Below are 57,671 nucleotides of genomic sequence, written 5' to 3' on the forward strand. Positions count from 1 at the left end.
TGTTACTTTAAATAACGAAAACACTTATACAGTTCATCGCGAAGTAGAAAAAATGTCAAAATCCAAATACAATGTTGTCAACCCAGATGATATTTGTAATGATTATGGTGCGGATACTTTACGTTTGTATGAAATGTTTTTAGGTCCATTGGAACAAGCAAAACCTTGGAATACTGCTGGAATTACAGGAGTTTCTGGTTTCTTGAAAAAACTATGGCGTTTGTATTTTGATGACAACACAGGTTTGAATGTAACCAACGACGGACCAACAGCAGACATGTACAAATCCTTACATAAAACCATCAAAAAAGTTACCGAAGACATCGAGAATTTCTCGTTCAATACATCGGTTTCACAGTTTATGATTTGTGTAAACGAATTGGCTCAAATGAAATGTAACCACAGAGCAATTTTAGAACCATTAGCGATTTTGGTTTCGCCGTATGCACCACATATTGCTGAAGAATTATGGAGTCAATTAGGTCATGAAGGTTCGGTTTCAACTGTAGCTTTTCCAATTTGTGAAGAAAAATATTTAGTAGAATCTGAAAAAGAATATCCAGTTTCGTTTAATGGTAAAATGCGTTTCACGATTAAATTACCTTTAGATTTAACCGTTCCTCAAATTCAAGAAATTGTAATGGCAGACGAACGTACCATAAAACAATTAGATGGAAGAACTCCAAATAAAGTAATCATCGTTCCTGGAAAAGTGATTAACTTGGTTGGATAATTTTTTAATTATTATTTACCGCAAATTCGCAAATTACTATATTGAAATTCGCGAATTTGCGGTTTTTTTATATCTATTGTTTTCGTTTTGAGAAAACAAACGTTAGATGATTTATAATTTAAAGTTAAAAATGAATTAGAAAAAAAATCTGATTCGTAGCTTTGAATAAATAACATTAATCAAACTATATATGAGAAATTTAAAAGTTTTAATCGCATTATTTTTTGTTAGTTGGTCATTTGCTCAGGAAAAGGAAGAAACTACAACTCCTAATAAAGCAAAATTTTATTTCACTTATGGAATAAATGCTCAAGTTCAAGATGAGTTAAGCATTGATAAAAAGCTAAAAGCTGCCGGACTTCCTGAGGTTAATAGTTTTACTCCAGAGTTTTTTATTGGGATGACCTTGTTTGGAAAAAAATATTCTGGAGACATTGACTTTGGATTTTTAAATTCTAAAAATGAGGCCGGAAATAATGAAAATAGATATACAGGTTTTACCACAAGATTAAGAGTTCACTACAATTTGATAAATAAAGAAAAAGTTGCCTTCACAACAGGGTTAAATCTTTCAAATACAATAGGAGAATTAGTCGTTTTTACTAAAAATAACATTATTGATCTTAACGATTTAACACCAGCCAATAATGTTGGAAATCTGTCTTTAAGAAATAATTTGTTCTTTGTAGGACCATCAGCATCATTGTATCTTTTTAATAATAAATCAACCAAACTGAGATTAAATGTTGGTTATGAATTTGCATTTACAAACGGAAAATGGAAATCAGATTACGCCGATGTGAACAACACTGTTAAGGAACAAGGAAATAATCGTTTAGTTTTTGGGATTACTTTATTGTAGAATTTTGTAACATTTTTCATTTTTTACGTATAAGTAAGAAACAAGTACAATGAAAAAACACGAAGTTCACATTCTAAAGAAAACTGCTGGTTTTGGCGGAATGAAAGAAGAATTAGCTAAAGAAGTAGAACATTTTCTTGATAAAAAGGTAAATGAAGGATATGAAATAGTCAATATTTCTTTTACTTATTATGAAGCTAGTGAGTTGATTGCGTTTATAACTATTTGTAGATAATAAATGTCAACTTGTCATTTTTTAAATTTGGCTTGTAATTTGATATTACTTTATAAACTTTAAATATAAAAATATGGGAATGGGATATATGGTTTTGGCTGGAATTATCATGCTAATGAGTTGGTTCGTAAGCAACCGATTGAAAAGCAAATTCGAGTTTTATTCAAAATTGCATTTACAAAACGGAATGTCTGGTGCTGAAATTGCTGAAAAAATGCTAGCAGATAACGGAATCTATGATGTAAAAGTAATTTCAACACCAGGACAATTAACGGATCATTACAATCCAGCTGATAAAACTGTTAACTTGAGTGAGTCAGTTTATAATCAAAGAAATGCTGCTGCTGCTGCAGTTGCTGCGCACGAATGTGGACACGCCATACAACACGCAACGGCTTATAGTATGTTGCAATTGCGTTCTAAATTGGTGCCAATTGTTTCTTTTGCATCCAATATCGTTCAATGGATTTTACTTGCTGGAATACTAATGGTAAATACTTTTCCATCATTATTACTTGTTGGAATTGTGATTTTCTCTGCAACAACTTTGTTTACAATAATTACGTTACCAGTTGAATATGATGCAAGTAATAGAGCTTTAGCATGGTTGAAAAACAAAAATATGGTAAACCAAGCGGAATATGCTGGAGCAGAAGATTCACTAAAATGGGCAGCAAGAACTTATGTTGTAGCTGCAATAGGTTCGATAGGAACATTATTGTATTACATTTCTATCTTTATGGGTAGAAGTAATGATGAATAATTTGAATCGAGTATAAAACAAAATCCGTCATAACAGACGGATTTTTTTATTTTACAAAGGTTGATAAAATTATAAGTATTGATAGCCAAACAACTCCATGTATAATAAGGCATTTTACATGACTTTTACCACTATACAATTGACGAACTAAATGTACCATAAAGTAAATCAAACTTATAGGAACAAATAAATAGAACAAAAGCACACCAAAATTAGGCGTTTTTGCATCACCAGGAAAAAGTTCATAACAAATACCTGCTATCAAAATATAGATAGTGTAAAAAGCAATCGTAAGGTTTTCTTTTGAAAATTTGTTGAGGTTCATATATCTAAAATCTAATATCTAAAGTTGTATCTGTCTTTCTATTTGTTGTTCCAATGAAATAAAAGTTTCTGTTCGAGAAACACCATCAATAGGTTGGATTTTTTTATTCAAAAGTTGCATTAAATGTTCGTTATCTCTACAAATAATTTTGATTAAAATGCTCCAATTTCCTGTCGTGTAATGACATTCTAAAACTTCAGGAATTTTTTTTAATTCTTTTACAGCTTCAGCATTGGATGCCGCTTTTTCCAAGTAAACACCAATAAAAGCCATCGTTTTATAACCTAAAACTTTGTTGTTTACAATAAATTTAGAACCCGAAATCACACCAGCATCTTCTAGTTTTTTCAATCTTTGGTGAATGGCAGCGCCTGAAATTCCAATTTTATTAGCGATTTGCAAAATTGGTTTTCGAGCATCTTCCATTAAGAAACGAAGAATTTCTTTATCGATTCCGTCAATTTCAATTTGAAGTTGATTGATTTTCATTGGTTATAATTTTAAAGCAAAAGTATATATTTTGTTTTAAATTAAAACAAATATTAATTAGTTGTTGCCAATTTATCAGGATTATAACCAATGTAAGGCATTACAGTTTCTTTAAAAATTACTCCAAATTCTTCTAATTCTTTCAAAATAGGTTCGTAAACTTCTTTTCTAATTGGTAATTGAACTCCAGGCGTTTTTATATTTCCGTTTAAGATTTGTAAAGTTGCCATTGCTACAGGTAAACCAACTGTTTTTGCCATGGCAGTATAAGTTTGATCGTCGCCAATGCAAACCATTTTAGAGTCAATTTGTTGTTGTTTTCCGTCTAATTCGTAACCAAATTTATGGTACATTACAATCATGTCTTTGTCGTTGGGTTGTAAAGTCCAACTGTCATTCAAGATGCGTTCTAGAATTTGTGCAGGAGTGGCATTTTTTAAACCAACAATTTTGTTTGGGTTGAATAAATCTAAATCTAATAATTTGTCCCACATAATGTCATCTTGCTCAATATTTAAAGCCAAACGCATTTTAATTTCAACAGAATCCGTTGGATGATAAGGTAAAAATGAATTGGTAAACTCACGGAAACTCATCGTTTCAGAATTTTCCATTACGTAAGTATCATCGGTCATTCCAAGTTGAACAAACATGTTCCAAGCTTTTGAAAAACCAACTCTTCTTATGGTTCCACGATATAAAGTTAACACATCGTCTAGACCATAAACGCTTCTATATTTTAGAGAATCTCTGTTGGCGTAACCTTCAAATTTTCCGTAACCTTCAACTAATAAAAACTCGGTTCTACGAAACAATTTATTGTAAGGAATGTATTTATATTTACCTTCTTGAATGAATTTTGCTGCGCCACCTTGACCTGCTAAAACTACGTTTCTTGGTGCCCAAGTGAATTTGTAATTCCACAGATTATTGTCGCTTTCTGGAGCAACTAATCCACCACAGAAGGATTCGAATAAAATCATTTTTCCGCCTTTTTCACGAATTTCATCAATAACTTTCATGGCACTCATGTGGTCAATTCCAGGGTCAAGCCCAATTTCATTCATGAAAATCAATCCGTTTTCTTTGGCAGCAGCATCCAAACCTTGCATTGCATCTGAAACATAAGATGCAGTAACCATGTGTTTTTTGAAAGTAATACAATCTTTAGCAACCTCAATATGCATGTGAGCAGGTAACATCGAAATTACAATATCAGCTTTTTGAATTTCTGCATGACGTTGTGCTTCATTGTTGATATCCAATTGAATTGCTGTTGCATTAGGATGGTTGTTGGTTTTTCTTTGAGCCAATGCTAAAGATAAATCACCAATTGTTATATGAAGATTCTGTTCAACAGATTTGTTTAAAAGATATTGAATTAAAGAAGAAGCCGAACGACCTGCTCCTATGATTAGTATGTTTCTCATGGTTTGTTTGTAATTGGATACAAAACTAAAGAAATTCCAATAAAAAAAATTCCAAATCCCAACATTTATAATTGGAATTTGGAATTTATATTTTAGAATTTGATATTTTATTCTAAACCTTCAAGGTCTTTTTCTAAATCTTCAAGTTCCTTTTTTGCTTCTTGTTTATTTTCTATTTTTTGTTGTTCAAACTGTTGGTCTTTTTCTATTTCATCTTTTACTAAATAGGTTTTTCCCAATACAAATATTGCACAGATATAAGTTATTGCAAACAACCATTTAACAAGTTTACGTTGATTGACATCTGATTTTTTGAAAGTTATAAAAATCAAAATCAAGGCAGCTCCAATTGGTAAAAGGGCTAAAGTATCAAATGGGAGTATCGTAAAAACAATACTCAAGATAACAAATACAAATGATAAAATTAATAAAGTCTTTCTCATTTTATGCTGAATTTATTTCAGTAATTAAATTCCAGTTGCAGAAGTTAATGCTAATTGTCCTGTTCCAACAGGAATACTAAATTTCATAAGCGCAGGAACTTTTTTTGCATCGGCGGTAAGCCAAATTAAGTTTTTGTCTGTTCCTTTTAGCTTGTTAGTTTTTGCACCAATAGATAATTTGTAGCATTCTTTTTGTCCAAGATTCCCAGCATTAACGCTTTCTGTTCCCATATACTTCAATGTAACAGGAATTTCTTTTTCGTCAAAAACAATGGTAAATGATTTAGTTTGTCCTGATTTCATTTTCGAAAAATCGATAGTTCTTACTTTATAAAGTAACGATACTACATCTAGAGTCGAAGTACCAATATTGAAAGTACGAGTTGTTTCGGGATTATTCCTTTTTTTTGAGGTGCTTGTCACAGAATTTCCTTTGAAAACGTATTTTTCTTTTTTAGTGTAACCACCTTCGTCAACACTTCTTTTATATAAACTTGGTTTTAAAGTGGTAGGGTTTACGTAAGCTTCGTAGATATCTCTGATTTTGAAAAATTTATCCCATTTGCTAAACGTTGCTAATTCGCAATTCAAATGTAAATAAGTGTTTTTTGAAGTATTCTGAGTTTCTGTTGACATGGTTACTTGAGCCAATTGTGTCATCAATCCACTCATATTATAAGAACCAGCATAAACTAATTTTTCACCTGATGGAATAACTACTTTCGTATCTGCTGTAAAAGAACAGAAAATCAATAGGGTAGCGATAATAAATGTTGCTTTTTTCATTTCTTAAAATTATGGTACAAATATAAAATTTTATAATTGTTAAAATCTAAAGGAAAACATAAAAATCCTTGAGCATTCCATATATAACTGATATTTTTGTTAAAAATTATTAAGAACGATTATTATGGATAAGAAAATATTTTCGGCAGCAGGTTTTTTTGGAATGACAGCAATTATTTTAGGAGCTTTTGGAGCTCATGCTTTAAAGAAAGTTTTAACTGTAGATCAATTGGTTACATTTGAAACTGGAGTAAAATATCAAATGTATCATGCTTTGTTTTTGCTGTTTTTAGGATTAAACAATCATTTGAGTTTTAAAACAAAAAAAACAATTTTAGTGCTTACTATTTTAGGAATTATTTTCTTTTCGGGTTCTATTTATTTGTTGGCAACTGATAGTTTAAATGCTTTCAATTTTAAAGTTATTGGGTTTGTCACACCAATAGGAGGTTTGCTGTTAATTATGGCTTGGGCCATTTTTTCACTACATTTTTTAAAGAAAAAATCATAATTTTTTAATAAACTACAACGTTGTAATAATTAATTTTTACCTTTGCAGTCAATTTATTAATTGCAACACAATACAATTTTATGGAGAATACTGCCCAATCTACGAAATCGATTTCGTTAGAACAATATGGAATCAAAAATGTCCAAGAAATTATATACAATCCATCTTTTGAATTTTTATATAATGAAGAATTAAGTCCAAGTTTACAAGGTTATGAAAAAGGTCAATTGACTGAACTTGGAGCTGTAAACGTAATGACTGGTGAATTCACGGGTCGTTCGCCTAAAGATAAATACATTGTAAAAGACGCCATAACAGAAAACACAATTTGGTGGAATTCTGAAAAAGCGGTAAACGATAACAAACCAATTTCTCAAACAACTTGGAATGCTCTTAAAGAAACAACTGTTAATCAACTTTCTGGAAAGAGATTATTTGTATTAGATGCATTTTGTGGAGCTAATGAAAATACTCGTTTGAAAGTTCGTTTCATTATGGAAGTGGCATGGCAAGCACATTTTGTGAAAAACATGTTCATTCGTCCAACTGATGCAGAACTTGAAAATTTTGGTGAGCCTGATTTTATTGTAATGAATGGTTCAAAAACTAGTTTCAAAGACTACGCAGCTCATGGATTAAATTCTGAAGTTTATGTAGCTTTCAACCTTACTGAGAAAGTACAATTAATTGGTGGAACTTGGTATGGTGGTGAGATGAAAAAAGGATTGTTCTCAATGATGAACTACTACTTACCATTACAAGGAATTGCTTCTATGCACTGTTCAGCAAATAAAGGAAAAGATGGCGATGTAGCCGTTTTCTTCGGATTGTCTGGAACAGGAAAAACAACTTTATCTACAGATCCAAAACGTGAATTAATTGGTGACGATGAGCATGGTTGGGATAACGATGGGGTTTTCAATTTTGAAGGTGGATGTTATGCAAAAACCATCGATTTAAGTGCAGAAAATGAGCCAGATATTTTTGGCGCCATCAAAAAAGATGCATTATTAGAAAACGTAACAGTTGATGCCAACGGAAAAATTGATTTTAAAGATGGTTCTGTAACACAAAATACTCGTGTTTCATATCCAATTAATCATATTCACAATATTGTAAAACCAGTTTCTAAAGCTGGTCATGCCACTAAAGTGATTTTCTTAACAGCAGACGCATTTGGAGTAATGCCTCCAGTTTCTAAGTTAACTCCAGAGCAAACTAAATATTATTTCTTATCAGGTTTCACGGCTAAGTTAGCTGGAACTGAAAGAGGTGTTACACAACCAGAACCAACCTTTTCAGCTTGTTTCGGAAAAGCATTTTTATCATTGCATCCAACTAAGTATGGTGAAGAGTTAGTGAAAAAAATGGAGCAACACAATGCTACTGCTTATATGGTTAATACTGGTTGGAATGGAACTGGAAAACGTATTTCTATAAAAGATACTCGTGCAATTATTGACGCTATTCTTGATGGGTCAATTGAGAAAGCGGAAACTAAAGTAATTCCAACATTCAATTTTGAGGTTCCAACTTCTTTACATGATGTTAATCCAGCCATTTTAGATCCAAGAGATACTTATGCAGATGTTTCTGAATGGGAATCTAAAGCAACAGATTTAGCAGGAAGATTCATTAAAAACTTCGTTCAGTATACAGATAATTCAGAAGGTCAGAATTTAGTAAATGCTGGACCACAATTATAAAATAACAAACAAACTATACCTAAACAAAGAAAAAGCCCAACAGTGATGTTGGGCTTTTTTGATAACTATAAATAAAATTTTATTTTCCTTTGTTAGCTTCTGCAACATAGCGCTCAAGAGCCATTGTCATAGAAGGTGTTTCTGGTGTTGGAGCAAGAATATCAATTCTTAAACCATGTTCTAAAGCTTCTTTTTGAGTAGTGCTTCCAAAAACAGCTATTCTCGTGTCATTTTGTTTAAAATCTGGGAAGTTTTTAAATAATGATTTAATTCCAGTTGGACTGAAAAACGCCAAAACATCATAATAAACATCAGCTAAATCAGATAAATCACTCATTACCGTTTTATAAAAAACAGCTTGCGTCCAATTGATTTTTAGGTTGTTTAATGTCACAGGCGCGTCAGCATTTAATTGATCTGAAGCAGGAAGTAAAAACTTTTCATCTTTATATTTTTTGAAAAGTGAACTCATGTCTGCAAAATCTTTTTGACCAACATAAATTTTACGTTTTCTATAAACAACATATTTCTGTAGATAAAAAGCAATAGCTTCTGATTGACAAAAATATCTTAAATCTTCTGGAACTTTATAACGCATTTCCTCAGCCACTCTAAAAAAGTGGTCTACTGCATTTCTGCTTGTTAATATGATTGCAGTAAAATTGTTAAGGTCAATTTTTTGAGCTCTAACATCTTTCGCGCTTACGCCTTCTACGTGAATAAAAGAACGAAAATCTATCTTTACCTTATGCTTTTGTTGTAAATCAAAATAAGGCGAATTTTCTACTTTTGGCTCTGGTTGCGAAACCAAAATCGTTCTTACTTTCAAATTTGCCATGTTTAAACTCTAATTTTTTGTAATCAAATAAAATATGAAATAATATGGAGCTATTTCAAGTGCGCAAAGATACAAAATAAAATAAAACAACTTACCGAATACTAAATTTTGATAATTTTTCAAAGAAATAAGATAAGTCACTAAATTTATTATTAATAATATACTAATTACGGTAATAATTAAAGAATTCGTTGAATAATTACCATAAAACAGGATAATTGAAACCGGTAATAGTAGTAATCCAATGTAGGTTCTGAAGGTAACTTTCTGTAAATTAAACTGCTCGATGATTTCTTCAATGCCAAATGTTGCTGCAATAATCTTCTCTACGAGAAATTTTGAAAGTATAAAAACTGTCAATAAGGTAAAAATTCTTGTAAAAAGAATCCAATCGGTTTTAATGCCATAATTGTAGTGTACTAAAACTAATTGAATAAAAAACGAGAGTGAAATTATATTTACTATAAATAGAATTACATTAAATCCGCTCATTAAATGACTGCTTTCTCGATATATTTTAGTATATTTATCTGATACTATTAATCGAATATAATCGTTAAATCTCGTTTCAAAGACTGATTTTGCTAAAACAATTAGAAATAAGGAAAGCACAAAAATAATTGTTGCCCAATCTTTGTTTTCTATAATTCGTGGATGTAATTCTAATGCTATCATGAACCGCAAAATTACTAAATTTTATTTGTTGATTAGTATTATAATATTATTAAGATTATGAAGTAATAAAATGAGTATTTTTGCACAAACTTTTATCGATAAACATGAATTGCGGCATTGTAATTATTCCAACTTATAACGAGATTGAAAATATTGAAAGTATAGTGAGAGCTGTATTTTCTTTACATAAACCTTTTCATGTTCTTATTGTAGATGATAATTCGCCAGATAAAACAGCAGATAAAGTTAGAGAACTTCAAAAAGAATTTCCAAATCAACTTTTTCTTGAAGTAAGAACTAAAAAAGCAGGATTAGGAACTGCTTACGTTCATGGATTCAAATGGGCACTAGCTCATGATTATGAATTTATTTTTGAAATGGATGCCGATTTTTCACATAATCCTCATGATTTAGAGCGATTGTATGATGCTTGTCATTTTGGTGGTGCCGATTTGGCCATTGGTTCAAGATATGTTACAGGAGTGAATGTTGTAAACTGGCCTTTAAGTAGAGTTTTACTATCTTATTTTGCTTCAGTTTATGTGAGAATGATTACCGGAATGAAAATTATGGATGCCACAGCAGGATTCATTTGCTATAGCAGAGAAGTTTTAGAAGCAATTAATCTTGACAAAATTAAATTCATTGGATATGCTTTTCAAATTGAAATGAAATATAGAGCATTTTCTAAAAATTTCAACATTCAAGAAGTGCCAGTAATTTTTACCGATAGAACCAAAGGACAATCTAAAATGAGTGGTTCTATTATTAAAGAAGCCATTTTTGGTGTTTTGTCTCTTAGAATAAAAAAATTATTTAATAGATTATAGAAAATATATGAATACCGTTTTAATTAAAAATGCAAGGATTGTAAATGAGGGCAAAATTTTTGAAGGCGATGTTCTTATTGAAGGCGAATTTATAAAAGAAATTGCCGAAAGCATAAGCCACAAAAGTTCCAATTGTAAAGTTATCGATGCCGAAGGAAATTATTTAATTCCTGGAGCTATTGATGATCAAGTTCATTTTCGTGAACCAGGCTTGACTCATAAAGGTAATATAGAATCAGAGAGTCGTGCGGCTGTTGCTGGCGGAATTACTTCTTTTATTGAACAACCCAACACGGTTCCAAACGCAGTTACACAAGAGTTATTGGAAGATAAATATCAAATTGCAGCTCAAACTTCTTATGCCAATTATTCTTTTATGATGGGCGGAACCAATAATAATTTAGAAGAAATTCTTAAAACAAATCCTAAAAATGTTGCTGGGTTAAAATTATTTCTTGGTTCTTCAACTGGCGATATGTTGGTCGATAGTACTGCAGCTTTAGAAAGTATATTTTCAAGCACAAAATTATTAATTGCTGTTCATAGCGAGGATGAAAATACTGTAAAAAGTAATTTAGAACATTATAAAGCTATATATGGAGACGATATTCCTGTAGCGCTACATCCCGAAATTAGAAGTGTTGAAGCGTGCTATAAATCTACTGAAAAGATAATTAAGTTAGCTAAAGAAACTGGTGCACGTTTGCATGTATTTCACATTTCAACGGCAAAAGAGTTAGATTTATTTACCAACAAAATTCCGTTAGAAGAAAAACAAATTACAGCTGAAGTTTGTATCCATCATTTATGGTTTTCAGACGAAGATTATGCTACTAAAGGAAATTTCATCAAATGGAATCCAGCAGTAAAATCCGCTGCAGATAGAGAAGGACTTTGGAAAGCATTATTAGACGATAGAATTGATGTTATAGCAACAGATCATGCACCTCATACATTAGAAGAAAAACAACAAGTTTACACAAAAGCACCATCAGGAGGACCATTAGTTCAACATGCTGTTGTGGCTATGTTTGAAGCGCATCACCAAGGTAAAATTTCAGTGGAGAAAATCGTTGAGAAGATGGCTCACAATCCGGCTAAGATTTTCAAAATAGAAAATAGAGGTTTTATAAAAGAAGGTTTTTATGCCGATTTGGCAATTGTTAATCCGGCGATGCCTTGGAGTGTAAATAAAGATAATATTCTATATAAATGCGGTTGGTCACCATTTGAAGGAACCAATTTTAAATCAAGAATTACACATACTTTTGTAAATGGACAATTGGTTTATGAAAATTCTAAAGTCAAAGAAATTAAAGCCGGAAAACGTTTACTGTTTGATAGATAAAAAATGAAAAAAATAATATTTATTTTATTTATAATTTCATTCGTAATTCTTAGCTGTAAGAATGAAATAGTTGAAAAGCCTAAAAATCTTATCGATAAAGATAAGATGAAAGAGATTATTTATGACTTAGCAATTCTAGAAGCGGCTAGAAATCAAGGTTCGGCTACTCAAAATTACCCTAAAGCAAGTGTATTTCTAAAAGAAAAATACAAAGTTGATAGCTTAACATTTGCTCAAAACACACAATATTATGCTTCTGATATTAAAGAGTATAAAAAAATGTATGAGGAAGTTAAAGAACGCTTAGATAAAGAAAATAAAAAGTTAAGCGGTGCTCCAATTCCAGTTCAAAATCTTGAAGAAGGAATTGTGAAGTAATTATTTTTTATAATGAACTACAATTTTATCTAAGTAATTGTCAATAGCCTCAAAATCATAATTCAAAAAGGTTTTTATTTTTTCATTTGAAATTGGATCACTATTTAGAATAGATTGCGCGCCATGTTTGGATATTTTTCTTTTGGTTCTAAAAATAGAAGACAACACCCAATCCAATCGCCATGCAATATTAAGCATCCAAGGTTTTGCTTCTGTTTTTGGTTTTTTAGCCTTTATTTTTTCAGCGATAGTATAGATTATATTTTTAAAAGTAATGTTCTCAGACAGCAATGCAAATCGTTCTCCATTACACTCAGAATGCATCAATCGACGCATTATTTCCACAACATCTGTAACAGCAACATAACCAGAAGAACCATAAGTGTAAAATGGAATTCCTTTTTCAATTGAAGTAAAAAAAGCACCACTACCTTGTTGCCAAAACCCAGGTCCAAAAATAACGCCCGGATTTACAATTACCACTTTCAATCCTTCTTGTTGACCACGCCATACTTCCATTTCGGCACCATATTTTGAAATAGCATAATCACTATGTAAAACTTCTGGATTCCATTCTGTTTCTTCAGTAATGCTAGTTTCGTGCTGTGCTAAATCTCCAAGAGCGGCTATTGAACTAACGTGACATAGTTTTTTGATGTTTTTGTCAATACAAAAATTTACAATATTGGCAGTTCCTTCAATATTTACCTTTCGAAGTTGATCTTCATCATCTGGGTTGAAAGAAATACATGCCGCACAATGATAGACATAATCAATATTTTCAAAAGCAATTTCTAGTGAAGGAATATCTAGAATATCGCCTTGCGTCCAGTTTATTTTAGAGAATAGTTCACTTTTTTTATACAAATCAAAAAGAGATTTTGTTTTCTCTATATTTTTTTGGTTTCGATAAAGGGCACGAATATTTTCTTCACCATTTTCTAACAAATGAAGTACTAAATGAGCTCCGACTAATCCTGTTGCACCAGTAACTAATATCATTTTGTAAAGATAGGTTTTTGCCGCGAAGACACAAAGTCACCAAGTTTTTTTAAATCAAATTATGAAAATCTGAAATCTGAAATCTGAAATCTGAAATCTTAGAACTATATTTGCGCAAATTATCGAATAAAATGAGGAATTTAGTAGAAGAATTACAATGGCGCGGATTGGTGCACGATATTATGCCAGGCACAGAAGAACAACTTTTAAAAGAAATGACAACGACCTATATTGGATTTGATCCAACAAGTGATTCGTTGCATATTGGAAGTTTGGTGCCTATTATTTTATTGGTTCATTTAGAAAAATTTGGACACAAACCTATTGCTCTTGTTGGCGGTGCTACTGGAATGATTGGTGATCCATCAGGAAAATCTGATGAGAGAAATTTACTTGATGAAGCTACTTTAGAAAAAAATGTTGCTGGAATAAAAGGTGTTTTATCTCGTTTTTTAGATTTTAATTCAACTGCAGCTAATGCTCCAATTTTAGTAAACAACTACGATTGGATGAAAGACTTCTCGTTTATCAATTTTGCTCGTGACGTCGGAAAACGAATCACTGTCAATTATATGATGGCAAAAGATTCTGTAAAGAAACGTTTGAGTGGAGAAACTGGCGAAGGAATGAGTTTTACAGAGTTTACGTACCAATTAATTCAAGGTTACGATTTTCATCATTTGTACAAATCACATAATTGTTTGTTGCAAATGGGAGGTTCTGACCAATGGGGTAATATTACTACAGGAACTGAATTAGTGAGAAGAATGAATGGAGAAGGTGCCAAAGCATATGCAATGACTTGTCCATTAATTACCAAAGCTGATGGTTCAAAATTTGGTAAATCTGAAGGTGGAAATGTTTGGTTGACAGCCGATAAAACTTCGGTTTATAAATTTTACCAATTTTGGTTGAATACAACCGACGTTGATGCTGAAAAGTACATTAAGATTTTCACATTTTTAGATAAAAATACAGTAGATGCTTTAATCGCAGAACATCATGAAGCACCTCATTTACGTGTTTTACAAAAACGTTTAGCAGAAGAAGTAACCACTTTTGTTCACGGAAAAGAAGAGTTGGAAAGAGCGATTTTTGCTTCGAATGCTTTTTTTAGCCCAACTATGGACGATTTAGCCCAATTGGATGATGCTACTTTTGTAGAAGTTTTTGATGGTGTTCCAAATGCAGAAATTGCAAAAGAAGATATCATTGCCGGATTGGATATGATTGCTGCACTTGCTGCAAAAACAGGTTTCTTAGCTTCCAATAGTGATGCTAGACGTGAATTAAAACAGAATGCAGTTTCTTTAAACAAAGAAAAAGTCGCTGAAGATTATATCATTACCGAAAAAGATTTGGTAAAAGGTAAATTTTTAGTCCTTCAAAAAGGAAAGAAAAATTATTATTTGATAAAAGTAATATAAATAGGAAAGGAGCTGAAGAGCTCCTTTTTTTATTCTCCAAAATTTATTTCCATTTTATTTGAAACAATCCAACCATTTATAAAATAAGGATTTTTCATAATCTTTTCGTAATCCTCTGGTAGTAGTTTTTCTTTAAATTGTTCTTTCATTAAGTTTAAAGTAAGTTCAAAATAATGAGGCATTTTTTCGTCTAAATAATATTCTGCGTCACCAAACTTTAAGTAGCGTGTTTTGTCCCAAAATATAATTTTTATAAAGGTTATTTTTTCTTTTGGTTTAATCGTAAAAATATCTGACATCAGTCTTTTGCTTTGCTGTTTCAAATAATAATTTTCATCGTTTTTAGCTTCTTCAATTTCAGATTTCACATCAATGTTTAATTCTTTATACCTAGCATTCATAATTGCTTTTCGCTCTTCATCAGTTTTTGCAGCTTTCATTTTTTCCATAAAAGAACTTGTATTTCTATCTCCAAATATGTTATCAATATCAATAAACTCGTCATTTTGAAATACTTTAAAAACAATATCTCTAGACATTGAAGCTCTTGAATTAGGAACTAATCCATTTGGGTTTAAGAAAAACGAAATCTCATTATCGCTTAGGTTTTCAATATGATAAGTAATTGTAAATTTTCGTTCATTCGGAATAGAATCAACAGAAGTTATTGAGTCTATTCTTAGATCAATTTGGCTTGAAACTGTAAAAGTTATGAAGAAAAGTAAGTATTGTAGAAGGCGCATAAATTTATTTTCAGTTAGTTAAATAACGCATAAAAATAAAAAAAATTACAACACCATTAAATTACAACCTCGAATATCTGAATTATCAAAACGTCCCAATACTTCAAACGAATTGTTGGGATATTTTTTTCCTAGATCTTGTGTTGCTATGAAAGAACATGAATTGATGTTGGCTAAATCGATTACGTTTATTCCGCCTGTTTTACCGCTTTCTACATAAGACAAAGCATCTTCGGTATCACGAATTAAAACAGTCATCCAATTTGGACATTCAAAAATTCCGTTGCCTAATGAATAGGCTTGCGATAATAATTCGGTCATGCCATATTCTGAATGAATGCTGGAAACTCCAAAACCATTACAAAGAATTTCATGTAATTCTTCTCGGATGATTTCTTTGCGTTTGCCTTTCATTCCGCCAGTTTCCATGATGATGGTGTTTTTTAATTGAAACTTTCGTTGCTCTATTAAATCCAATAAAGCATAAGTTACACCAATCAAAAGTACGTTTTGTCCGGATTCATCAAGCTCAATCAGCTTAGTAATTAATTCATCGTAATTGTGTAGATAAAAACCGCTATTTTCATTATTTGAAAGCGCTATCAAGTCTTTTACCATATAGATTAAAGAAGAGCCAGAACGCTCAAGATAGGATGGAAGCAAAGCTAAAACCGCATAGTCTTCTATATTTCCATAAAATTCTGAAAAAGCATTGCGATAACTTTCTTCATACAAAGTTACATCGGTTATAAGATGTTTACTTGTAATCATTCCGGTGGTTCCGCTACTAGTGAAAGTCTCTTGAATGACATCATTTGAAGATAAAACATCATGACTTTTAAAAAACTGAATGGGTAAAAACGGAATTTGTTGCAACGATTTTACGCTTCCTTTTTCAACTTTCAATAACTCACAGAATTCGCGATACACCTTGTTATTTTCGTATTGAAAACGAAAAACCTTTAAAGCTATTTTTTCAAACTGCTTTTGGTTGGAAATGGTAAATATATCTTGAGATGAAATCAAAGTTAAAATGCTTTTTGTTTAATTCTGAAACATCCCGAAGTTTCGGGACAGAGAATTGCAAAAGTAATGAAAATAAAAAAGCTCCAACATAAATTGGAGCTTTCTAATATAATTTTAAAACTAATTATTCGATAACTAATTTTTTAGTAGCTGTATTTCCTTCTTCAGAAATTTGAACCATGTATACACCAGCAGTAAGGTTGCTTACATTGATTGCAGATTCAGAAGTTGTAGTGTTTAAAACTTGTTTTCCTAATACGTCAAAAACAGTAACTGTTCTTTCAGCATTTGCATCAGTGTTGATGTAGAAAACACCATTTCTCACTGGATTTGGGAAAATTGATAAACCAGCGATAGCGTTTTGGCTGTTTGCTAAGCTACAAGTGTTTATTGCAGTAGCTGTGTTTCTTGGAGCAGGAGTTGCAGTAGTAAAGTCAGATGCGTTATTATCTGTATCTGTACAACCTGCGTTGTTTCTTTGTACAGCTGTTGAACTTGTTAGTGCTGTGCCAGTTGGTCCAGTTCCTTCAAAACCAGATGTTGATGTTGCTCCATAAGCAACTTTGTCAATTATTTGGCTTCCTGTCGGATTTGCAGTTGATTCAAGAATTATATTGTTAACTAAAATGACTTTACCATTACTTCCGCTCATAGCTATACCAGTAGCTATTAAACCGGTTGGGTTTCCAGTTGAAGGTGTTTGATAAGTACAATTACAAGTAGTAGCGTCTAAATCTGGGGTTGGTAAAGCTAACACAGGTGTTGCACCAACTGCTTGTTGTATTAAATAATATTGTCCTGGTTGAAGGTTATAATTTGGTAATTCAGTTCTAGTCCATGTAGTTCCGTTTGCTGAAGCATATTGTACTGACCAACCTGCTAAGTTTTGAGCTACTGTTCCTCTATTGAATAATTCTATAAAGTCATTAGAATAAGTTGCTCCACCATTTCCACCACCTCCATAAGCTTGACTTATAACAACTTGAGCTTGTGAAAATGAAGAAATCAAAATGATTGCTAATAATGTGTAAAGTTTTTTCATAATTTTAAATATAATTTTAGGAGACAAAGATAAAGACTATTTTTTTAAATAAAAATAATCAAAGTAAAAAAATAGTTAACAATAGTGTTATTTAACTATCTGACAATTAATTTTCTAGTAGCGCTTGCGTCACCTTCTTCTATCTTAATAAGATAAATTCCTGGTGAAAGCGAAGAAATGTTAAGTTCTCTAGAAGATAGAGTAGTTTGAAGTACTTTTTTTCCAAGAACATCAAATATGGTGATTTGCTTATCTTCATTAGATTTTGTAGATATGTAAATCTTTCCACCAGTTGCAGGATTCGGGTAAAAACTCAGACCTTCAATAGTGTTCTCTTGCACTTTTGATGCTGGTTTTCCATCTTGTGCCATCACACTTGTAGTGCTTAGCATCAGGAAAAAAAGAATAATATAAAAGTAGTTTTTTGTCATGAGTTCAACTTGGTTAAAGCAAATATATAAATAAGTTTTCAAATACAATGCCAAAAACCACAATTTTAACAAATTTTATATTGATTGTTTAATGCTGAGGTAAATACATATAGTAAATAAATTTCAAAAGTTTCCACTTTAAATTTCCAATGTTACCAAATTGTTAAGAAAAAGTTTGGTTATTGTAAAAATAGTTATATATTTGTTATCTAATTATTAATTCAAAAACCCAAATATCATGAAAAACCTTATTTTAACACTTGTAATTTTGATTTCTGGTTTATCATTTGGTCAAGCAATTGAGCCAGTTTTAGAAGCAGAAAATGGATTGGTTAAAGCTACTTATCATTATGAAAATGGTGCTGTACAACAAGTAGGATATTTTAAAGACGGAAAGTTAGATGGAAAATGGACTTCTTATGATGAAAATGGAAATCTAAAAGCTACCGCTGAATATACAAATGGAGCGAAAACAGGAAAATGGATGTATTATTCAAATAGCGTTTGCGTAAGCGAAGTAAGTTTTGTTGACAATCGTATTGTTGATGTAAAAAAATTCAATCAAAACACTATTGCTGATAAAGACTAAGTTTAAGTAATAAACAAAAAAAAGGCTGACTATATTTTTATTATAGTCAGCCTTTTTTATTTAGTTTTAATTTTCCAAGTTCTACTTATAGTATCAAATTGGGTAATTTCATCTGGAAATTCTATAAAAAATTCAGGATTAGAATTTACAGTATAATAGTCAGACAAATCTTCGTTGTTCAAATATTTATCAAAAAGCAATTTTGTTTTTTCCTCTAATTCTTTTGGTTCCATTTTCCAGGTTCTAAAAGCTTCTTGATAGAATACTATCGAATCATTTTTATCAAATTTTAATTTTCCTACAGTAGTTGTTTTTTTTAATTTTATACTTGGAGCGATTTTGCTAATGGCAAAATAGATGTAATTTTCTTCATCAATGTAATAGTGCATTAATTCACTATTCTTTGCACTCAGCTTATAGGTTGTGTCAAATTGTTTGTCAAATTTGTTTTTCTCTGTTGCTAATCGAGGTAATTTCTCAATATAACGACTTATTTTATATTTAAAATCTTCTATTTTTTCAGGCGAAAGATGGTTTTGAGGAATGGTATCTTTCGGTTTTGAACAAGAGAAACAAATAAATAAAGATAAAATTAATAAGTACTTCATAGTTCTATAATAAAAGTGATGAGTTTAATCGTAGTGATTAAACTCATCAAATATACCTATTTTAATAAAATTTAGTAAGCTTTTAAATTCGGAATAAATTCAGCCCAAGTTGCTGTCCAGTCTGTTGCTCCAAATGCACCTCTATAAGTAGTAGTGGTAAAAAACGTATTGTTAAGTTTTGCATTTGTAAATGAAGCACCAGTAGTTAAAGTACCACTTGTTACTTGATAAGTTGGGTTTGAACTGTAGAAGTTTTGAGTATTATTTCCGTAAAAAGCATTTAGATTCAGTCCAAGCGTATTATAAATTCCTGTTGTTGGAGTTTCGAAATCTGTTCCTGCAACAGTTGTATTATTTGCATTCCAAAGATTTTGTACATTAGTTGCAGTAGCAACCATACCTGTTCCAACAGAAAACGTAGTTGATGGAGCAGACATTACATTGTTTAAAAGAAATCCTGTTCCGTTATTATAATTATCGTAAACAGATTGTTGATTCATTCTAATACCTCTTGGCATACCAACAAATACTGAGTTTGCAATAGTCAATGCAGTTCTTCTTCTCATGTCAATAGCATGTTGATAGTTTGCATTGGTAGCTTGAGCATTAGTTAACTTTGGACCAATTCCTGTTAAGTTTGAAATAACACCTTCTGTTAGTAATGTTGTTACATTGTCATTTGGTCCATTATCAGTTTCAATAATATTTGAACCCGATTGATCTGCAAAAGTTGGATATCTAACTGCAAGTGCAAATTGAATTTTCCCAGTGTAACCAAAATCAATATCAAAATCATCATCCCACAAACCAAGAGAAATTAAGTGTTTTGCGTTAACTGTACCGCCAAACCATTCAAAACCATCGTCACCACCATATGATACTTGACAGTATTCCATTTGTGTTCCACTTCCAACACCACCTAAAGTTATAGAATTGGTTTCGTTGTTTGGTGTTAATTCAATTCCTGCATATTCAATTCTTACATATTTTAAAATACCAGAATTGTCCGCGTCATCAGCTCCACCAAATATTACAGGAGGATTAATTCCTTCAATAGCTGGATTGGTTTGATTTGTTTTAGCTTTACCTAAGATTACTAATCCACCCCAGTCTCCACGGTCTCTAGACTCTGCTTTTTGTGAAGAAGTGAATACAATAGGTTCGTTTGCTGTTCCTTCTGCAATGATTTTTCCTCCTGGAGTAATAATAAGTGTTCCCTTAGTTGCTTTATCACCAAAAATAACAGTTCCTGGTTGAATTGTTAAAACTTTAGTGTCTTTAACAAAAACTTGACCTTTAATTAAATAACGAACACCTTTAGTAAGCGTTTGAGTATTTAAATCTCCAGAAAGGATTACAAAATTTTCTGTATCTCCATCTGTACCAAAGGATAAATCATCTTTTAAACACGAAGTGAATAAAGTAGATAGTAATAAAAGTAAGATTATTTTTTTCATTTTTTTGTGTATTACAGTGTTTGAATTTTAGTATTATAAGTTGTAAGAAAAACCTAAAGTATATAGAGAACCTCTTTTGAAAGAAGAAATTACATTGTCATTGGCTTTGCTTATTTTGTTATCTCTATTAGAATCTTCCATTAGTTTGAAAGGATCGTTAAGTATGTTTTGTAAACCAAGTTTAACTTTTAGTTTTTTAAATTTTTTTGAAATAGTTGCATCAAGCTGATTACGTTCAATTTCATAATAGGTGTTAAAAGCGTCGTCACCTACAGAGAAAATTCGGTTTCCAAATCGGTTGTAAATTAAGTTAATTCCAAGTCCTTTTTCATCTTCATATCCTAGAGCACCATTAATGATATAAGGTGATTGTCCTTGTAAAGCTCTTTTAGAATCTTGTGATTGTGCAGCAGCACCAAGGTCAACTTCTGAGAATATGTAAGATGCGTTGATGTTGATAGAAAGTCTATTTAAAATTGGAATGTTGGTTAAATCTTTGAATGATTTTTTAATTTCCAATTCAGCACCATAATTTACTGCACTAGTTGCGTTTTTAAAATTGAAAGATGGATCTTCAGCAGTTCTTTGAATAATTTGCTCAATTGGATTAGTGAATTTTTTATAGAAACCTCCAAATGAAATAGTTTCTCCTTTGCTTGGATACCATTCGTATCTAAAATCAATATTGTCTATTGTAGCAACTTTTAAGTCAGCATTTCCAAATTTTAAAACTTCATATTCGAAATCATAAAATAAGAAAGGTGCAATTTCTCTAAATTCAGGTCTGTTTACTGTTCTTGAATAAGCAGCTCTTACTAAAGATTTTTCATTGATATTATATCCGATGTTCAAAGAAGGTAAAATAGAAGTAACAGGATTGTCAACATTTACTGGATTACCATTTGAAAAAGCTCTCAGTTTTTGAGTATTGTTTTCTATACGAACACCCATGTTAATGTCAAATTTTCCAAGAGGTAATTCTGTGTTGATGTAACCACTTAATAAAGTATTGTCAGCTTTGTATGAATCATCTGGTTTTGTTCCTTCTTCTAAAACCCATCCATTTTGATTATTGATATTTTCATTGCTGAAAATTGTTGATAAAGGAAGGTTTGTTAATTCGTCTTTTCTTGCCGATGTAAGATAATCTTTCAAAACATAAGACACATATCTTGATTTGAAAATTCTAAACTTGTAATCTGCCAAGTAACCAGCTTTAATTTTTATTGGAGAACGTTCTTCTGTTTCTGAATCTCTATTGATAGTGTAAGTATAGTTAACACCGTTATTAGCACTAAACTCTCTTAAGTTTCCATAGTATCTACCAGAAAATAAATTAGAAGATGATGGATCTTGAAATGTATAATTGTCTGAAGTTGAGTTAACATCTTTAAAAGTTCTGAAACGTCTTAAATCTGGTTCATTTTCTCTGATATAATTATAACCAACAACCCAATCAATATTGTTGTTAGAATTTAAATTATGATCACCATTCAATTGCCCCATATATATACTTCTGCTCTTATAAGCATACATATAGTTTTTTAATGTGTTATTAGCCTGTTGATTAAAATTAATTCCTTGACGAATTGTAGTTTCATTTTCTCCAATTTGGTTGAATAAATTTTTGAAAGTAAATTTTGATTTCGCAGTTTTTAATGACCAATTAGACAATGCAGTGATGCGTACTTCTTGTTGGTAGTTCATGTCATTAAATGTAAACCAATCTGTAGGTCTTGCTTCGCCGGCATTCAAGAAATTATATCTTCTAAAACTTCTTGAAAAAGACTGATAGCTTGTTGAATAATTAAGTGCGTTAACACTAAATATTTTTGTATTTCCTAAGTTTATTTTTCTACCCAATGAAAAACCTGTGCTATTGTCTAAAAAGGCATTACTTGCATTAGTGTCAAAATTATTTGGCAATGATCTTGCAGCGTCAACACGAAGTTGTGAAGTAGCTGCACTATTATTTAATTGTGATGTAGTTGGAAAACTTGAAGGTAATGGTCTAAAAGAGTTATCTATCCCAACAAAATCTGTATTTGAACCTTCAGATTGTAAATAATCATTGAATGTTGTTTTTGATCTGTAACCAAAACTTATATCAAATTTTGTAAAATCTGATGTGCTTTCGATAGTGTTCAATGAAATAATACCTCCAGAAAAATCTCCTGGTTTATCTGCAGAACCAGTTTTATAGATAACCATTTTATCTAAAAGTCCTGTAGGAACTAGATCAAAAGAAAACGTTCTTTTATCTATTTCTGTACTTGGAGCAAGAGAACCATTAATCAATACATTATTGTAGCGCTCACTTAAACCTCTAATCATTACAAACTTTCCATCAACAATTGTGATTCCAGGTATTCTTTGAATAGCTTGAGCTGCATTTCCATCGGTTCCTTTTGACATTTGTTCAGCACTAATAGCACTTACAACTTGCTTGGCTTCTTTTATTTCTGTTAGAATAGCTGTTTCAGTATTTCTTTTCTTTACACTCTTAATAACAACGTCATCTAATTTGTAACCACCACTTCCTAAAGCTACATTTAATTCAATTGTTTGATTAGGTTTTAAATCAATTATTTTTTCAATGGTTTCATAACCTATAAAGCTAAATACCACAACGTATTCTCCTGAAGGAAGCGATATGGAGTATTCTCCTTTTTCATTAGTGGTTACTCCATTTGAAGAACCTTTGACAGAAACATTTGCAAATGCAAGAGGCGCATTATTCATGTCTTTGTCGGTAATTTTACCCTTAATAACGCTTTTGGTCTGAGCAAAAGAAAAAGCTGTAAATAAAATTGTTATAAATAATAGTTTTTGTTTCATCTGGTTAAATAATTTTTTGCAAAGTAACATGTACTATGTAAAGTTCATCTTAATCGAAAATTACCTTTGTGTTTTTATAACATTATGATATTGTTAACAGATTAAATTACCGTTAACTCATTTTTAATAAGAATTAATTACTGATAAAATAGTATATTTACATCGCAAAACATTATAATTTTTTGCATTATGAAGAAAAAAGACATAAAGATTTTATTGGTTGATGATGAACAAGATATCCTAGAAATTGTAGGGTATAACTTGACTCAAGAAGGTTATAAAATTGTAACAGCTTCAAATGGTAAAGAAGCAATTGCAGTTGCAAAAAAGGAACGACCACAACTAATCATCATGGATGTAATGATGCCAGAAATGGACGGAATGGAAGCTTGTGAAAACATTAGAAAAATTCCTGAATTGAGTAATATCATCATAACATTTTTAACGGCAAGAAGCGAAGACTATTCTCAAGTAGCAGGTTTTGATGCTGGTGCAGATGATTATATTGCTAAACCAATAAAACCAAAATTATTGGTAAGTAAAGTAAAAGCTTTATTAAGAAGACTTAAAGACGAAACAACTTCAAGTGAAAACCTAAATGTTGGTGGAATTGAAATTAATCGTGAAGAATATAAAATAGTTATGGATGGAAGAGAAATTGTTCTTCCTAGAAAAGAATTTGAATTATTCTATTTGTTAGCTTCAAAACCTGGTAAAGTATTTAAGAGAGAAGAAATTCTTGATAAAGTTTGGGGTAACGAAGTTATTGTTGGTGGAAGAACTATTGATGTTCACATTAGAAAACTCCGTGAAAAAATAGGTGAAGATTTATTTAAAACCATTAAAGGTGTTGGCTATAAGTTTGAAGTTTAATGTTAACTTTGCAAAGTAGCAATGTTTTAAATTGCGAATGTAAAAAGAATACTTCAACTTAAAAATGGCATTAAATTTCAAAAAAACATATAGATTTGCTGTAATATCAACTTTATATATTACACTTTTTTCAACTAGCTTAGTTGCTGGTTTGTTATTTTTATTTGCCACCTTTTCTTTACTATTTTGTTTAATCTATGCAATATCAATTGCTATTTTTTCATTTTTTGTACTTCAATATCGTGTAGAACATTTTATTTATCGTCGTGTGAAAAAGATTTACGATGATGTTTCTTTATTAGATTCGACAACTTTACGAAGTCAATCCATTACAACAGATATGGCAACCTTAACTAAAGAAGTTAAGAAATTTGCCACCGACAAAAAACTCGAAATCGAAAACCTTAAAGTAAGAGAAGAATATAGAAGAGAGTTTATGGGAAATGTTTCTCATGAATTGAAAACACCACTTTTTACGGTTCAAGGTTATATTTCTACATTGGTTGATGGTGTTAGAGACAAAGATCAAAGGAAAAAATATTTAGAAAGAGCTGAAAAAGGCGTTGAACGATTGATTTATATTGTAGAAGATTTAGATATGATTTCTAAATTAGAAATGGGCGATTTGAATTTAGAATTTACAGAATTTAATATTGTAGAATTAATTCAAAATGTATTTGACTTGCTCGAAATGCAAGCCGATAAAAAGAACATTATTTTAATGTTTGATAGAAAATATAATAAACCAATAAACGTTTTTGCAGATCAAGAAAAAATTCAACAAGTAGTTACAAATTTAATAATGAACTCCATAAAATATGGAAAAGAAAATGGTACAACCGAAGTATCCATTGAAGATTTGGTTAAAAATAAAATTATTGTTCGTGTAAGAGACAACGGCGAAGGAATTGAACAACAACATATTCCAAGACTTTTTGAACGCTTTTTCAGAGTAGACAAAAGTGGCGCAAGAAGTGAAGGTGGCTCAGGTTTAGGACTTTCAATTGTGAAACACATTATTGAAGGACACAATGAAAAAATTTACATAGAAAGTGAATTTGGCAAAGGATCAGAATTCTCATTCACGCTCGAAAAGCAAAAATAATTGATTCCAATTGATTTCCGAAGGTATCAAAGGCAAACCTTTGTATAAAGGAACTGAAAGAATATCATCAATAACAAATTTATCTTGTTTACTATAAGGAACTAAACCTTCTCTCTTGTATTTTTTCGCCAAATATTCTTGCTCAAATTGACCTGGAGTTGGTATAAAAAAAGCTTTCTTTTGTAATTTACACAAATCCATAACGGTTGTATAACCCGATCTACAAAGTACCATTTCACTTTCGTTAAAAGTTTTTTCCAATTCTTCAGATTGCATAAAATTATAAAAAGTAATATTCCCTTTTTGTTCTTTTACTTGTTCCTTCGTTACCTTTCCTTTTATAAAAACTATTTTTTCTTTGTTGTCTTTAAGTTCTTCAATTAGTTTTTCTTCCAAAATAGTTCGTTGAGGTTCCGGACCAGAAAGCAGAACCATAATGTCGTATTTTATTTCTAGAACTTTCTTTTCTAATCTGCTTAAAACTCCAATATATTTTATGTTTAAATTTGAGCTTTTTAAATGCCCTAATTTTCCAGTCAAATTTGGAGCTTTTTCAATGTCAGGAACCCAACATTCATCAAATTTTCTAATAAAAAATTGATGTAATTTACTAGAAATCCAAGTTGTTTTTCCTGATAAAACGGTCAATTGATGTGTCATAAAAACCGAAGGCACTTTTTTAGAGTGTACACCCAATCGATTGTCGGAAATAATTCCTTTTAAATCATATTCTTTAACCCATTTTTTAACCAATTGTTTTTCAGATAAAATGGCATTAATCGTTTTTGGACTATTTTTTATCAATTTCCATTTAAAATTCTCACCTTTTTTGGCATATTCAATATTGTAAGAAGGCAATTCTAATGCTGTTAAATGCGGAAATTCTTTTTTCAATAAAGCTAAAGCAACACCATCTGAAGCAATGATTGGTGTAAAACCATTTTTTTCTAATTCACGAATAATAGGTATACATCGAGTTGCATGACCTAAACCCCAATTTAGTGGCGCAACGAGAATATTTTTAGTCATTTTTAGTTTTTTAATAAAGTGATAAATTGTTCTGCAAGTTGATTTTCATATTCAAATTGTTCTTCTTCAGTAACAATTTCACTTGGAGCATGCTTGTATAATTTCCACTTTTTATTATTGTATTCTAAAGCTGTTAAATTTTCAATCCAATCACCTGAATTTAAATAGATTGTCTTTCCTTTTTCGTTGGTAATATATTCAATTTTTGGCTCGTGAATGTGTCCGCAAATTACATAATCATAGTTGTTTTCAATAGCCAAATCTGTGCAAACATTTTCAAAGTTAGTAATAAATTTCACAGCCGATTTCACATTGTTTTTAATTTTCTTTGAAAGTGAATAAGGTTCTTTATTCATTTGAGCCAAAATCCAATTCAGAAAACGATTAATTAGAATTAGAATATCATAACCCCAACCACCAAGTTTAGCCAACCATTTGGCATGATTTATTGAAGCATCAAAAACATCTCCGTGAAAAATCCAAGCTTTTTTTCCATCTAAATTTAGGACTAGTTTATTTAGCAAACTTAAATTTCCTAAATGCAAATCGGTAAATTTTCTTAAGAATTCGTCATGATTTCCGGTCAGATAATAGACTTTGGTGCCTTTTGAACTTAACGAAATGATTTTCTTAATCACTTTCAAATGACTTGCCGGAAAATAAGACTTTCTGAATTGCCAAATATCAATAATATCGCCATTTAGAATGAGTATTTTTGGCTTAATTTCAGATAAATACTGAAATAATTCTTTGGCATGGCAACCATAAGTTCCTAAATGAACATCAGAAATAACTACAACTTCAACTTTTCTTTTCTTCAAAATAAATAGTTTCTACAAAAATAAGTGAATAGCTGTATTGTTAAGGTTACATAAACATTATCAAAACTTTATTTGTGGTGGATATTATTTCCTTAATTTTGCTAAAATATTTTATAGAAACGTGGGAAGTAAAAATAAGTTAAAAAGATTCAAGGAAAACGAGACGTTCACCAACGTTTTTCAACCAACAAGAGAAGAAGTAGTAGGAAATGAGTTTCCTTTATTAGGAAAATGGAATTCAGATTTCTTCAAAAATGACAATCCAATAATCATTGAATTAGGTTGCGGAAAAGGCGAATATTCTGTTGGTTTAGCAGAACGTTATCCAGAGAAAAACTTTGTAGGAATTGATATAAAAGGTGCCAGATTTTGGCGTGGAGCAAAAACGGCTGTCGATGAAGGAATGCATAATGTAGCTTTTGTTAGAACTCAAATAGAGTTAATCAATCATATTTTTGCCGATGGTGAAGTGTCTGAAATTTGGATAACATTTCCTGATCCACAAATAAAATACAAGCGAACAAAACACAGAATGACCAATTCAGAGTTTTTGAAATTATACAAAAGAATCTTGAAACCTGATGGCGTTGTAAATCTAAAAACTGATTCTGAGTTCATGCATGGTTATACTTTAGGTCTTTTACACGGTGAAGGTCACGAAGTTTTATACGCTAATCACAATGTTTACAAAAATGAAGGTGCTCCAAGTGAAGTAACTGAAATTCAAACGTTTTACGAAAAACAATATTTGGAAATTAACAAAGCAATTACGTATATTCGTTTTAAAATTAAAAAGTAGTGTTGTCTGTTGTCAGTTATCTGTTTAGAAATACTGAAAACTGAGAACTGCAAACTGATAACATGAACATCATCCTTCCACTTTTATCGGGATTTATTGCAGCTGTAATAGGAATTCTTCCTCCAGGATTAATTAATATGACAGCAGCCAAAGTTGATTTTACTGATGGAAGAAAACGCGCCATGGTTTTTGTTCTTGGAGCTTTAATAGTGATATTTTTTCAAACGTATATTTCTGTAATTTTTGCTAGATACATTAATAGTCATCAAGAAATTGTGGTTTTATTACGTGAGATTGGTTTGGTGATTTTTTCAATTTTATCTGTTTACTTTTTATTTTTTGCTAAGAAGCCAAAACTAAAATCGCAAGATTCACTGCATTTAAAAAGTAAAAGAAGTCGCTTTTTTATGGGAATGTTGATTTCGGCGATAAACTTTTTTCCAATTCCATATTATGTTTTTGTCAGTGTTACTTTAGCTTCTTTTAATATTTTTACCTTCAATCCGATATCCATTTATAGCTTAGTTTTTGGAGTTGTTTTAGGTTCGTTTTTAGTGTTCTATTTGTACGTTTTGTTTTTCAATAAAATGAAATCTAAAACCGATTATTTTATGCAAAACATGAACAAAATCATCGGAATCATTACCGGAGTTGTAGCTATTTTTACCTTATACAATGTTGTAAAGTATCATTTGTAATGGAAGAAAATTTCTTTGAACGCGTTTATGCCATTGCAAAACAAATTCCAGAAGGTAAAGTAACTTCTTATGGCGCTATTGCCAAAGCATTAGGAACAGCTCGTTCAGCAAGAATGGTAGGTTGGGCAATGAATGCTAGTCATAATCGCGATGATGTTCCAGCACATCGTGTTGTAAATAGAAAAGGATTACTTTCAGGGAAACATCACTTCGATGGAACCAATCTTATGCAACAACTTTTAGAAAACGAAGGAATTGAAGTGGTTGACAATCAAATTGTAGATTTCGAAAAATATTTTTGGATACCAGAAATGGACGTTTAATTATTTCCTAATTTTCAAGAAGCTTCAAATTGTTACAAAACAATAGAATCAAACTATCTCATTATAACAAAACTTTAAAGCTTGTTACTATCATACTTTTAAACTTCTTACTATCTTTGCAATTCATATTCAGTTTAAATAAAAATGAAGTTAGATAGAAAAGAAATCTTGAAAGCATTAGAAACAATTACTATTGCTGGTGAAGGGAAAAATATGGTTGAAAGTGGTGCGGTTCAAAATGTAATCACTTTTGGCGATGAGGTTGTGGTTGATTTATTGATTTCAACTCCAGCAATGCATATTAAAAAAAGAGCTGAAGACGATATTAAAAAACTAATTCACGAACAATTCTCTCCAGATGCTGTTGTGAAAGTAAATATCAAAGTGGAAGCTAAAGAAAATCCAAACGAAATAAAAGGAAAATCTATTCCAGGAATTAGTAATATTATTGCTGTAGCTTCTGGAAAAGGAGGTGTTGGAAAATCTACAACAACAGCCAATTTAGCCGTTACTTTAGCTAAAATGGGATTCAAAGTTGGAGTTCTTGATGCCGATATTTACGGTCCGAGTATGCCAATAATGTTTGATGTAGAAAACGAAAAACCAATTTCTATAGAAGTTGACGGAAAGTCTAAAATGAAACCAATTGAAAGTTATGAAATCAAATTACTTTCTATCGGATTTTTCACTTCTCCAAGTCAAGCCGTTATTTGGCGTGGACCAATGGCTTCGAAAGCATTAAACCAAATGATTTTTGACGCTGATTGGGGACAATTAGACTTCATGTTAATCGATTTACCTCCAGGGACAGGTGATATACACTTGTCAATTATGCAAGCTTTACCAATAACAGGTGCGGTTGTAGTTAGTACACCTCAAAATGTAGCTTTAGCCGATGCTCGAAAAGGTGTTTCAATGTTCCAAAGTGATGCTATCAATGTTCCAGTTTTAGGAATTATCGAAAATATGGCGTATTTCACACCAGAAGAATTGCCAAATAACAAATATTACATCTTCGGAAAAGAAGGTGCCAAAAATCTTGCAGAAGATTTACAAGTGCCATTCTTAGGAGAAGTTCCATTGGTGCAAAGTATTCGCGAAGCAGGCGATTACGGTCGTCCAGCTGCTTTGCAAACTGCATCGCCATTAGAAAAAATATACGAAGAAATCGCAAGAAATGTGGTTCAAGAAACAGTAAACAGAAACGAAAATCTTGCGCCAACAGAAGCAATCAAAATAACAACAATGGCAGGATGTTCTGCTGTAAAAAAATAGATTTCCAGAGTGTTGGATGATTAGATTTTTAAATATCTAACAATCCAAAAATCTAACAATCCAAAATTCCAAAAAAATGACACACGAAGAATTAACTTTAAATATCGAAAAAGCATTAGAAGAAATCAGACCTTTTTTGAATTCTGATGGTGGTGATATTTCATTGGTTTCTATTGATGAAGAAAAACACGTGAAGGTACGTTTTGAAGGTGCTTGTACAGGTTGTAGTGTAAATCAAATGACTTTAAAGGCAGGAGTTGAAACTACAATAAAAAAGTACGCTCCTCAAATTGAAACAGTTGAAAATATTGCATGATTCTTGTATGATAAAAATCATATTTAAAGACCTTTTCACTTTGTTACTTTGCGACTTTGAAACTTAAAAAATGATCGAAACTGATATACTTATTATAGGCGCGGGTCCAACAGGACTTTTCACCGTTTTTGAAGCTGGACTTTTACAATTAAAATGTCACATTATTGACGCGCTTCCACAACCAGGAGGACAATTGGCAGAGTTATATCCTAAAAAACCAATTTTTGATATTCCGGGTTATCCAGAAGTTTTAGCTGGTGATTTAGTAACCAATTTGATGGAACAAATCAAACAATTTCAACCAGGATTTACTTTGGCTGAAACTGCTGAAACTATTGATAAATTAGAAGACGGAACGTTTATCGTTACTACAAACAAAGGAACAAAACATCACGCCAAAGCGGTTGCTATTGCAGGTGGTTTAGGAACTTTTGAACCAAGAAAACCACAATTAGAAAACATTGCTTTCTACGAAGAAAAAGGAGTAGAATATTTTGTAAAAGATCCAGAATTATTTCGTGATAAACGAATAGTTATTGCAGGTGGCGGAGATTCTGCTTTAGATTGGAGTATTTTCCTTTCCAATGTGGCTTCCGAAGTTACTTTAGTACATAGAAGAAACGAATTCCGTGGTGCTTTAGATTCAGTTGAAAAAGTACAAGAATTGAAAAAACTTGGAAAAATCAACTTGATTACACCGGCAGAAGTTGTTGCCATTAACGGAAAAGACCATGTTGAAAGTATTGTTTTAGAAAACGAAGGCGTTCAACAAGTTTTTGAAACCGATTATTTTATTCCGCTTTTTGGATTGACACCAAAATTAGGAGCCATTGCCAATTGGGGATTAGAAATTGAGAAAAATGCCATCAAAGTTAACAACGCTTTAGATTACCAAACCAATATCGATGGAATTTACGCCATTGGTGACGTAAATACTTATCCAGGAAAATTGAAATTGATTTTATGTGGTTTCCACGAGGCAACTTTAATGTGCCAAAGTGTTTACAACAGAATCAATCCAGGTAAAAAATATGTTTTAAAATATACAACAGTTTCAGGTGTTGACGGATTCGACGGGACTAGAAAAGAAGCTGAAAAAGCAGTTGTAAAATCGATTGACTAATGCCACAAGACGTAACAGTATACATAACCGATAGAAACGGAGAACGACACGAAGTTCAAGCTCCAACCGACATGAATATGAACATCATGGAACTAATTCGCGCCTATGAATTAGCCGAAGAAGGAACCGTTGGTGTTTGCGGCGGAATGGCCATGTGTGCATCATGTCAATGCTATGTTTTAAACGATGTAATTTCATTAGAAAGAAATCCAGATGAAGAAGCCATGCTCTGGGAAGCTTATCATGTAAAAGAAAATTCAAGATTGGGTTGCCAAATTCCAATTACAGAAGCCATCGACGGATTAGAACTCGAAATTGCACCAGAACAATAATAGAAGCGAAAAGAAATTTTCGCTTTTTTTGTAACAAAACAAAATTACTTGCGTAAAATCAACATTAGTTGTTAATTTACAAAAATATCTATAGATGATTCAAAAATCTAGTTTAAATGGATTGCATAAACTCATAACGTTAAAAGTTTTTCATGTTGATAAACTAACAAATAGTGAGGTTTTTATTGAGTTTTCTGAGAAAATTTTAGAAGAATTTCAGCTAGAAAAAGTTGGGATTTCAGTTCATGATTTTGACAATAAAAGTTATACAATTGCAATTTGTTTAAAAGAATCTCATATTTGTATTCATACTTGGCCAGAGTTTATGCAATTAACTCTTGATGTATATTTGTGTAATTATTTTAAAGATAATACAGAAACGGTTAGAGAAATAGTAGAAAAATTTGTTGAATTTTTTGAAGGAGAAATAATTTCAAAGCACGAAATATTCAGATAGATGGAAGTAAGTTGTTTGAGCTGTAATCATGTTTTAAATGTGCAATATGAAGTTTCATATCACTACTATATTTGTGTAAAGTGTTTTTCACTTCATAAGAATGAAAATGGTATTTTAAAATTAAAAAGTTCAAATAAATCTTCATTTAATTATGTAATTCCAATAGGTACAATCGTTGATTTTGAAAATCAAAAATATTGTGTTTCAAATGTTATTTTAAAGAAAGATTTATCAAATGATTCTTGGTTAGAATATGAATTGATTTCTGATAATAATTCTAAAAAATATTTTACTGAAGAAAATGGTAATTGGACTATTTCTGAGGAAATTGAATTGAAGAGTACTGATAAGTTTATAAGAGAAATTTATTATGAAGACATCGATTATAAACTTTACGATCGAGGTAAGTATATTGATTTTTCAGGTGCAGGTTTTTTTGAATATCAAATTGATAAAGATGAAAATATAGAGTATGCTGATTTCATTTGCCCTCCAAGTTTACTTTCAATTGAAATCGAAGATGGAAAACAAACCTCTTTTTTAGGAAAGCACATTTCATCAAAAGAAATTAAAAGTATTTTTAATATTAAATCTGTTCCTACTAAATCTCAAGTTGGAATGGTTCAACCTTTTTATTTCAATTTAAACAACACAATTATTGTGTTTTGTAGTGCCTGTATTTTTATTTTAATTTCTCATTTGTATTTTAGTAATAGTTCTAAAAATCAGTTAGTATATTCTAATGAAATCAATTTGCTTGATAATAATAACAAAGAAATTTCAACAGATGTTTTTGAATTAAAAGGTCCGATTGCTCCTTTAAAAATTTTTATTAATTCAGACGTTGATAATTCTTGGGTTGCAACTGATTTTTCATTGGTAAATCAAACTACAGGTGAATCGTCATATTTTTCCAAAGATATTGAATATTATCACGGATATGAAGGAGGAGAAAACTGGACAGAAGGAGATACAACAGATGAGTTTAATATTTGTGGTGTAAGTTCTGGAAAATATAAAATTACTTTTGTTCCAAGTAAAGACACGAATGATGTTTCTAATTCAAGATTTAAAATTGATGTTTATTGGGATAAAAGTGACAATTGGAATTTTGTTTCAGCTTTTGTTGTTTTTTTAATAATAGTCATAATTTTATTTTTTATTAAAAATAGTTTTGAGCAACGAAGATGGAATGATAGTGATTATTCACCTTATTCAAAAGAAGAATGAAAAAGGCATTAACATATATATCAGAAAATAAATTTGCACTATTAATAAGTTTAATAGTTGTAAGTGGATATTACTATTACACACTTTCAGGAAATAGAATCTGTAATTGTGAAAAAACAGAGCAAGAAAAAAGGTCAAGAGTAAACCGATTTTATAATTCAAATAATTACCAACACAAATAAAAAAATATGGAAGATATCTTATTAAAACCAGTAATCAATTCAGTGTTATATTCAATGTTAGGATTTCTTATCCTTTTAATTTGTTATTATATACTTGAAAAATTAACTCCAGAAAACACATGGAAAGAAATAGTACAAAATAAAAATACTGCATTAGCAATTGTTTTTGCTGCTTTTATTTTAGGTATTTCTCTAATAATTGGTTTTGCAATTCATGGATAATGAAAATTGAAAGACTTGTTTTATTTACCATTTTCATTATTTCAACTTGCGGATTAGTTTATGAGTTAATTGCTGGTGCTTTAGCAAGTTATTTACTTGGCGATTCAATCACTCAATTTTCACTTGTAATAGGGATTTATCTTTTTGCAATGGGAATTGGCTCATATTTTTCAAAATTTATAATAAATAATTTAGTAAATAAATTTATTGAAATTGAATTAATCATTGGATTAATAGGTGGTTTAAGTGCGCCTATACTTTTTCTTATCTTTAATTATGTTGAATATTTTGAGTTCTATTTATATTTTATAGTTTTCATTATAGGATGTTTAGTAGGATTAGAAATTCCAATATTGATGATAATTTTAAAAGACAAATTTCAATTTAATACGCTTGTCTCTAACGTATTTACTTTTGATTATATAGGTGCATTATTGGCTTCAATAGCATTTCCACTTTTTTTTGTGCCACAATTTGGACTAATAAATACCTCATTAATTTTCGGATTATTCAATATTCTGGTGGGAATTGCCATGAGTTTTTTTCTTAAAGAGCACGTAAGAAATGTTTTGTTTTTAAGATTAAAAGGAATTATAATGTTTTTAGTTTTAGTTGTAACTCTTTATTTTTCAGATAATATTATTGCTTTTTCTGAAAAAAGTCTTTACAATGAGAATATCATCATTTCAAAAACAACCAAATATCAAAGATTGGTTTTAACACACGAGCGAAATGATTATAAGCTATATTTAAATAACAATCTACAGTTTAGTTCATTCGATGAATACAGATATCATGAAGCATTTGTACATCCTGCAATTTCTTTTGCAAATAGCATAGAGAATATACTAATTTTAGGTGGTGGTGATGGTATGGCAGCAAGAGAAATTTTAAAGTACAAAGAAGTAAAAAAAATTACTCTAGTTGATTTGGATAAGGAAATGACAGACATTTTTAAAGAAAATCCTTTGTTAAAGAGATTAAATAAAAATTCACTTTTAAATAATAAAGTTAATGTAATTAATAGCGATGCTTTTGTGTGGCTTGATTCAAATTTTGAAAAATATGATATAATTTTTATTGACTTTCCTGATCCTTCCAATTTTAGTCTTGGAAAATTATACTCAACGACATTTTACGATAAAGTAAAAAATCATCTATCTGCCAACGGAATTTTAACTGTTCAATCAACTTCTCCATTTTTTGCTCCAAAATCTTTTTGGTGTATCAATGAAACAATAAAACATTCATTTCAAAACACCAATCCTTATCATGTCTATTTACCTTCTTTTGGTGAATGGGGTTTTAACATGGTTAATAATTCGAAAAAAGCATTAATATTAAAACGAAAAATAAAAGGATTACGATTTTATGATTATGATTGGAATAGTTTAACACATTTTTCAAAAGATATGTTGTCAAAAGAAATTTTGATTAATAGGTTGAATAATCAAAATTTAGTAACTACTTTCAATAAGGAATGGAGTAATTATTAGTTTTTTACAACCCCAAAACCACTTTAGCTTTAGGAAAAATTCTTTCTACAAATTTAGCGTAAGCTATTTCAGATGGATGCAAACCGTCACTGGCAACCAAATTAGGTTGTACTAATCCTTGTCTAGTGATATCAGTTATGTTCACAAAAGTGATATTGTTTTGAATGCAATAATTTTCTGCAAAAGCGTTGTAAGCATCAATTTGCGTTGAAATAGTTGTGTTTCCATTTCCAAAAGGTGTGTAGGCATAGTCTGGTATTGAAACTACAATTACATTTGCTTTTATTCCTTTGGCTTTGGCAATAGCAATGTTTACTAATTCTGGAAATTCTTGTTCATATAGACTGAAAGGTCTGTTTTGATATTGATTGTTAACACCTATTAATAAAGTAACCAAATCATAATCATTTGTTGGATTTTGAGTTGCAATTGCCGATTTTAAATTGGTAGTAGTCCAACCTGTTTGTGCAATAATATTGGTTACAAATACATCTTTAGAAGTAAGATTATTTTTAAGTTCAGTTTGCAATTGGATTGGAAAGCGACAAGTCTCACATACACTTTGTCCTATTGTGTAACTATCACCAAGAGCTAAATATTTAATTGTTTTTCCACTTGATGATGTTTGCACAGTGTCATTTGCTGAACAACTAACAAGCAAAGTAAATAATAGTAAACAACTTATTTTAAGTAAATGTTTCATAATGATTTATACGAAATTAAATCTACTGGAGTTTCAATATATTCTTTTACAATTTGTAAAACACCATCATTATTAGTGTCTATCAACCATTTGACTAAAGCGATTTTGCCGTTTTCTATTTCAATTCCGGTAATATTTCTTGGATGAACACAACTTCCATCATTGAAAAAGTTTAACAAATTTTCATGTGGTTTTGGAAAATGTGGACGATGTGTGTGTCCAACAATTGTGATTTTATTCCCATTATCAGCTATCCACTTTTTGATTCTTCTTTCTACTTTTATGGACTCAAGGTAATTTTTAGCCGGACTAGTTGGGTCTTTTATTCCCCAAACTTGCAAAGGTTTCCACAGAATTCTCACAAAAAAACGATTGAATTTCCAACCAACATAATTGAAAAAATCGGCTTGATGTCCGTGGGTTAAAAATAATTCTTGACCTGTTTCTGAGTTTTCTAAAACGATAGCTTCATGAAATTTTAAATCGGGCATCAAAGGCATTTTTTTTCCTTCGCCTGTATCAAAATATTCTGCAAAATTCTTTTTTACAATAGAAGGATTTCTATAAACCATATCATGATTTCCATAAATCATGTGAAGTTTTTTTTGCAAATAGAATTTCTTTAGTAATAAAAAAACATTTTTGTTGGCTTCCAAAATATCTTTGAAAAATAAATTTTCCCATAGTTCATCACCATCACCAAGTTCTACATATTGAAACCCGTTTTTGTAATATTGGTTTAAAGCGTGAACATAAATATTGCGATTATTGGCAAAATCATCAGCAAAACTTCCATCGCCACGATGACAATCACTAAACAGAATAAATTTATCTTGATTGGTGAATTGAATTCGTTTGGCTTCTTTGTAGGCGCGTGTTAATCTTGTTTGAGATGACATAAGTTTTAAATTCCAATATTTTAAATTCCAAATGGGATTGATAGAAATCAAAAGTAATGAAATTTAATTTATCAAAAGTTGTATTAAACCATTTCTAATTTCTGTTCCACTTGTTCTTCAATAGCATTCCAAAGTCCAATACGTTTTTCAAGTGCATGAACAGAAACTTCTTCAACTTCTTTCCATTTTTGTTCAGAATCACCGCAAAGTTCTGTTACCATTTGCATTGCCATTGGTCCGTGTTCGTCAGCATCCAATTCAATATGACGTTCAAAATAGTAAATCAATTTTGACAAATCGGTTTCAGGAAAATTGTTCTGAAAGTTTTTCAAGATTTCAGTAAACATATTCGGAATTAAATCTTCTCTTCCAAAGGTAAATGCAGCGGCAATTTTGTGCGCTTTTCCTTCTTCAATAACTCTGAAAGTGAAATCTAAAAAGTCTTTAACGTTTGGATGCAAATCACTTTTTTTGATAGATACAAAAATATTTTGGGTAGCTTTAACATTGATTAAAAAATCATGAATTTGTGAAGTGTTTGCACCACATTGTTCCATTGCATCAATGTACATTTCAAAGTGACTTTGACGTAATCCATCTAAAGTTAAATCGGTTTCTTCAGCTACTACAATTTCGTTGATTAAGTATCGTATTTCAGGATTTCCTATTGGTAACCACGGCGTTGTGGTACATGTTAACTTGTTCTGCAAAGCTTTTAACAACGACATAAAATCCCAAACGGCATAGATATGATTTTCTAAAAAGCAGTGAAGATCTTCAATGGTCTTTACTTTCTCATATAATGAATGGGCAAGTAATTGATTTTTATATTCTTGAATATTGTTGTTGATGGTTTGAATAGTCATTGCAATTTTTTTTAGAATTTACGTAAAATAAAACAATTTAGATTTCAAAATACTTTATCAAAAGTAAAAAAGCTCCTCGAAATAGAGAAGCTTTTTATATCAATTTTATTTATTGTTTAATCTGATATTTTAGTAAATTTTCTAATTCGCTCATTGAATAACAAATAGGTATATTTTCGTTTTTGAAACGTTCTTTATTATTATCATTAACAAATCCTATTACATCAAAACCACCGCATTTTGCAGCTTGTATTCCAGTAATGCTATCCTCAATTATTAAACAATCATTAATCTCAAAACCCATATTTTTGGCCGCGTATAAAAAAATATCTGGTTCAGGCTTCCAACTTTTAATCTCATATGAACTGAATATTTTGCCTTCGAAATGATGAATCAACTTTGTAGTTGTTAAATTATTAATTATCTTTTCTACTGGTCCGCTTGAGGCTACACAAAAAGGAATTGTAAGGTTGTTTAAAACGTCATGAACCCCATTTATAGGTTTTAGATAAATTGAAAATTTATGGAAAGATTTTTTTCTAAATTCATCTTCAAAATTATCTGGAAGTGATTTAGAATATTTTGCTTCAATATAATCCAAACTATATTTTAATGATTTTCCAGTAAAATTTTCTAATGCTTCTTCATGAGAGATTTTAATTCCAAGCTCATTTGCCATTTCAGTTAAAACTGAGCTGGATATTGCTTCGCTATCAACTAAAACACCATCACAATCAAAAATAATACACTTGTATTTCATTTAGTTTTTAAAATTGATTAAAAATAAAATGCTTCCCAAAAGATGAGAAGCATTTTTTATTAATAATTTTTATTTTATTTAAAAGCAGGAATGCCTGTAATGTCGGCACCAGTAATTAATAAGTGAATGTCGTGTGTACCTTCATAAGTAATTACAGATTCTAAATTCATACTGTGACGCATGATAGAATATTCTCCTGTAATTCCCATTCCACCTAGAATTTGACGTGCTTCACGAGCGATATGAATTGCCATATCAACATTGTTTCTTTTTGCCATCGAAATTTGAGCAGTAGTAGCTTTTCCTTCATTACGCAAAACTCCTAATCTCCAAGTAAGTAATTGTGCTTTAGTGATTTCTGTAATCATTTCGGCCAATTTCTTTTGTTGTAATTGTGTTCCAGCGATTGGTTTGTCAAATTGAATTCTTTCTTTTGCATAACGCAAAGCAGTATCGTAACAATCCATTGCGGCACCAATTGCACCCCAAGCAATTCCGTATCTAGCAGAATCCAAACACATCATTGGAGCACCAAGACCAGACTTTCCTGGCAATAAATTTTCTTTCGGAACTTTTACATTATCAAAAATTAACTCACCAGTTGCACTTGCACGAAGTGACCATTTGTTATGAGTTTCAGGAGTTGTAAAACCTTCCATACCACGTTCCACAATTAATCCGTGAATTCTTCCTGATTCATCTTTTGCCCAAACTACAGCAACATCTGCGAATGGAGCATTTGAAATCCACATTTTAGCACCATTCAATAAATAATGGTCACCCATATCTTTAAAATTCGTAGTCATTCCACTTGGATTCGAACCATGATCTGGTTCAGTTAATCCAAAACAACCCATGAATTCTCCTGTTGCTAATTTTGGCAAATATTTCATTCTTTGCTCTTCTGTTCCAAATTTCCATATTGGATACATCACTAAAGAAGATTGAACCGATGATGTTGAACGAACACCAGAATCACCTCTTTCTATTTCTTGCATGATTAATCCATAAGAAATTTGGTCTAATCCTGCACCGCCATATTCTTCTGGAATATAAGGTCCAAAACCACCAATTTCTCCTAAACCTTTGATAATTTGTTTTGGGAATTCAGCTCGTTGAGCATAGTCTTCAATAATTGGAGAAACTTCTCTTTTTACCCACGCACGAGCAGAATCTCTAACTAATTTATGTTCTTCTGTTAGCAAATCGTCTAACAAGTAATAATCTGGAGCTTGAAATAAATCTGGTTTCATTTGATTGAAATTTTAATGTTGGCAAAATTACATAAACTAATTTATTATATCATTCAACGAATGTTATAAATTTTCAGAATTTGTTAATTTTTTTACGAAAAAAAGAAAGAATATTATTAAAAGTGAAATTACATCTTCAAGTAGAAATCTTTTGTAAGATTAATGTAATCATCAGTGTATTCATGACGACTGATTTCAATAACCAATTCGTCTGCTGTTAATACAGAAAGTTCGTAACGTTTAAATGCAAGTAAACTTCTAACAATAGGTGTAGCATGTGAGCCTTTTACGCGAGTTAATTTTACAGGAAACAGTTCCACTTCGGCACATAAATCTATAAATCGTTCTTCTTCTTTATAAGGAATAATTACAGCAAAAATTCCGTTTTCTGATAAGAGTAAATCGGCAGCCTCAATCAAATCTTCAAAAGGTAAAGCATCTTGAAATCTTGCCAAATCACGTTGAGAACTGTCAGTTTTATAATCTTCTGAATAAAATGGAGGATTTGAAATTATGATATCATATTCATCTTCGGGTTCATCAACAAATTCATCCAAACCTGCGTGAAAACAAAATAATCTATCAGACCAAGGAGAATTTTCGAAGTTTTCCACACATTGTTCGTAGGCTTCCTCATCAATTTCTAAAGAATCAATTTGTTCAGCATTACTCCTTTGTGCCAACATTAAAGAAAGAATTCCAGTTCCAGCTCCAATATCCAAAACCGAAAAAGGGTTGTTATCAATCGGACACCAAGCGCCAAGTAAAACGCCATCTGTGCCAATTTTCATAGCACATTTGTCTTGTTGAACTGAAAACTGTTTGAATTTGAATGTTGACATTTTTTGTAAAAGATAAAATCTAAGGAGTCTAAAAATCCAACAATCTAAAAATCTAATTAAAGATACATTTCCACCAATCCTTCTGGTAAATCCATAATTACTTTCTTGTTCTCTCTATCGATTTTAACCAAAAATTGGTCAATCATAGGGACAAGTATTTCAACATTGCCATTGATTACTTCAAAAAGTGGTTGAGCTGAGGTATCGTTTATTGAAACAATTTTTCCAAAAACTCCTAAACGTTGGTCTTCAATTTCGAAACCGATAACTTCATGAAAGTAGAATTTGTTGCCTTCAAGTTTTGGCAACATATTTAAAGGAAGATAAATTTCGCAACCCATAATAGAATCAGCTTCTGCTTCATCATCGACATCTTCAAATTTCACTCGAAGAAAATCGCCTTTGTGTAGATTACAATTTTCAATAAAAAATGGAACCAGATTTTTGTTGTATTCAACAAAAACTGATTCCATATCTTCATATAACTCTGGTTCGTCAGTATCTAAATAGATAAGGACTTCACCTTTAAAACTAAATTTTTTAGCGATTTTGCCTAAGTAGAAACAATCTTCTTTACGCATTATCGCAACAAATTAAGCTTCTGTTTCTTCGCTAGCTTCCTCAGCAGCTGGAGCTTCTTCTACTGCAGGAGTTTCCTCAACAGCAACTTCAGCAGCTGGAGTTTCCTCAACAGCAACTTCAGCAACAACCTCTTCGGCAACTTCAGCAACTTCTTCTTCTACAACTTCTGGAGCTTCAGCAGCTTTCAATGCTTCAGCAGCAGCGTTTGCACGTTTTTCGTTTGCAGCAACTTCAGCTTTTAATGCTTTAGCTTTAGCTTCAGCTTGTTTTTTAGACAATCCGTCTTTTTTAGCGTCAACTTTTCCAGCTTTTTCATCAATCCAAGCAGCTAATTTTGCATCAGCTTGTTCTTGAGTTAAAGCACCTTTACGAACTCCACCATCTAGGTGATGTTTCAATAAAGCACCTTTGTAAGAAAGAATTGCTCTAGCAGTATCTGTTGGTTGAGCACCATTGTGTAACCATTGTACCGCTTGGTCAAGGTTTAAATCAATAGTTGCAGGATTTGTGTTTGGATTGTAAGTTCCTAATTTTTCAAGGAATCTACCATCTCTTTTTGCGCGAGCATCAGCCGCTACGATCCAGTAAAATGGTTTTTGTTTTTTACCGTGTCTTTGTAATCTAATTTTTACTGACATAATCTTTTTGATTAAATTTTGAGGTACTCGACCTCGATTAATTAAGGGTGCAAAGATATAAAATTTTTTCATTCAAACTAATACAATTAAAAAAAATACTTTTTCATCGATTTTTAGTTAAAAAAAATAGCTTAATTCGTGAAAAAAACTATTTTTGTGGTTGTAATACATATTCAAAATGAAAAAATTAGTTACCTTATTAGTAGTTACACTTGCTTTGGCATCATGTAGTGAAGAAGTTAAATTTAGTAATCCTGCATTTCAGGCTTACAGAGATGATGTTTTTTTTAATGGGATTGATGTAAAAGCATATAGGTCATCTAATGGAGCTTTAACTTTGGTAGCTCTTGCGCAGGATGAAGAAGTAGAAATTGATATTGCTAGTGGAGCTAAAGGAACGTATTATTTAGGCACAACAAATCTAAATACCATGGCATCTTATTCTTCATCATTTGATGATGTTAATTTGAATTATGAAACTAAAATCATAAATGGACCTGTTGCTAGAATGAATTCGCAAATGTTCGCTGGAGGTTCTGGATATACGCCTGATTGTGTTTTGTTAGATGGAGGCTATGCATGTAATAGTTCTCATGCAACTACAGGAGGTTCTGGTTCTGGATTAACATTAAGTGTAATAACAAATACTAGTGGTGTTGTAACATCCGTTAAAGTTGCTTCTCCAGGAAATGGCTACAAAGCAGGAGATTTAATAACAATTACAGGTGGTGGAAATAACGCTAAAGTTAGAGTTTTAAATGTAGAAGGAAGTAATGGAGAAGTTGTTATCACAGAAAACACAGGCGCTACTGTTACTGGAACATTTAAATTTAATGCTATAAATTTAGGCGCAGTTGGTTCACCTTTAGTTAATTTTCAATATGGTACTTTTTATAAAATTCCAATAGTTCCAGCACCATAAAAAAATATAAGATATTTATAAAAAGTCGTTCCTAATTTAGGAACGACTTATTTGTTAAAATAATAATTAATACCTAATTAATAGTGGATTACATTTTATTTAGCTTATCTTTGACAGGAATTTTAAAATAAAATTATGAACATTTTTGTTGGAAGTCTTCCTTGGAGTATTGAGGAAGCAGATTTAAGAGAGTCTTTTGAAGTGTACGGATCGGTTAGTTCTGTTAAAATTATTACTGATAAATTTACTGGAAGAAGTAAAGGTTTCGGTTTTGTTGAAATGGAAAGCGATGAAGAAGCTGAAAAAGCAATTACTGAATTGAATGGTGCTACTGTAGAAGGTCGTACAATTGTAGTAAACAAATCAGAACCAAAACCAGAAGGAGAAAGAAAATCTTTTTCTAACAACCGTCCAAGTGGTGGTGGTTACAATGGTGGTGGTAATTCTCGTGGTGGTGGTTCAAGCTACAACGATAGAAACAGTGGTGGCGGTAACAGAGGAAGATACTAGTTTTTCAAACTTATTATACTACAAAAACCATTCGAGAATTCGGATGGTTTTTTTTGTTTTTGTTAATAACTAAAATTGACAATCTCTTCCTTAAAATGTACTTTTGAAAATGTAATTATTAATTAGTTTTTTCTTGCTAATTACTATTCACTTATCACTAATTACTTTCAAATGTATTTAATATTCGACACCGAAACCACAGGATTACCAAAAAGTTGGGCAGCACCAATTTCTGATACAGACAATTGGCCAAGATGTATTCAAATTGCATGGCAGTTGCACGACGATATGGGAAATCTTGTTGAACATCAAGATTATCTTATCAATCCAGAAGGTTTCAATATTCCTTACGATGCCGAAAGAATACACGGAATTTCTACCGAATTAGCTCAAGAACAAGGAATCCAACTTAAAGAAATGTTGGAGAAATTCAACATAGCGTTATCCAAAGCTAAATATATTGTCGGACAAAACGTTGGGTTTGATATCAACATCATGGGTTGCGAATTCTACCGAATGGGAATCAGTTCTCCAATGTCGCAAATGCCGATTTTAGATACTTGTACCGAAGTTACCGCATCGTTATTAAAACTTCCAGGTGGACGTGGCGGAAAATTTAAATTACCTACATTAACAGAATTACATCAATACCTTTTCAACGAACCATTTGCAGAAGCACATAACGCAACTGCCGACGTTGAAGCTACAACACGTTGTTTCTTAGAATTAATTCGTACAGAAGTTTTTACCAAAGAAGAACTTGATGTTGAACCAGAATATTTTGAAGATTTTCAATTAAAAAATCCAAGATCAATTCAGCTTATTGGATTAAAACATATCAACCTCAAAGAAGCTTCTGAACAAATCAGAAAAAAACTTCAAAAAAGTGGAGAAGAAACGGTTCAAACATCTATTTCTGATGCTGATAAAAAAGATTTTAAACAATCTCGATTTGCTCATTTACACAATCATTCCCAGTTTTCTGTTTTACAATCTACCATCGGAATTCCTTCGTTAGTTGCTGCTGCTGCAAAAACAAAAATGCCTGCTGTAGCCATGACCGATACCGGAAATATGATGGGTGCTTTCCATTTTGTAAGTGCAGTTATGAATCACAATAAATCAGTAAAACCAAAAATTGAAGCAGCAATTGAAAACGGAGAAGAACCATCTGACAATGAAATTATTCCAATTGTAGGTTGTGAGTTCAATATTTGTGACAATCATAAAGATAAAACCAAAAAAGATAACGGCTATCAAGTAGTATTTTTAGCTAAGAATAAAAAAGGCTATCACAATTTAGCCAAAATGTCTTCTATCGCCTACATCGATGGTTTTTATTACGTTCCTAGAATTGATAAATCAGTAGTAGAGCAATACAAAGAAGATATCATTGTTTTATCAGGAAATTTATATGGCGAAATTCCTAGTAAAATTTTAAATGTTGGAGAAAATCAAGCTGAAGAAGCACTAATTTGGTGGAAAGAACAATTTGGAGATGATTTTTATTTAGAAATCATGCGCCACAATCAAGAGGACGAAAATCGTGTCAACAAAACCTTGATTGAGTTTTCACAAAAGCACAAAGTAAAATTAGTTGCTACAAATAATACTTACTACGTAAATAAGGAAGATGCAAACGCACACGATATTTTATTATGTGTAAAAGATGGTGAAAAACAAGCCACACCAATAGGTAGAGGTAGAGGTTATCGTTATGGATTGCCCAATCAGGAATATTATTTCAAATCGGAAGACGAGATGAAAAAATTGTTTACTGATTTACCTGAAGCCATCATCAATGTTCAAGAAATTATTGATAAAGTTGAAACGTATTCGTTGTATCGCGATGTATTACTTCCAAAATTTACTATTCCTGAAGAATTTTTAAATCCAGAAGATGAAGCTGATGGTGGAGTAAGAGGTGAAAATGCCTATTTACGTCATTTAACCATGCAAGGTGCGCAAAAACGTTATGGCGAAATTACTCCAGAAATTCAAGAGCGATTGGATTTTGAATTACTAACAATTTCTAATTCGGGTTATCCTGGCTATTTCTTAATTGTACAAGATTTCATTGCCGAAGCTAGAAAAATGGATGTTTCTGTTGGTCCAGGTCGTGGTTCTGCAGCAGGTTCTGCGGTGGCTTATTGTTTAGGAATTACCAATATTGACCCAATTAAATATGATTTACTTTTTGAGAGATTCTTAAATCCAGACAGGGTTTCAATGCCCGATATTGATATTGATTTCGACGATGAAGGTCGTGGTCGTGTTATGGATTACGTAATCAATAAATACGGTTCCAATCAAGTTGCTCAAATTATCACTTATGGTAAAATGGCAACCAAATCGGCTATTCGTGATACCGCTCGTGTATTGGATTTACCACTTTTTGAAGCCGATAGAATTGCAAAATTAATTCCAGGAATGATGCCTTCCAAATGGAATTTGGCGCGTTTCATTTCTGAAAAAGAAGAAGACGTCAAAAAAGCATTACGTTCCGATGAATTTGATAGAGTAAAAGAATTAATCGCGATTGCTAACGACGGAGAATTGTCAGGTGAAACCATTCAGCAAGCTAAAGTTTTGGAAGGTTCGCTTCGTAATACAGGAATTCACGCTTGCGGTGTGATTATTACGCCAAGTGATATTACGAATTTTGTTCCAGTTACAACAGCCAAAGATTCTGAATTATATGTAACCCAATTTGATAACTCGGTAGCTGAAAGTGCCGGATTATTAAAAATGGACTTCTTGGGTTTGAAAACCCTTACCTTAATAAAAGACACAGTCAAATTAGTAAAATACAGAACCGGAATTCAATTAGATCCAGATACTTTTCCAATTGATGATGTTAAGACTTATGAATTATTCCAAAGAGGTGAAACGGTTGGGATTTTCCAATACGAGTCGCCTGGAATGCAGAAATACCTTCGCGATTTAAAACCCACTGTTTTTGGAGATTTAATTGCTATGAACGCACTTTATCGTCCTGGACCATTGGAATATATTCCTTCTTTCGTTCGTAGAAAAAATGGGGAAGAAGAAATAAAATACGATTTAGATGCTTGCGAAGAATACTTGGGAGAAACCTACGGAATTACAGTTTATCAAGAGCAGGTAATGCTTTTGTCACAATCGTTAGCCGATTTCTCTAAAGGTGATGCCGACGTTTTGCGTAAAGCAATGGGTAAAAAAGACCGACCAACATTGGATAAAATGAAACCAAAATTTGTCGAACAAGCTGCTGCAAAAGGTCATGATGCTAAAATTTTGGAAAAAATTTGGAAGGATTGGGAAGCTTTTGCAAGTTATGCATTTAATAAATCGCACTCCACATGTTACGCTTGGATTGCTTATCAAACAGCTTATTTAAAAGCACATTATCCAGCAGAATATATGGCTGCGGTGCTTTCCAATAATATGAACGATATCAAGCAAGTTTCGTTCTTTATGGAAGAATGTAAGCGCATGGGATTGCAAGTTCTTGGTCCAGACGTTAATGAATCATTTTATAAATTTACGGTAAACGAAAACAATGCCGTGCGTTTCGGAATGGGTGCCGTTAAAGGCGTTGGAGCCAATGCTGTGGATACTATTGTTCAAAGCAGAAAAGATGCGCCTTACAAGTCGATATTTGATTTGGCTAAAAAAATTGATTTGCGTTCAGCTAATAAAAAAGCTTTTGAAAGTTTGGCCTATGCCGGAGGATTTGATTGTTTTACTGATACACATCGTGCGCAATATTTCCACATTGAAGGAGAAGGAATTACATTTTTAGAAAAAGCCATGCGTTTTGGTTCCAAATTTCAAGAAAATGAAAATTTATCACAAGTGAGTTTATTTGGTGAAGCTAGTGATGTTCAAATTGCCGAACCAGTTGTGCCACCATGTGAAGAATGGAGCACAATGGAAAAATTAGCCAAAGAAAAAGAAGTTGTCGGAATATACATTTCGGGACATCCGCTTGACGATTATCGATTTGAAATGAATTATTTCTGTAATGTTAAGTTGACTCATTTAAAAAGTTTAGGAAACCTAATTGGTAAAAATCTAACCTTTGGAGGTATCGTAACAAATGTGCAATATCGAACAGGAAAAAACGGTAAAGATTGGGCAATGTTCACTCTAGAAGGATATGACGAAAGTTATGATTTTAGAATTTTTGATGAAGAGTATTTGAAATTCCGTCATTTCTTAGTGAATAATCAGTTTATTTATTTTAAGATTAATGTAAAAGATGGTTGGGTAAACCGCGAAACCGGAAAGAAATCTGATCCGCGAATCACTTTTCTTGATGCCAAATTATTAGCTGATGTTTTACCAACTTTTGCCAAAAAATTAGCAGTTCAAATCAATATTAAAGATATAAAACAAGATTTAATTCAACAATTGAGTGCTGTTTTTCAACAAAATGAAGGCGATAAGCAAGTAGATTTTGAAGTAGTAGAAACCGAAATTGTTAAAAGAACGATAGAAACTGTTGCTGCTCCAATGCCAATTCCTTCAGCTGAATTAACTGATGATGAATCAGAGGCAGAAGACGAAATCATTGAAGTTGAAACCGATAATGAAGAAGAAGTTGCGATGGAAATCACCAAAACAGAAGTTGAGGAAATACGCAAAATAACTTCATTAGAAATGAAAAGCAGAAAGCTAAAAGTGAAAATTTCAAAAGAATTATTGGAGCAATTAGAGAAGTTGCAAGTGAATTTTAAATTGAATTAATAGAAATATGGAATGGATTCGTTTTTATAAAAATAAAAATGGTTTTTCTCAAATTATAGAAAAGAGAGAAAATGTGGTTTTGTATTCAAGTTTTAATGATTTTTATACATACAATTTTGATAATGAATCTGAAGCAATTATATATTTCAAAAACAAGGAAAAAGAACTTTTAAAAGAAGGTTTTAAAGTTATTCAATTTAATGTCATTCAACTTCCTGAGCAATTAAACTCGTTTGAACATGCAATAGAATTTTACAATAAAATTTTAGAAGCAGAAGCAATTTTCTCTGTTTTTGATTTTTTAAAATTAATTGATAAAAGTATTAAATCACAATTTGTAAAAGAATTAAAATTATACAGAAAATTTCTCAATGAATTTAATGAAGAGAGAGGACTTTGGGGTAAAAGAGGAACGGATATTCAAATAGATATTGTTGCTATGTCAGCAATGGCATTAATGAGTAAAACCGATGTAAAATCTTGGACTGAAGTTTATTCACTACTAAAAAATGTTAAGTTAAGTTTTGTTGAAAATATTATAATTCATTTTAAACCAAATTGGTTAAATGATTTTGTTCTCGAACAAACACTTAAATCGGAATGGGGAAGAATCAGCTATCAGCAACTACTTTATCTTGAAGAAAAAAAATACATTAATTACAATCAAGAACTTTTTGCATTATGTCTTTCAAATATTGAATTTTGGGGTTATAGTAAAGTAATCGAGGCAAATTTTCTCTTTGAAAATAAATTGTCTTACCAAAGAGATATTCCTCTATTGTTTGATTATCCAACCAATATAAATAATTATTCTACAAAATTTATTGAAGGTGAAAAGCAAGAAAAAGCATGGATTTCTATCATAGAATTGTTGGTTGCTCAAGGAAAAATTGATCGAAACTTTGTGATAGAAAAATGTATAGATATTCAAGCTAAAAATTGGAATAATGGACAATTAGGATTTTTCAGAACATTGTTAGAAAATCTGAAGCCAACGAATCAAGAATTGATTTCATTTCAAAATCAGTTGTTTTTATTACTTCCAATATCCAATAAAATTGTTTTTAATTTTGCTGTAAAAACCATAAAAAAAATTGCTTTTGACGACGACGCATTTAATAAGTCTGAGTTTTTAGAATGGACATCAAGCATTTTAAGTAATTTTGATGCTAAAACGAGCATAATTTCTATTCTTCAAATTTTTGAAAAATATGCCAAACTTGATTCCAGTTTGATACCAATAATTCTTCAAAAAACCACTGAAGTTTTTATAATAAACGATTATGAAGTACAGCAAAGAGCATCTAATTTAATTGTAAAATATGCTAATAAAGAAGATGTTGAACTAATTGAGAATTTATCTATATACAAGAGCCAAATGATAGGTTCTATAGCTAAAGATTTGTCTTTTTTGATTGGAGAAAGCGATGCAGAATTCGAAGATTTTCAAATGGATAATTTTCATGATGAAAAAACAGCATTTGAATTTGGAAAAATTTCAGTTTTTGAGAATTGGGATGATATTTTTTACGCTATCGGAAACGCAATAAATTCAAATAATCCAATTGATTTTGAATTGGTTTTAAATGCTTTTTTAACTCAAAAAGACTTGTTTCCATCTGATTTTTCTGAAAAATTGAAAATATATAATAAGTCAGCAAGCGAAAATTATAAAGGAAAAGCAGCTCGATATGATTTGACAGTTTTGATTAATTTAATTCTGAATAATGGAGCAAGTAAAGTTAATTTTTCAGACGATGATGAATCCAATAAACTGCTCTTAATAAGAAAGCATTTGATAGAATATATTTTGAACCTTTATAATTCTAAAAAGAATGTTTCGATGTTATCTATGCCAACGCATTATCCTTGTTTTATTGAAGCAAATACTTTGTTGGAACGATTGATAAATTATGAAATAAAGAATGTAAAAATCAACCATTATGATTTGATGATTGCCATCAATAGAATGATTAGGAAATTTGATTCAGAATCGTCAGTATTGATTAATAAACTATCAGAAAAATATAAAAATCTTTTTGAAATAATATCCGAACAAAATGATGAAGTAGCTTTAGAGAAAGCAAATAATCTCTTGTCTCAAAATAAATCTCAAGGGAAAAGAAATGTATTTCAAAAAGCTGTTAGTTTTGTTGCACAACAACACAAAAAACTCGATAAAGTTTCAGAAAACATTCTGTTAAATCAATTTGAAATAACAGATAAATCATTTTACGATTGCGCAATTATGACTTCACGTTTGCGTCTGCCTTTTCATCATTTTGATGCTTTGCAAAACTCAATTTACAAAGATATTCCTTTTGCATTTTCAGATTGTAAGGCTAATTTGTCAAATGAATCAGTTGTTTACACTTATCTAGATTATTATAGAACAACCAAGTATGAAGAGAAAATAGAGTTAGTTTCTAATTTTAAAACAACTAACGAAAAAACTTATTTTTATTATTCATACAACATCAAAAACCCAAAAACGAAATATACTGATTATTGGGAATATGCCTATAATTATTCAGAAGGTTTAAGTGTTTATGACATCAAGACTTATTTTGGATTGATGCCTTTTTACACCGAACCAATTTTTGCAGCATTATATAAAGATGAGTACAGAAGAGCTAGTTTTTTCTCAGAAATAACTTCTTCTGAAGTATTGAAAACGATGCTTCAACCTTATTTTAACATAGGTTATTTTTCCAATTGGTTCTTAGTCTGTTCACAATTGGCAGACAAGAAAGAGATACGCTTACTTTCTTCAGAAGTTGTCCTGCATCTTATTGAAAATAAGCAATTAGATTGGGAAGAGTTTACTCTAAGAATTATTGAATTGCACCAATCAAAATATGCTACCATTCAACGTTATATAGAGAATTTATCAATGTTAAAAAATGTGAGTTCTTTGCATAATAATTTTTTAATATTTACAATTGAAAAACTTTTAATAGCCTTTACAAAAGAAGAAAAAGCGCCAACAAATACCAAGAAGTTAGTTGAAACTTTATATGATTTAAAAGTGAAATCTAATGAGTCTTTATCAGAAGAATTGAAAGCATCTCTTGAAAAGTGGAAACATAACGCAACATTAAAAAAACTAATTGACAACCTTTTAAAATTATAATTCTATGAACAATTTTAGTGAAGTAGAAATAAGTAATCATGCATTTTCGTCCTTAATAAGAAATGAAAAAGACATTGATTTGAGTTTGTCGCATCATGCAGAAATTCAGGAGATAAGTTCCATTCCATGTTTCTTTTGGGGAAGAATAAAAGAACCTTTTTTGGTGGCAAAATGTTTAACTACAATTTCAAAAACGGTGCGCTCTAGATTTGCATTAACTGCTCAAGAATTGGCCGCATTAAGAGATCCAATTGTAACATCAGGAAATGAGCAAATTCGATTTGAAGGATTTTCTTCTTGTAATGGTGTTTATGCGCGTTTAGATTTAATGCCCAATCATGTTGATGGTGAATTCATCGCGAGCGGCACTACCAATGTAGATTTTAATGAACCGATGATTAACGCATTATCTTCTGTTAAAAAAGAAGAAAACATGATTTTATCAGTCGGAAGCAAAGAAGTAACGATAAGTACCGATAAAGGGAAAAATATTGAAAAAAAAGTAGCTTTGCCCAATCGTTGGATAAAAGGATTGACAAGTGTTCAACATTATTTATCTGAAATGAATTTGGTTTTTGAACTTAATAAAATCAATGCAATTCAGTTATTTCAGTCATTTCCAAAGTCAATTAAAAGTGACTTATTTATAGTGAAAAGAGCTAATAAATACATGTTTTCAACTTTAGAAAGTGAGGCATCCGTAAGAATTGGTTCTGCACATAGATTGCGATTAATTGATAATTTGCTTCCTTTTATTGACAGTATGTTTATTTATCAAAGTGAAGATAAACAAGCAAGCACTTTTGTTCTAATGTTATCAAATTTGAGATTTACAATTACTTTTTCTGCCGATGCTTATCGCGGTTTTTCGGGAGAAGGAAAGGCTTTAGAACATTTAATTACTGATATTCCATTGGATTGGGTAATGAGTTTAAATAATCAATTAGAGCCCAATAAATTATTCCAACCTTCAATGATGGCAATAGAAAATGATATTTCTTTTACTTCATCAGATGCTTTAATTGCAAATCTATCAAGTATGGGAATGTTAGGTTTTGATTTAATAGAAAATCAACATTTTTACAGACGATTGCCATTTAAAATGCAACGAATTTTATCTCTAAATCCAAGATTAAAAAACGCACAAAAATTGCTTCAAGATGAAGATGTTAAGATTATTAATCAATCACCAAGTAAAGTAGAAGCAAATGTAAAAGGTAGTGACGGAATTCCACATACGGTTGTTATTGATGATAACAAATCAAGATGTACATGTAAATGGTATTTGGATCATCAAAATGAAAGAGGAAATTGCAAACACATTTTAGCGGTTAAAATTTTAGTAAATTAGTTTAGAATTGCAATTAAATCCACTAATGTCATCCATCTTACATTCCAATTATTTTGACGGCATTATCTTTGCTAAATAAATTAGAAAAAAAGCATATATGAAAAAGTTCCTTTTTATTTTGTTAGCAATTTCTGGAATAAGTTCGGCGCAAATTGCAGAGAAAGCAGAAGATATTTCACCATTATTAATTGGTGAAAAAATTCCGAAACAAGATTTGATTTCTGTTGATAATAAAGCGGTTTCTACTAGTGAGATTTTCAGCAAAAAAACTGTTTTGATTATCTATCGTGGTGGTTGGTGTCCTTATTGTAATTCGCAATTAATGGAAATGCAAGAAATTGAAAATCAAATAATTGCATTAGGTTATCAAATTGTTGCAATCAGTCCAGATTCTCCAAAATTTTTAAAAGAAACTACCAAAGAAGACAAATTAAGCTACCAATTATTTTCAGATAGTGATGGAAAATTTTCTGAGGCTTTGGGAATTGCTTTTAAACGTGAAAAGCCAAAATTAGAGAAATACTCAGAAGGGAAAAATCCGGGTTTTCTTCCAGTTCCATCGGTATATATATTGGATGAAAATAGAGAAATTGAGTTTTTATACATCAATCCAAATTACACAAAACGATTGAAAGGTGAAATGTTGCTTGCTGTTTTAAAGTCACTTGAAAATTAAATTCATCAATTCTTTCAATAAAAAAATAGTTAAAAGTAATGTAAGTTACAATTCAGAAGCGAAATGTTTCTTTATCTTTGTACTTCAAAATTAATAAACTAAATATAAAAAAATATGGCATTAGCAATAACAGATGCTACTTTTGATGAAGTAGTATTAAAATCAGACAAACCAGTAGTAGTAGATTTTTGGGCAGCTTGGTGTGGACCATGTAGAATGGTTGGACCAGTTATCGATGAGGTTTCTGCAGAATACGAAGGTAAAGCTGTAGTAGGAAAAGTAGATGTAGACGCCAATCAAGAATTTGCTGCAAAATACGGAGTTAGAAACATTCCAACGGTTTTAATTTTCCAAAACGGAGAAGTTGTTGGTCGCCAAGTTGGTGTTGCTCCAAAGAAAACTTATACAGATGCTATAGACGCATTACTATAATAAATTAATAATAATTGTTTTGAAACCCTTTGAAAAGAAATTTTTGAAGGGTTTTTTTATGATTTATGCTGATGAATGTCAGTAGCGAATCATTCGGGCATCTTCAGTAATCCCTATTCCTGCTGCCTTTCCAATCTTTTTTTATTGCCTCGGGTTTAAACCCGAGGCAATAAAAAAAGGATATTCCCTTGCATCAGGGCTAATTAGTATACCATTTTTGTAAAAATCAATTTTCAATACAACTTTGTGAAACTTTTAAACTTTTAAATTTTTAAACTCTTAAACTTTTATTTACATTTGAACTATGAGGATAGAAGAACAAAAGGAAATAATATCAGGTTTCAAACATCTTGAATTACTTGCTAATCAAGTAGTCGAAGGGTTTATTTCAGGAATGCACAAGTCACCATTTCATGGGTTTTCTGCTGAGTTTGCTGAACACAAAATTTACAATTCAGGAGAAAGCACCAAACATATTGATTGGAAACTTTTTGCCAAAACCGATAGGTTATATACCAAACGATTTGAAGAAGAAACCAACCTTCGTTGTCATTTGATTATTGATAATTCGTCTTCAATGCATTTTCCAAAATTGAAAAGTGATCAACCTTTTTATGAAAGTAAAATTGGTTTTTCGGTTCTAGCTTCGGCAGTTTTAATGAATTTGCTAAAAAAACAAAGAGATGCCGTTGGATTAAGTGTTTTTTCAGACAAATACGAATATTATGCACCAGAAAAAGGAAGCGATAGACATCATAGAATGTTGTTAAATCAGTTAGAAAATTTACTTGAAAATTCTAAGACTCCAAAGAACACTGACACTATTACTTATCTCCATTTAATTGCTGAAAAGATGCATCGTCGTTCTATGATTGTTCTTTTTACAGATATGTTTCAAGACGGAAATCAAGAGCAGCTTTTTAATGCGTTACAGCATCTAAAACACAACAAACATAAAGTAGTAGTTTTTCATGTAATTGATGAAAAAACCGAGTTAAATTTCAATTTTGACAACACGCCAAGAAAGTTTATTGACGTAGAGTCTGGTGAAATTATCAATTTATATGCTGAAAATATTAAAGAAGAGTATGAAAAAAACGTCTCAGAGTACTTCAAAAAGTTGTCATTAACCTGTGCTCAGAACAAAATTAAGTATGTTCCAGTAAATGTGGGAGCAAATTTTGAAAAAATTCTTACTACATACTTGGTTGAAAAACAAAACTTTGGTTGATTTCATTGAAATTAATTGAAAAAAAATTTAAAAAATAGTTGCAGAAATAAAAAACGTATGTATATTTGCAACCGCAATAAAGCGATGGTTTGGTAGTTCAGTTGGTTAGAATACATGCCTGTCACGCATGGGGTCGCGGGTTCGAGTCCCGTCCAGACCGCTAAATTGGGAAAAGCACTTCAGAAATGAAGTGCTTTTTTGCCCAAAAAGCATATGAAATGAATTCAAGAACAATTGTTAAAGTTCTTAAGGTCATTCAAAATTAGTTGTGTTGTTTCGCTACGACTTTGTAACTCGTAGCACGGTTTAGTAGTTAGACCAATGAAAAGCTTTCCACTTTTGTGGATGGCTTTTTTGTTTTTTAACAAACAAATAGTTTAGTGGTCTTGTCTTTTTGGTTTTGTAATTATTCCAAATATTAATTTAATTATCTATCTTAGTGATTTAAAAAATTGTTTTTAAAGCTTTAAATAGAATAATAATTTTTCAACAGAATTTCTAAAGGACTATTGTAAAGTATATTTATTTAAATATACTAGTTTTTTAAATCATCAGAAATTTAAAATGTAAATTCTAAAATTAAGAAATGTAGTGATTTAAAGGTAAAATTAACTTGTATAGAGATAAAATAAACTGCTAAATAGTTGTAAATTAAAACATAGGTCAAAACATGAAAAAATTGGTTCTAGTACTTTCATTATTCTTTTTTTGTTATTCTGCAGCACAAGTAACATTACGAATTACTTCTGTTCCCACTAGTACGCCATCAAATGCAACCATTTATTTGGCAGGCACAATCAATAATTGGAATGCGATGAGTGCATCACACATTATGCAACCCGATGGTTTGGGCGCAAGGACTATAGTAATTCCTGAAGGAGTAGGCACTGTTGAATTTAAATTTACTAGAGGCAGTTGGGCAACAGTGGAAGGGAATGCCTCTGGCGGCTTTTTGCCAAATAGAACTTTTACCTTTACAGGAAGTCCTCAAGTAATAAATCTTAACGTTCAATCTTGGGAAGATATTTCTGGCTCTGGCTCTAACAGCACTGCTTCAAGTAATGTGCAAATTCTCAATCCTAGTTTTTTTATTCCACAGTTAAATAGAAATAGAAAAATATGGATTTATCTTCCGCCAGATTATTACACAACTACAAAAACGTATCCAGTAATCTACATGCAAGACGGCCAAAATTTATTTGATAATTTAACGTCTTTTTCTGGAGAATGGCAAATTGATGAAACGCTAAATTCGTTGCATGCGCAAGGAAATTATGGTGCTATAGTAGTAGGAATAGATAATGGCGGTGCTGAGAGGTTAAACGAATATTCGCCTTGGAATAATGCACAGTACGGCGGCGGTCAAGGCGATTTATATATGCAATTTGTAGGCGAAACGCTAAAACCCTATATTGATTCAAATTTTAGAACAAAGCCGCAACCACAGTTTAATGCCTTATTAGGAAGCTCTATGGGTGCATTTATTGCTACTTATGGTGGTGTTAAATATCCAAACTTATTTTCTAAAATCGGAATATTTAGTCCGGCTTATTGGTTTTCTTTATCTAGCATGAGTTCGTATATTTCGTCTACTACAAATAATCTAGAAAATCTACGATTGTACTTTGTTGCAGGCCAAAACGAATCTACTACAATGGTTCCCAATATCAATACAATTCAATCTAATTTTTCTAGTAAGGGCGTGAGTTCTTCAAATATATTTAGCAAGTTTGATAGTTACGGAACCCATACAGAAGTCTATTGGCGAGGCGAATTTGCAGCAGCTTACCTTTGGTTGTTTCAAAATGAAAACCTTCAAAACGAAAGTTTTACTTCAAATCAAGTACAAATTTTTCAAAACAACAATAGCGAGCTTATGGTTAGTGGTTTAGATGAAGAAACTGAATTTGCTATCTATTCGCTTCTAGGACAAAAAATTGGAACCATAAAATTGAGAAATGGTCAAAATGCCATTGATGCACAGTACCAAAAAGGAATTTATTTTTTAATATCACAAAATACTACTAAGTTACACAGCACCAAGTTATATTTTAACAAATAATTTTAAAAATAGTTTTTTACAGCTACAAAAAGAAATAAAATTAGAAAGGACAAACAAACCATAAATTTCATAAATGTAGATACTAAAAATCCAATAAAGGCTCCTGTAGCAGCTTTTAGAGCTCCTTTTTTATCGTCAAAATTATAAATCAATTCTCCAATAAAAGCTCCAACAAACAATCCAATAATAAAACCTATCGGCGGAAAAAATAATCCAATGATTAATCCAATATTGGTTCCCCAAACACCATATTTAGTTCCTCCAAATTTTTGAGTTCCTTTTGA

Annotated in this window: 60 protein-coding genes and 1 tRNA gene (2 of these 61 cut by a window edge); 35 read left to right on the top strand and 26 right to left on the bottom strand. The window is 31.2% G+C overall.

Annotated features, from left to right (window positions below):
- The 4 genes from ACIQ06_RS02805 to ACIQ06_RS02820 form a co-directional block, all read left to right on the top strand.
- Positions 1-733 carry the final stretch of a class I tRNA ligase family protein gene (locus tag ACIQ06_RS02805; protein WP_396143781.1) on the top strand. It extends 2,237 nt beyond the left edge of the window, so only the last 733 of its 2,970 coding nucleotides appear in the window; the start codon falls outside the window, past its left edge; the stop codon is at positions 731-733.
- A 190-nt stretch (positions 734-923) separates the two neighbouring features.
- Positions 924-1,595, top strand: coding sequence for a hypothetical protein (locus ACIQ06_RS02810; RefSeq protein ID WP_396143782.1), 672 nt, complete (start codon positions 924-926; stop codon positions 1,593-1,595).
- A gap of 49 nt (positions 1,596-1,644) precedes the next feature.
- Complete coding sequence (locus ACIQ06_RS02815) at positions 1,645-1,830, top strand: hypothetical protein (RefSeq protein ID WP_298304902.1); 186 nt, start codon at positions 1,645-1,647, stop codon at positions 1,828-1,830.
- Positions 1,831-1,903: 73 nt separating this feature from the next.
- Positions 1,904-2,593 carry a zinc metallopeptidase gene (locus ACIQ06_RS02820; RefSeq protein WP_396143783.1) on the top strand — a complete coding sequence of 230 codons (690 nt, stop codon included), beginning with the start codon at positions 1,904-1,906 and terminating at the stop codon, positions 2,591-2,593.
- A 46-nt stretch (positions 2,594-2,639) separates the two neighbouring features.
- Here the strand turns inward: ACIQ06_RS02820 and ACIQ06_RS02825 are convergent, their stop codons facing one another.
- The 5 genes from ACIQ06_RS02825 to ACIQ06_RS02845 all read right to left on the bottom strand — a co-directional run bounded on the left by ACIQ06_RS02825 (position 2,640) and on the right by ACIQ06_RS02845 (position 6,066).
- Positions 2,640-2,918 carry a hypothetical protein gene (locus ACIQ06_RS02825; protein ID WP_396143784.1) on the bottom strand — a complete coding sequence of 93 codons (279 nt, stop codon included), beginning with the start codon at positions 2,916-2,918 and terminating at the stop codon, positions 2,640-2,642.
- Between the two features lie 18 nt (positions 2,919-2,936).
- Positions 2,937-3,407, bottom strand: a complete 471-nt coding sequence (locus ACIQ06_RS02830; protein ID WP_298118511.1) for an Lrp/AsnC family transcriptional regulator — start codon at positions 3,405-3,407, stop codon at positions 2,937-2,939.
- Between the two features lie 53 nt (positions 3,408-3,460).
- The gene (locus ACIQ06_RS02835) at positions 3,461-4,837 is read right to left on the bottom strand and encodes a saccharopine dehydrogenase family protein (protein WP_396143785.1); all 1,377 of its coding nucleotides are present in this window, start codon (positions 4,835-4,837) and stop codon (positions 3,461-3,463) included.
- Between the two features lie 107 nt (positions 4,838-4,944).
- Positions 4,945-5,280, bottom strand: a complete 336-nt coding sequence (locus tag ACIQ06_RS02840; protein ID WP_396143786.1) for a hypothetical protein — start codon at positions 5,278-5,280, stop codon at positions 4,945-4,947.
- Between the two features lie 24 nt (positions 5,281-5,304).
- Positions 5,305-6,066 carry a DUF3108 domain-containing protein gene (locus tag ACIQ06_RS02845; protein WP_396143787.1) on the bottom strand — a complete coding sequence of 254 codons (762 nt, stop codon included), beginning with the start codon at positions 6,064-6,066 and terminating at the stop codon, positions 5,305-5,307.
- A gap of 124 nt (positions 6,067-6,190) precedes the next feature.
- Here ACIQ06_RS02845 and ACIQ06_RS02850 point away from each other — a divergent pair, with 124 nt between their 5' ends.
- Together ACIQ06_RS02850 and pckA are read left to right on the top strand one after the other, a co-directional pair.
- Positions 6,191-6,577 (top strand): DUF423 domain-containing protein, encoded by a 387-nt coding sequence (locus ACIQ06_RS02850; RefSeq protein WP_396143788.1) that lies wholly within the window; start codon positions 6,191-6,193, stop codon positions 6,575-6,577.
- 80 nt (positions 6,578-6,657) lie between these two features.
- Positions 6,658-8,283, top strand: coding sequence for a phosphoenolpyruvate carboxykinase (ATP) (gene pckA, locus ACIQ06_RS02855; protein WP_396143789.1), 1,626 nt, complete (start codon positions 6,658-6,660; stop codon positions 8,281-8,283).
- Positions 8,284-8,362: 79 nt separating this feature from the next.
- On the opposite strand, the gene ACIQ06_RS02860 is transcribed toward pckA, so the two are convergent.
- Positions 8,363-9,112, bottom strand: a complete 750-nt coding sequence (locus ACIQ06_RS02860) for a uroporphyrinogen-III synthase (RefSeq protein WP_345092103.1) — start codon at positions 9,110-9,112, stop codon at positions 8,363-8,365.
- An 18-nt stretch (positions 9,113-9,130) separates the two neighbouring features.
- A complete protein-coding gene (locus ACIQ06_RS02865) occupies positions 9,131-9,796 on the bottom strand; it encodes a DUF4271 domain-containing protein (protein WP_344816991.1) in 666 nt (221 codons plus the stop codon).
- Between the two features lie 104 nt (positions 9,797-9,900).
- On the opposite strand from ACIQ06_RS02865, the gene ACIQ06_RS02870 reads away from it, so the two are divergent.
- The 3 genes from ACIQ06_RS02870 to ACIQ06_RS02880 are packed head-to-tail and all read left to right on the top strand — an operon-like array spanning position 9,901 to position 12,352.
- Positions 9,901-10,626, top strand: a complete 726-nt coding sequence (locus ACIQ06_RS02870; RefSeq protein ID WP_396143790.1) for a polyprenol monophosphomannose synthase — start codon at positions 9,901-9,903, stop codon at positions 10,624-10,626.
- A gap of 7 nt (positions 10,627-10,633) precedes the next feature.
- The gene (locus tag ACIQ06_RS02875; protein WP_396143791.1) at positions 10,634-11,974 is read left to right on the top strand and encodes a dihydroorotase; all 1,341 of its coding nucleotides are present in this window, start codon (positions 10,634-10,636) and stop codon (positions 11,972-11,974) included.
- A 3-nt stretch (positions 11,975-11,977) separates the two neighbouring features.
- The gene (locus ACIQ06_RS02880) at positions 11,978-12,352 is read left to right on the top strand and encodes a DUF4296 domain-containing protein (protein WP_396143792.1); all 375 of its coding nucleotides are present in this window, start codon (positions 11,978-11,980) and stop codon (positions 12,350-12,352) included.
- Here ACIQ06_RS02880 and ACIQ06_RS02885 read toward each other — a convergent pair whose 3' ends face one another.
- Positions 12,353-13,354: an NAD-dependent epimerase/dehydratase family protein gene (locus tag ACIQ06_RS02885; protein WP_396143793.1), complete on the bottom strand. Its 1,002-nt coding sequence runs from the start codon at positions 13,352-13,354 to the stop codon at positions 12,353-12,355.
- Between the two features lie 131 nt (positions 13,355-13,485).
- On the opposite strand from ACIQ06_RS02885, the gene tyrS reads away from it, so the two are divergent.
- Positions 13,486-14,781, top strand: a complete 1,296-nt coding sequence (gene tyrS, locus ACIQ06_RS02890; RefSeq protein ID WP_345091863.1) for a tyrosine--tRNA ligase — start codon at positions 13,486-13,488, stop codon at positions 14,779-14,781.
- A gap of 29 nt (positions 14,782-14,810) precedes the next feature.
- Here tyrS and ACIQ06_RS02895 read toward each other — a convergent pair whose 3' ends face one another.
- The 4 genes from ACIQ06_RS02895 to ACIQ06_RS02910 all read right to left on the bottom strand — a co-directional run bounded on the left by ACIQ06_RS02895 (position 14,811) and on the right by ACIQ06_RS02910 (position 18,023).
- Positions 14,811-15,524: a hypothetical protein gene (locus ACIQ06_RS02895; RefSeq protein WP_396143794.1), complete on the bottom strand. Its 714-nt coding sequence runs from the start codon at positions 15,522-15,524 to the stop codon at positions 14,811-14,813.
- Between the two features lie 45 nt (positions 15,525-15,569).
- A complete protein-coding gene (locus ACIQ06_RS02900; protein ID WP_396143795.1) occupies positions 15,570-16,550 on the bottom strand; it encodes an acyl transferase in 981 nt (326 codons plus the stop codon).
- A 124-nt stretch (positions 16,551-16,674) separates the two neighbouring features.
- Complete coding sequence (locus ACIQ06_RS02905; RefSeq protein ID WP_396143796.1) at positions 16,675-17,592, bottom strand: T9SS type A sorting domain-containing protein; 918 nt, start codon at positions 17,590-17,592, stop codon at positions 16,675-16,677.
- Between the two features lie 95 nt (positions 17,593-17,687).
- Entirely contained in the window at positions 17,688-18,023 is a 336-nt protein-coding gene (locus tag ACIQ06_RS02910; protein WP_298304857.1) for a T9SS type A sorting domain-containing protein, read from the bottom strand.
- Positions 18,024-18,261: 238 nt separating this feature from the next.
- On the opposite strand from ACIQ06_RS02910, the gene ACIQ06_RS02915 reads away from it, so the two are divergent.
- Positions 18,262-18,612 carry a toxin-antitoxin system YwqK family antitoxin gene (locus ACIQ06_RS02915; RefSeq protein ID WP_396143797.1) on the top strand — a complete coding sequence of 117 codons (351 nt, stop codon included), beginning with the start codon at positions 18,262-18,264 and terminating at the stop codon, positions 18,610-18,612.
- Between the two features lie 56 nt (positions 18,613-18,668).
- On the opposite strand, the gene ACIQ06_RS02920 is transcribed toward ACIQ06_RS02915, so the two are convergent.
- The 3 genes from ACIQ06_RS02920 to ACIQ06_RS02930 all read right to left on the bottom strand — a co-directional run bounded on the left by ACIQ06_RS02920 (position 18,669) and on the right by ACIQ06_RS02930 (position 23,515).
- Entirely contained in the window at positions 18,669-19,220 is a 552-nt protein-coding gene (locus ACIQ06_RS02920; protein WP_396143798.1) for a hypothetical protein, read from the bottom strand.
- A gap of 71 nt (positions 19,221-19,291) precedes the next feature.
- A complete protein-coding gene (locus tag ACIQ06_RS02925; RefSeq protein ID WP_396143799.1) occupies positions 19,292-20,677 on the bottom strand; it encodes a hypothetical protein in 1,386 nt (461 codons plus the stop codon).
- Positions 20,678-20,710: 33 nt separating this feature from the next.
- Positions 20,711-23,515 (bottom strand): TonB-dependent receptor domain-containing protein, encoded by a 2,805-nt coding sequence (locus ACIQ06_RS02930; RefSeq protein ID WP_396143800.1) that lies wholly within the window; start codon positions 23,513-23,515, stop codon positions 20,711-20,713.
- Positions 23,516-23,704: 189 nt separating this feature from the next.
- Here ACIQ06_RS02930 and ACIQ06_RS02935 point away from each other — a divergent pair, with 189 nt between their 5' ends.
- Both ACIQ06_RS02935 and ACIQ06_RS02940 read left to right on the top strand, forming a co-directional pair.
- Entirely contained in the window at positions 23,705-24,388 is a 684-nt protein-coding gene (locus ACIQ06_RS02935) for a response regulator transcription factor (protein WP_396143801.1), read from the top strand.
- 64 nt (positions 24,389-24,452) lie between these two features.
- Positions 24,453-25,493 (top strand): sensor histidine kinase, encoded by a 1,041-nt coding sequence (locus tag ACIQ06_RS02940; RefSeq protein ID WP_396143802.1) that lies wholly within the window; start codon positions 24,453-24,455, stop codon positions 25,491-25,493.
- Here the strand turns inward: ACIQ06_RS02940 and ACIQ06_RS02945 are convergent.
- Positions 25,467-26,522, bottom strand: a complete 1,056-nt coding sequence (locus ACIQ06_RS02945) for a glycosyltransferase (protein ID WP_396143803.1) — start codon at positions 26,520-26,522, stop codon at positions 25,467-25,469. The two genes, ACIQ06_RS02940 and ACIQ06_RS02945, sit on opposite strands and share 27 nt — an antisense overlap.
- Before the next feature lie 2 nt (positions 26,523-26,524).
- Entirely contained in the window at positions 26,525-27,343 is an 819-nt protein-coding gene (locus tag ACIQ06_RS02950) for a UDP-2,3-diacylglucosamine diphosphatase (RefSeq protein WP_396143804.1), read from the bottom strand.
- A gap of 121 nt (positions 27,344-27,464) precedes the next feature.
- On the opposite strand from ACIQ06_RS02950, the gene trmB reads away from it, so the two are divergent.
- The 12 genes from trmB to ACIQ06_RS03010 all read left to right on the top strand — a co-directional run bounded on the left by trmB (position 27,465) and on the right by ACIQ06_RS03010 (position 35,796).
- Entirely contained in the window at positions 27,465-28,142 is a 678-nt protein-coding gene (trmB, locus tag ACIQ06_RS02955) for a tRNA (guanosine(46)-N7)-methyltransferase TrmB (RefSeq protein WP_396143805.1), read from the top strand.
- A gap of 62 nt (positions 28,143-28,204) precedes the next feature.
- Complete coding sequence (locus tag ACIQ06_RS02960) at positions 28,205-28,840, top strand: LysE family transporter (RefSeq protein ID WP_298304832.1); 636 nt, start codon at positions 28,205-28,207, stop codon at positions 28,838-28,840.
- Positions 28,840-29,163, top strand: a complete 324-nt coding sequence (locus ACIQ06_RS02965; RefSeq protein ID WP_396143806.1) for an MGMT family protein — start codon at positions 28,840-28,842, stop codon at positions 29,161-29,163. The genes ACIQ06_RS02960 and ACIQ06_RS02965 overlap by 1 nt, the downstream gene beginning before the upstream one ends.
- A 144-nt stretch (positions 29,164-29,307) precedes the next feature.
- Complete coding sequence (locus ACIQ06_RS02970; protein ID WP_344816974.1) at positions 29,308-30,438, top strand: Mrp/NBP35 family ATP-binding protein; 1,131 nt, start codon at positions 29,308-29,310, stop codon at positions 30,436-30,438.
- Between the two features lie 76 nt (positions 30,439-30,514).
- On the top strand, positions 30,515-30,754 hold the full coding sequence (locus ACIQ06_RS02975) for a NifU family protein (RefSeq protein WP_298304821.1): 240 nt from the start codon (positions 30,515-30,517) through the stop codon (positions 30,752-30,754).
- 70 nt (positions 30,755-30,824) lie between these two features.
- A complete protein-coding gene (locus ACIQ06_RS02980) occupies positions 30,825-31,877 on the top strand; it encodes an NAD(P)/FAD-dependent oxidoreductase (protein ID WP_298304818.1) in 1,053 nt (350 codons plus the stop codon).
- Positions 31,877-32,209: a 2Fe-2S iron-sulfur cluster-binding protein gene (locus ACIQ06_RS02985; protein ID WP_298175306.1), complete on the top strand. Its 333-nt coding sequence runs from the start codon at positions 31,877-31,879 to the stop codon at positions 32,207-32,209. Before ACIQ06_RS02980 ends, ACIQ06_RS02985 begins: the two co-directional genes overlap by 1 nt.
- 94 nt (positions 32,210-32,303) lie before the next feature.
- Positions 32,304-32,666: an S-adenosylmethionine decarboxylase family protein gene (locus ACIQ06_RS02990; RefSeq protein WP_298175305.1), complete on the top strand. Its 363-nt coding sequence runs from the start codon at positions 32,304-32,306 to the stop codon at positions 32,664-32,666.
- On the top strand, positions 32,667-33,896 hold the full coding sequence (locus ACIQ06_RS02995) for a DUF4178 domain-containing protein (RefSeq protein ID WP_396143807.1): 1,230 nt from the start codon (positions 32,667-32,669) through the stop codon (positions 33,894-33,896).
- Positions 33,893-34,078, top strand: a complete 186-nt coding sequence (locus ACIQ06_RS03000) for a hypothetical protein (RefSeq protein WP_396143808.1) — start codon at positions 33,893-33,895, stop codon at positions 34,076-34,078. The genes ACIQ06_RS02995 and ACIQ06_RS03000 overlap by 4 nt, the downstream gene beginning before the upstream one ends.
- Positions 34,079-34,084: 6 nt before the next feature.
- On the top strand, positions 34,085-34,300 hold the full coding sequence (locus ACIQ06_RS03005) for a DUF350 domain-containing protein (RefSeq protein ID WP_396143809.1): 216 nt from the start codon (positions 34,085-34,087) through the stop codon (positions 34,298-34,300).
- Positions 34,300-35,796: a polyamine aminopropyltransferase gene (locus tag ACIQ06_RS03010; protein WP_396143810.1), complete on the top strand. Its 1,497-nt coding sequence runs from the start codon at positions 34,300-34,302 to the stop codon at positions 35,794-35,796. The genes ACIQ06_RS03005 and ACIQ06_RS03010 overlap by 1 nt, the downstream gene beginning before the upstream one ends.
- Positions 35,797-35,800: 4 nt before the next feature.
- On the opposite strand, the gene ACIQ06_RS03015 is transcribed toward ACIQ06_RS03010, so the two are convergent.
- The 8 genes from ACIQ06_RS03015 to ACIQ06_RS03050 all read right to left on the bottom strand — a co-directional run bounded on the left by ACIQ06_RS03015 (position 35,801) and on the right by ACIQ06_RS03050 (position 42,339).
- Complete coding sequence (locus tag ACIQ06_RS03015; protein WP_396143811.1) at positions 35,801-36,499, bottom strand: SGNH/GDSL hydrolase family protein; 699 nt, start codon at positions 36,497-36,499, stop codon at positions 35,801-35,803.
- Positions 36,496-37,398: a metallophosphoesterase gene (locus ACIQ06_RS03020; RefSeq protein ID WP_396143812.1), complete on the bottom strand. Its 903-nt coding sequence runs from the start codon at positions 37,396-37,398 to the stop codon at positions 36,496-36,498. The genes ACIQ06_RS03015 and ACIQ06_RS03020 overlap by 4 nt, the downstream gene beginning before the upstream one ends.
- Before the next feature lie 83 nt (positions 37,399-37,481).
- Positions 37,482-38,264 carry a DUF3050 domain-containing protein gene (locus ACIQ06_RS03025; protein WP_396143813.1) on the bottom strand — a complete coding sequence of 261 codons (783 nt, stop codon included), beginning with the start codon at positions 38,262-38,264 and terminating at the stop codon, positions 37,482-37,484.
- 109 nt (positions 38,265-38,373) lie between these two features.
- Positions 38,374-39,024 (bottom strand): HAD family hydrolase, encoded by a 651-nt coding sequence (locus tag ACIQ06_RS03030; protein ID WP_396143814.1) that lies wholly within the window; start codon positions 39,022-39,024, stop codon positions 38,374-38,376.
- Between the two features lie 74 nt (positions 39,025-39,098).
- Positions 39,099-40,277, bottom strand: coding sequence for an acyl-CoA dehydrogenase family protein (locus ACIQ06_RS03035; RefSeq protein WP_396143815.1), 1,179 nt, complete (start codon positions 40,275-40,277; stop codon positions 39,099-39,101).
- A 128-nt stretch (positions 40,278-40,405) separates the two neighbouring features.
- The gene (locus tag ACIQ06_RS03040) at positions 40,406-41,119 is read right to left on the bottom strand and encodes a tRNA1(Val) (adenine(37)-N6)-methyltransferase (RefSeq protein ID WP_396143816.1); all 714 of its coding nucleotides are present in this window, start codon (positions 41,117-41,119) and stop codon (positions 40,406-40,408) included.
- A gap of 56 nt (positions 41,120-41,175) precedes the next feature.
- Complete coding sequence (rimM, locus tag ACIQ06_RS03045; protein ID WP_298304784.1) at positions 41,176-41,700, bottom strand: ribosome maturation factor RimM; 525 nt, start codon at positions 41,698-41,700, stop codon at positions 41,176-41,178.
- A 12-nt stretch (positions 41,701-41,712) separates the two neighbouring features.
- Complete coding sequence (locus ACIQ06_RS03050; RefSeq protein ID WP_396143817.1) at positions 41,713-42,339, bottom strand: 30S ribosomal protein S16; 627 nt, start codon at positions 42,337-42,339, stop codon at positions 41,713-41,715.
- A 178-nt stretch (positions 42,340-42,517) separates the two neighbouring features.
- On the opposite strand from ACIQ06_RS03050, the gene ACIQ06_RS03055 reads away from it, so the two are divergent.
- The 10 genes from ACIQ06_RS03055 to ACIQ06_RS03100 all read left to right on the top strand — a co-directional run bounded on the left by ACIQ06_RS03055 (position 42,518) and on the right by ACIQ06_RS03100 (position 57,387).
- On the top strand, positions 42,518-43,261 hold the full coding sequence (locus ACIQ06_RS03055) for a DUF6252 family protein (protein WP_396143818.1): 744 nt from the start codon (positions 42,518-42,520) through the stop codon (positions 43,259-43,261).
- Between the two features lie 135 nt (positions 43,262-43,396).
- Positions 43,397-43,771, top strand: a complete 375-nt coding sequence (locus ACIQ06_RS03060) for an RNA-binding protein (protein WP_345091783.1) — start codon at positions 43,397-43,399, stop codon at positions 43,769-43,771.
- A 171-nt stretch (positions 43,772-43,942) separates the two neighbouring features.
- A complete protein-coding gene (dnaE, locus tag ACIQ06_RS03065) occupies positions 43,943-48,502 on the top strand; it encodes a DNA polymerase III subunit alpha (protein WP_396143819.1) in 4,560 nt (1,519 codons plus the stop codon).
- A 7-nt stretch (positions 48,503-48,509) separates the two neighbouring features.
- The gene (locus ACIQ06_RS03070) at positions 48,510-51,635 is read left to right on the top strand and encodes a DUF6493 family protein (RefSeq protein WP_396143820.1); all 3,126 of its coding nucleotides are present in this window, start codon (positions 48,510-48,512) and stop codon (positions 51,633-51,635) included.
- A 4-nt stretch (positions 51,636-51,639) separates the two neighbouring features.
- The gene (locus ACIQ06_RS03075; RefSeq protein WP_396143821.1) at positions 51,640-52,986 is read left to right on the top strand and encodes an SWIM zinc finger family protein; all 1,347 of its coding nucleotides are present in this window, start codon (positions 51,640-51,642) and stop codon (positions 52,984-52,986) included.
- Positions 52,987-53,083: 97 nt separating this feature from the next.
- Positions 53,084-53,662, top strand: a complete 579-nt coding sequence (locus ACIQ06_RS03080) for a peroxiredoxin family protein (protein WP_396143822.1) — start codon at positions 53,084-53,086, stop codon at positions 53,660-53,662.
- Positions 53,663-53,776: 114 nt separating this feature from the next.
- The gene (gene trxA / locus ACIQ06_RS03085) at positions 53,777-54,094 is read left to right on the top strand and encodes a thioredoxin (protein ID WP_035128033.1); all 318 of its coding nucleotides are present in this window, start codon (positions 53,777-53,779) and stop codon (positions 54,092-54,094) included.
- Positions 54,095-54,398: 304 nt separating this feature from the next.
- On the top strand, positions 54,399-55,325 hold the full coding sequence (locus ACIQ06_RS03090) for a DUF58 domain-containing protein (protein WP_396143823.1): 927 nt from the start codon (positions 54,399-54,401) through the stop codon (positions 55,323-55,325).
- Positions 55,326-55,411: 86 nt separating this feature from the next.
- A tRNA-Asp gene (locus tag ACIQ06_RS03095) sits at positions 55,412-55,485 on the top strand.
- 510 nt (positions 55,486-55,995) lie between these two features.
- Positions 55,996-57,387 carry an alpha/beta hydrolase-fold protein gene (locus ACIQ06_RS03100; protein ID WP_396143824.1) on the top strand — a complete coding sequence of 464 codons (1,392 nt, stop codon included), beginning with the start codon at positions 55,996-55,998 and terminating at the stop codon, positions 57,385-57,387.
- A gap of 2 nt (positions 57,388-57,389) precedes the next feature.
- Here the strand turns inward: ACIQ06_RS03100 and ACIQ06_RS03105 are convergent, their stop codons facing one another.
- Positions 57,390-57,671: the 3' portion of a DUF456 domain-containing protein gene (locus tag ACIQ06_RS03105; RefSeq protein ID WP_396143825.1), read on the bottom strand. It continues 207 nt past the right edge of the window; the window shows 282 of its 489 coding nt (coding positions 208-489); the start codon falls outside the window, past its right edge; its stop codon occupies positions 57,390-57,392.

This window comes from Flavobacterium sp., assembly GCF_044341265.1.
GTDB lineage: Bacteria > Bacteroidota > Bacteroidia > Flavobacteriales > Flavobacteriaceae > Flavobacterium.

Coding starts and splice junctions, on each gene's coding strand:
- ACIQ06_RS03080 (WP_396143822.1), top strand. CDS start 53,084: ATGAAAAAGTTCCTTTTTATTTTGTTAGCAATTTCTGGAATAAGTTCG.
- ACIQ06_RS02965 (WP_396143806.1), top strand. CDS start 28,840: ATGGAAGAAAATTTCTTTGAACGCGTTTATGCCATTGCAAAACAAATT.
- ACIQ06_RS02835 (WP_396143785.1), bottom strand. CDS start 4,837: ATGAGAAACATACTAATCATAGGAGCAGGTCGTTCGGCTTCTTCTTTA.
- ACIQ06_RS02935 (WP_396143801.1), top strand. CDS start 23,705: ATGAAGAAAAAAGACATAAAGATTTTATTGGTTGATGATGAACAAGAT.
- pckA (WP_396143789.1), top strand. CDS start 6,658: ATGGAGAATACTGCCCAATCTACGAAATCGATTTCGTTAGAACAATAT.
- ACIQ06_RS02850 (WP_396143788.1), top strand. CDS start 6,191: ATGGATAAGAAAATATTTTCGGCAGCAGGTTTTTTTGGAATGACAGCA.
- ACIQ06_RS03005 (WP_396143809.1), top strand. CDS start 34,085: ATGGAAGATATCTTATTAAAACCAGTAATCAATTCAGTGTTATATTCA.
- ACIQ06_RS02985 (WP_298175306.1), top strand. CDS start 31,877: ATGCCACAAGACGTAACAGTATACATAACCGATAGAAACGGAGAACGA.
- ACIQ06_RS03010 (WP_396143810.1), top strand. CDS start 34,300: ATGAAAATTGAAAGACTTGTTTTATTTACCATTTTCATTATTTCAACT.
- ACIQ06_RS02905 (WP_396143796.1), bottom strand. CDS start 17,592: ATGAAAAAACTTTACACATTATTAGCAATCATTTTGATTTCTTCATTT.
- ACIQ06_RS02830 (WP_298118511.1), bottom strand. CDS start 3,407: ATGAAAATCAATCAACTTCAAATTGAAATTGACGGAATCGATAAAGAA.
- ACIQ06_RS03100 (WP_396143824.1), top strand. CDS start 55,996: ATGAAAAAATTGGTTCTAGTACTTTCATTATTCTTTTTTTGTTATTCT.
- ACIQ06_RS02885 (WP_396143793.1), bottom strand. CDS start 13,354: ATGATATTAGTTACTGGTGCAACAGGATTAGTCGGAGCTCATTTAGTA.
- ACIQ06_RS02825 (WP_396143784.1), bottom strand. CDS start 2,918: ATGAACCTCAACAAATTTTCAAAAGAAAACCTTACGATTGCTTTTTAC.
- ACIQ06_RS02840 (WP_396143786.1), bottom strand. CDS start 5,280: ATGAGAAAGACTTTATTAATTTTATCATTTGTATTTGTTATCTTGAGT.
- ACIQ06_RS03040 (WP_396143816.1), bottom strand. CDS start 41,119: ATGTCAACATTCAAATTCAAACAGTTTTCAGTTCAACAAGACAAATGT.
- ACIQ06_RS02975 (WP_298304821.1), top strand. CDS start 30,515: ATGACACACGAAGAATTAACTTTAAATATCGAAAAAGCATTAGAAGAA.
- ACIQ06_RS02940 (WP_396143802.1), top strand. CDS start 24,453: ATGGCATTAAATTTCAAAAAAACATATAGATTTGCTGTAATATCAACT.
- ACIQ06_RS02880 (WP_396143792.1), top strand. CDS start 11,978: ATGAAAAAAATAATATTTATTTTATTTATAATTTCATTCGTAATTCTT.
- trxA (WP_035128033.1), top strand. CDS start 53,777: ATGGCATTAGCAATAACAGATGCTACTTTTGATGAAGTAGTATTAAAA.
- dnaE (WP_396143819.1), top strand. CDS start 43,943: ATGTATTTAATATTCGACACCGAAACCACAGGATTACCAAAAAGTTGG.
- ACIQ06_RS02820 (WP_396143783.1), top strand. CDS start 1,904: ATGGGAATGGGATATATGGTTTTGGCTGGAATTATCATGCTAATGAGT.
- ACIQ06_RS03070 (WP_396143820.1), top strand. CDS start 48,510: ATGGAATGGATTCGTTTTTATAAAAATAAAAATGGTTTTTCTCAAATT.
- ACIQ06_RS02925 (WP_396143799.1), bottom strand. CDS start 20,677: ATGAAAAAAATAATCTTACTTTTATTACTATCTACTTTATTCACTTCG.
- ACIQ06_RS03060 (WP_345091783.1), top strand. CDS start 43,397: ATGAACATTTTTGTTGGAAGTCTTCCTTGGAGTATTGAGGAAGCAGAT.
- ACIQ06_RS03000 (WP_396143808.1), top strand. CDS start 33,893: ATGAAAAAGGCATTAACATATATATCAGAAAATAAATTTGCACTATTA.
- ACIQ06_RS02865 (WP_344816991.1), bottom strand. CDS start 9,796: ATGATAGCATTAGAATTACATCCACGAATTATAGAAAACAAAGATTGG.
- ACIQ06_RS02995 (WP_396143807.1), top strand. CDS start 32,667: ATGGAAGTAAGTTGTTTGAGCTGTAATCATGTTTTAAATGTGCAATAT.
- rimM (WP_298304784.1), bottom strand. CDS start 41,700: ATGCGTAAAGAAGATTGTTTCTACTTAGGCAAAATCGCTAAAAAATTT.
- ACIQ06_RS03050 (WP_396143817.1), bottom strand. CDS start 42,339: ATGTCAGTAAAAATTAGATTACAAAGACACGGTAAAAAACAAAAACCA.
- ACIQ06_RS02970 (WP_344816974.1), top strand. CDS start 29,308: ATGAAGTTAGATAGAAAAGAAATCTTGAAAGCATTAGAAACAATTACT.
- ACIQ06_RS02930 (WP_396143800.1), bottom strand. CDS start 23,515: ATGAAACAAAAACTATTATTTATAACAATTTTATTTACAGCTTTTTCT.
- ACIQ06_RS02870 (WP_396143790.1), top strand. CDS start 9,901: ATGAATTGCGGCATTGTAATTATTCCAACTTATAACGAGATTGAAAAT.
- ACIQ06_RS02990 (WP_298175305.1), top strand. CDS start 32,304: ATGATTCAAAAATCTAGTTTAAATGGATTGCATAAACTCATAACGTTA.
- ACIQ06_RS03035 (WP_396143815.1), bottom strand. CDS start 40,277: ATGAAACCAGATTTATTTCAAGCTCCAGATTATTACTTGTTAGACGAT.
- ACIQ06_RS03055 (WP_396143818.1), top strand. CDS start 42,518: ATGAAAAAATTAGTTACCTTATTAGTAGTTACACTTGCTTTGGCATCA.
- ACIQ06_RS02815 (WP_298304902.1), top strand. CDS start 1,645: ATGAAAAAACACGAAGTTCACATTCTAAAGAAAACTGCTGGTTTTGGC.
- ACIQ06_RS03020 (WP_396143812.1), bottom strand. CDS start 37,398: ATGTCATCTCAAACAAGATTAACACGCGCCTACAAAGAAGCCAAACGA.
- ACIQ06_RS02910 (WP_298304857.1), bottom strand. CDS start 18,023: ATGACAAAAAACTACTTTTATATTATTCTTTTTTTCCTGATGCTAAGC.
- ACIQ06_RS02895 (WP_396143794.1), bottom strand. CDS start 15,524: ATGCGCCTTCTACAATACTTACTTTTCTTCATAACTTTTACAGTTTCA.
- ACIQ06_RS03025 (WP_396143813.1), bottom strand. CDS start 38,264: ATGACTATTCAAACCATCAACAACAATATTCAAGAATATAAAAATCAA.
- ACIQ06_RS03015 (WP_396143811.1), bottom strand. CDS start 36,499: ATGAAACATTTACTTAAAATAAGTTGTTTACTATTATTTACTTTGCTT.
- ACIQ06_RS02980 (WP_298304818.1), top strand. CDS start 30,825: ATGATCGAAACTGATATACTTATTATAGGCGCGGGTCCAACAGGACTT.
- ACIQ06_RS02945 (WP_396143803.1), bottom strand. CDS start 26,522: ATGACTAAAAATATTCTCGTTGCGCCACTAAATTGGGGTTTAGGTCAT.
- ACIQ06_RS02915 (WP_396143797.1), top strand. CDS start 18,262: ATGAAAAACCTTATTTTAACACTTGTAATTTTGATTTCTGGTTTATCA.
- ACIQ06_RS02920 (WP_396143798.1), bottom strand. CDS start 19,220: ATGAAGTACTTATTAATTTTATCTTTATTTATTTGTTTCTCTTGTTCA.
- ACIQ06_RS02875 (WP_396143791.1), top strand. CDS start 10,634: ATGAATACCGTTTTAATTAAAAATGCAAGGATTGTAAATGAGGGCAAA.
- tyrS (WP_345091863.1), top strand. CDS start 13,486: ATGAGGAATTTAGTAGAAGAATTACAATGGCGCGGATTGGTGCACGAT.
- ACIQ06_RS02960 (WP_298304832.1), top strand. CDS start 28,205: ATGAACATCATCCTTCCACTTTTATCGGGATTTATTGCAGCTGTAATA.
- ACIQ06_RS02845 (WP_396143787.1), bottom strand. CDS start 6,066: ATGAAAAAAGCAACATTTATTATCGCTACCCTATTGATTTTCTGTTCT.
- ACIQ06_RS03090 (WP_396143823.1), top strand. CDS start 54,399: ATGAGGATAGAAGAACAAAAGGAAATAATATCAGGTTTCAAACATCTT.
- ACIQ06_RS03075 (WP_396143821.1), top strand. CDS start 51,640: ATGAACAATTTTAGTGAAGTAGAAATAAGTAATCATGCATTTTCGTCC.
- ACIQ06_RS03030 (WP_396143814.1), bottom strand. CDS start 39,024: ATGAAATACAAGTGTATTATTTTTGATTGTGATGGTGTTTTAGTTGAT.
- ACIQ06_RS02810 (WP_396143782.1), top strand. CDS start 924: ATGAGAAATTTAAAAGTTTTAATCGCATTATTTTTTGTTAGTTGGTCA.